Below are 57,671 nucleotides of genomic sequence, written 5' to 3'. Positions count from 1 at the left end.
GCGAAATCCACCACCTTCTGGTTTTGCAGGTAGGGATGCAGTTCGATTTGGTTGGTGGCGATGTTTTCGGCGCCCACCGCGGCAATCGCCTGCTTCATCAGGTCGATGGTGAAGTTGGAAATACCGATTTGGCGCGTCAGGCCCAGGCGCTTGGCTTCCAGCAACTGGCCCATGAATTGGGCGACAGGCACCTGGTCTTCCGGCGACGGCCAGTGGATCAGGGTCAGGTCCAGGTAGTCGGTCTTCAGTTTGCGCAGGCTTTCACGCAGGCTGGGAATCAACTGGCCTTCGGCGAAATTGGCAATCCAGATCTTGCTGGTGATGAACAGTTCGTCACGCGGCACGCCGCTGTCGGCAATGGCTTGGCCGACGTCCGCTTCGTTCTCGTAGATCTGCGCGGTATCGATGACGCGGTAGCCCAGTTCCAGGCCCGTGCTCACAGAGTCGATTACCACTTGGCCTTGCAGGCGGAAGGTGCCAAGGCCGAAGGCGGGAACGTTTTGCGTAGGGATAGACATCTGTAACTCCTGAAGGGGTGTGAACAATGGAGTCGAGTATCCCCCCGACGCTCCTTCGGAAAAACCGTCGAACCCGAAAAGGACTCTTTACCAGAAGTCACGAGTCTCGCCCGCAATAAAAAATGCGGCTTCACTTGCCACAGACAGCTGCCGCACGGTATTCCAGAACACCCACTGTCAGCCCGGAACATGCCATGACCCAACACTTGACCGAATACGCCGACGCCAGCCCCGAGGTGCGCGCGGTGTATGACGACATCATGCAGACGCGCAAGGTTGACCAGGTGAATAACTTCTGGAAATGCCTGGCCGCCCACCCGCCGACCCTGCGCCGCACCTGGGAAAGCCTCAAGGAAGTCATGGCCCCCGGCGCACTGGATCCGCTGACCAAGGAGTTGCTCTACGTGGCCGTCAGCGTGACCAACAATTGCCCGTATTGCATCGCCTCCCACACGGCCGCCGCGCGCAAGGCCGGTATGACTGACGCGATGTTCGGCGAGTTGCAGGCGGTGGTCGGCATGGCCAATCAAACCAACCGCCTGGCCACCGGTTATCGCGTGCCGGTCGATGAGGTATTCAAGTGGCCGTGAGATCGCTCAGCGGTCGAACAACGCCATCCACCAGCGCAAGCGGCTCAAAAGGTTGGCGGCGTAATCACCCAGATGACTCGCGTCTCTACCTTGCCCGGGTTCGGGCAAGTCGATGTGATCAATAAAGTCGACCTGAAAACCGTGGCGTTGCTCAAGCGCAACCCAGGCTTGGTGATTGAAGAAACCAAGGGCGCCCAGCGCTACACCTTCCCGATCCAGCCGGGCAGCCGCTTTATCAACGCTGCGCTGGAGCAGCGCCGCTACGACCCGGACAAGTCGCGCTTCTACCTGCGCAAGGCCGGGGTGGAGTCGTTCAAGGTGCGCCTGCAAGCTTGCGACGCTGCTTACACCGGCGCGGTGGACGGCTCGGTACTGTTCAAGGAACAGGCGCGCCAGGCCGGTATCGACATTGACGTGGTGCGCGAGCCGGCCGACGGCTACTTCTCCAATGTGTGGATAAAGCAGCCGTTCACCACCTCGTTCTGGTACAGCAGCCTGACCGCCGACCGCATGTTCAGCATCGGCTACGCCAAAGGCGCGGCCTGGAACGAAACCCTCTGGGACAACGCGCGCTTTAACCAACTGCTCACGGCGGCCAGTGGCGAGATGAACGCGCCGCTGCGCCAAGAGATGTACAACGCAATGCAGGCCCTGTGCCGGGACGATGGCGGCGCGATTGTGCCGATGTTCGCCAGCTCTGTGGCGGCGCGTTCGAACCGCCTCAGCCGCGGGCCGCTGACCGCGCCGTATGGTGAATTGGATGGGCTGCGGCTAATCGAGCGGTGGTGGCAGGCCTAGGGATCGACCAGCCAATGAACATCCAGTGTGGGAGCTGGCTTACCTGTTCATCACCCACGACGTCGCCACGGTGCGCGCGATTGCCGATGAGGTGGTGGTGATGCAGCGGGGCAGGGTGGTTGACCAGGGCAGCTGCAGCGCGATTTTTACCCCCCCTTACAGGCCTACACCGGCCTGCTGTTTTCATCGGAACCGGAAATGGACCCGGGCTGGCTCGATCATTTCAGTGACTTGTACGCCATGCAGTGGAACCCGGTAGCGTCGGCGGCGGATTTTTCCACGCGCGAGAACCCTGACTATCTGGTGTATGCCCTGGAGCAACGGCTGGGGGTGAAGAAGCAATCGATTGCAGCGGCGGGATTTTCTGCTGGGGTATGCGCAGAAACTGCAAGGGCTGGCGAGTGAGCAGCCCTTGGTGTTTGCGAAACTGGCGCAGTTTGATGAGGCGTTGTATCCACTTTCCCGACCCAAACACCGTACAAATGTGGGAGGGGGCTTGCCCCCGAATGCGGTCTATCAGTGCCAGATTTTCTGACTGAGACACCGCCTTCGCAGGCTAGCCAGCTCCCACATTTTGATCTCCATCCGTCAGTCAGCTTTGTGGTGTTCGGTGTTCCCGCAACCGCTCAGCCGCACCACGCAACAGCTGCTCGGTGCCACTCCAGCCCAGGCAACCATCGGTCACTGACACGCCGTATTTCATCGACGCGCTCAACGGCTGGCAACCTTCGAACAGATGGCTTTCGAGCATCATGCCGATCAGCGAGGTGTCGCCTTGCAGGCGTTGTTCCAGCACGTCGTTGAACACTGCCGGCTGACGCAACGGGTCTTTGCCGCTGTTGGCGTGGCTGCAATCGACCATGATCCGCGCCGCGACTTTGGACTTGGCCAAATCGTGTTTTACCTGCGCCACACTTTGCGCATCGTAGTTTGGCCCACGGTGGCCGCCGCGCAGCACCAGGTGCGTGTCGGGGTTGCCTGGGGTCTGGATGATTGCCGGATGGCCCTGGCTGTCGACGCCGAAGTGGCGGTGCGGGTGTGACGCCGAGCGCATCGCGTCACAGGCAATCGCGACGCCGCCGTCGGTGCCGTTCTTGAAGCCGACCGGCATGCCCAGGCCGCTGGCCATTTCGCGGTGGATCTGCGATTCGGTAGTGCGAGCGCCAATGGCGACCCAGCTGAGCAGGTCATCGAAGTAGCCGGCGGCCATGGGTTGCAGCAGCTCGGTGGCGACCGGCAGGCCCAGACGCAGCATTTCACGCATCAGTTCGCGCGACAGGGTCAGGCCTGCGGCCATGTCATCGCTGCCGTCCAGGTGCGGGTCGTAGGCCAGGCCTTTCCAGCCGATGGTGGTGCGCGGTTTTTCCACGTAGGCGCGGATCACCAGCAGCATCTGGTCGCGGACTTCAAGCGCGAGCTTCTTCAGATTGCGTGCGTATTCCATGGCCGATTCGGGATCGTGGATCGAGCACGGGCCGACAATCACCAGCAAACGGGCGTCTTCACCGTTGAGGATGGCGCGCACGGCTTGGCGATGGGCGTGGATCTGTTCGTTGAGGAACGGGCTGAGGGGCAACTGGTGCTTGAGTTCAAGCGAGCTGGGCAGGCGCTGGGTCAGGGCTTCATTGGCGCTGGACAGGTTGGCAACAGGCAAGGCGGCGGTGGCAGAGTTCATATTCAAGGCTTCCTGGGCAAGCGGCGGGCGATTCCCGCGCGCTCTGCCCTACTGGGGTGTTCGACAATTGGCCGTATTGGCTACGTGTGTTGGCTTGCCACCAATAGGTGACCGATCGGAGGCGGCAGGCTGTCCCGAACGGAGCTTGCTAAATCGCCATGCAGTGGAGGTGTCGTAGCGGTAATAGGTGGCGTAGTTCATGTCGTGAGTCCTTTTAGTGTTCGGTGTGAAGCAAAATGAGTAAGGGCTGAAAAAACAAAACCCCCGGTCGGGGAGCCGACCGGGGGTTAGATTTCTCTGGCAGGCGACCCCTTGAGTAGTGGGCGCCGATTTCAGGTATCAGGCGCGCCAGTGGCTAAACCAATACCCAAAATAAAAGCTGACCAGTGCGCTCAAACCGTTCACGCGGGTAGCCGACACCGAGCGCGAGGCGCTGGCAGCAGGGCAAACCTGAGTGTGGGTGAGTTGCAACATGGTGTGTCTCCAAATGATGCGGGGAGCTTACTAGAGGCACGCGGGTGGATTCAATCAGTAATTTCTATCGCTTGAGGTACTTACGGCTATGGGGTGAGTGTCGATATGCTGCTGACACTTAGATATTGATGGCTTGGACGCGACCATGACTGCCTTGACCCTTGCTGCTGCTCAGACCACTTCAATCGCAGGCGATGTGCCGGCCAATATCCAGCGGCACTTGGCGTTTATGCAGGTGGCGGCGGAGCACGGTGTGCAGTTACTGGTGTTTCCAGAGCTGTCGTTGACCGGCTACGAGCCGGCGCTGGCCGCTGAACTGGCGATGGCGCCAGAGGATGCACGGCTGGCGCCACTGCGTGAAAAGGCGCAGGCGCTGCAGTTGACGGCGGTGGTGGGGATGCCGATCCGTTTGGCGCCCGAGGCGGGCGTGTTGATTGGCGCGCTGGTGTTGGCGGCGGACGGGTCGCTGGCGGTGTACACCAAGCAGCATTTGCATCCGGGTGAAGACGTGGCGTTTGTCGCAGGGCAGGGCGGTGCCGCCCTCGAATGGGCGGATGACCGTATTGCGCTGGCGGTTTGCGCAGACTTTTCCCACGCCAGCCATCCACGTGAGGCCGCGCAGGCCGGTGCCAATGTGTACGCCGCCGGCGTGTTGATCAGCGAGGGTGGCTACGCCGCGGACAGCGCGCTGCTCCAGGGTTATGCCGCCGAGCATCGCATGCTGGTGTTGATGGCCAACCATGGCGGGCCTTCAGGCGGCTGGGCCTGCGCAGGGCGCAGCGCCATCTGGGCCGCGGACGGCAGCGTGCTGGCCGCCGCACCGGGCACTGGCGACGCGTTGGTGCTTGCCCGCCGCGATGGCGGCCACTGGTCTGGCCACGTGGTTGCGCTGTAAATGACGTTTCACCTGCGCGCCGCGACTGGCGATGACTTGCCATTCGCGCGGAGGCTGACCCACCAAGCCATGGGGGGTTACTACCTGCAATACGGTCTTGTGTGGTCTGACTATGGCTTTGACGTGGGCTGGGGCAGCCGCGAGAACTGGATGATCTGCAAGGGCGACGCGGTGTTGGGGTTTATCAGCCTGAGCCGTGACAACAGTGCTCTGTACATTCGCGAATTGCACTTATCCGAAAACTACCGCAAGCAGGGCGCAGGCAGCTGGGTACTCGAGCAGATGGCGCTCAAGGCGCGCGCGCAGGGGCTGGGTCTTTTACGCTTGACGGTGTTCAAAACCAATCCGGCGCGCAGGTTGTATCAGCGCCTGGGGTTGAGCATCGTTGGGGAAGAAGGTTGCTTCTGGCGCATGGAGCGCGAGTGTCCGGCTGGTCCATCGGGCTAAACAGGCACGTCTTGCCACTAGGCGCAGACTGCGGTCAGGAAACGATTTCCGGGTCGCGGTTCAGGGCTACCGGCTCATCCACGATAATTCCTTCTTTCATGCCCAACAGGACCGCCACCTTGTGGGCTTCCCCACGCCGTCCTTTTTTACGGCCGGCGAGCACTTGATAGGTTGTGGCCGGATCAACGCCGTGCTCACGGGCAAACGCTTGAACTGACTTCCCTTGATGTTCCAGCCAGGCCTTGGCTTGTGCAGCAGTGCGAATACCGGGCATAGTTCAAAACCGTTCAAGTTTGTTTAAAACGAGATGAGTGTGTCACCTCTTGGGGTGTGCCAGACAGGATCATACATCCAAATGAGTGGAATCGGTTCGCGTTTAAGACAGGAAAGAGAACGTCTTGGCCTGTCGCAGAAAGTTTTTGGTGAAATCGGCGGCGTCGAGGCAAATGCCCAAGGCAAATACGAAAGCGGCGGCCGCGCACCCAAGGCGGACTACCTGTCACGCGTGGCTCAGCGTGGTGTAGATGTTTTATATGTGCTGACGGGAAGCCCGACGCCTATGCAGCTGGAAAACCTCAGTCAGTTGGAAGAAAAAATCCTGGAAAACTACCGGGTCATGCTCAAGGAAGATCAGGACGCTATCCGCCGACTGACCGCCACACTGGCGGAACACTCCGTGTCGCAGAACGGAAAACACAAGTCGGCTCTCACGCAAAGCTGACCTTATGCTCAGTAAAATCGGCTGTCCGGCGCAAGTCGGGCACCGATAGCGTGCGTAAACTCTATATATATGACGCTTGTAGCTAGGTCTGCGCCATGGTTTTTTGCTAAGGTGTTCAGCAACCTATAAGACCATATCGCGAGGTGTCTGCTTGATTAGGGTGCTAGTAGTCGATGACCATGATCTCGTTCGTACAGGCATTACACGAATGCTGGCTGACATCGATGGCCTGCAAGTAGTCGGTCAGGCCGAGTCAGGGGAGGAGTCCCTGATCAAGGCCCGGGAGTTGAAACCCGATGTGGTTTTGATGGACGTCAAGATGCCTGGGATCGGCGGTCTTGGTGCCACTACCAAATTGTTGCGCAGCCATCCGGACATTAAAGTCGTGGTGGTGACCGTGTGCGAGGAAGACCCTTTTCCTACACGTCTGCTACAGGCAGGCGCGGCCGGTTACCTGACCAAAGGCGCAGGCCTGGCGGAGATGGTGCAAGCCATTCGCCTGGTATTTGCCGGCCAGCGTTATATCAGCCCGCAGATTGCCCAACAGTTGGCTATCAAATCGTTCCAGCCCACCAGCGACTCGCCGTTTGATGCGCTGTCGGAGCGGGAGATCCAGATCGCCTTGATGATCGTCGGCTGCCAGAAAGTGCAGACGATTTCCGACAAGCTCTGCCTGTCGCCCAAAACCGTTAACACCTACCGCTATCGCATTTTCGAGAAGCTCGCCATCAGCAGTGATGTTGAATTGACCCTGCTCGCGGTGCGCCACGGCATGGTGGACGCCAGCGCCTGACATGACCACACCGTTTGATCCAAGTGCCTTTCTCTCAACCTGCAGTGGCCGCCCCGGCGTGTACCGCATGTTCGACAGCGAGGCGCGCCTGCTTTATGTGGGCAAAGCCAAGAACCTGAAAAACCGTCTGGCGAGCTACTTTCGCAAGACCGGCCTGGCGACGAAAACCGCTGCCCTGGTGGCGCGCATCGCCCAGGTTGAAACCACCATCACCGCCAATGAAACCGAAGCGCTGCTGCTTGAGCAGACGCTGATCAAGGAGTGGCGGCCGCCCTACAACATTCTGCTGCGCGACGATAAATCCTATCCCTACGTGTTTTTATCCGACGGCGACTTCCCGCGGCTGAGCATTCACCGCGGCGCGAAGAAGCAGAAGGGCAAGTATTTCGGGCCGTACCCCAGCGCCGGTGCAATCCGCGAAAGCCTGAGCCTGCTGCAAAAGACCTTTTTTGTGCGCCAGTGCGAAGACAGCTTCTACAAGAACCGCACACGACCTTGCCTGCAGTACCAGATCAAGCGCTGCAAGGCGCCTTGTGTCGGCCTGGTTGATCCGACGGAGTACGCCGAGGATGTGCGCCATTCGGTGATGTTCCTCGAAGGGCGCAGCAATGCGCTCACCGATGAGCTCTCCGGCGCCATGGAGCAGGCTGCCAGCACGCTCGATTTCGAGCGGGCCGCTGAATTGCGCGACCAGATCTCTCTGTTGCGCCGTGTTCAGGACCAGCAAAGCATGGAGGGCGGCAACGGCGACGTCGATGTGATCGCCGCGTTCGTCAACCCGGGCGGCGCCTGTGTGCATTTGATCAGCGTGCGTGGCGGGCGAGTGCTGGGCAGCAAGAACTTCTTCCCGCAAACCGGGATCGACGAGGAAGTGGCTGAGGTCATGGCCGCCTTCCTTGGTCAGTACTACGTCAGCAGCCCCGAGCGCGATCTGCCCTCGGAGTTGATCGTCAACGTGGTGCATGAAGACTTCCCCACACTGATTGAGGCCATCCACGAGCTGCGCGGCCGTGAGCTGGACATCAGCCACCGCGTGCGCGGTACCCGTGCCCGTTGGCAGCAACTGGCGGTCACAAACGCCGAGCAGGCCCTGAGTGCGCGTCTGGCCAATCGGCAGCATGTGGCCGCACGCTTCGACGCCTTGGCTGAAGTGCTTAACCTGGACGAGCCGCCGCAACGGCTGGAGTGCTACGACATCAGCCACTCCAGCGGCGAAGCCACCGTGGCGTCCTGTGTGGTGTTCGGGCCGGAAGGGCCGATCAAATCCGATTACCGGCGCTACAACATCGAAGGCGTTACCGCCGGCGATGACTATGCCGCGATGCACCAGGCCCTGACGCGACGCTTCAGCAAGTTGAAGGACGGCGAGGGCAAACTGCCGGATATCCTTCTGGTGGACGGCGGCAAGGGCCAGTTGTCCATGGCCCGTGACGTGCTCAACGAACTGGCCGTACCCGACCTGATCCTGCTCGGCGTGGCCAAGGGCGCCACGCGCAAGGCCGGTTTCGAGACGTTGTACTTGAATGATGCCGCCCATGAGTTCACTTTGAAGGGCGACTCACCCGCGCTGCACCTGATTCAACAGATCCGTGACGAGGCCCACCGTTTTGCCATTACTGGCCACCGTGCCCGTCGCGGCAAAACCCGTCGAACCTCAACCCTGGAAGGGGTGGCGGGCGTTGGCCCGACACGCCGGCGCGACCTGCTTAAACATTTTGGTGGCTTGCAGGAGCTGTCCCGTGCCAGCATTGACGAAATAGCCAAAGCACCCGGTATCAGTAAAAAGCTCGCTGAGTTGATTTATGCAAACCTGCACAGCGAATAGAATGCCTTCTCACCTCGTAGCCAGTTGTGCCGATGAATATCCCTAATCTGATTACCGTTCTACGCGTCCTGCTCATTCCGATTTTCATTTTGTTGTTCTATTTGCCGTACGAATGGAGCTATGCCGCCTCCAGTTCAGTGTTTGCCTTTGCAGCCGCGACCGACTGGCTTGACGGCTACCTGGCGCGTCGCCTGGAACAGAGCACGCCCTTTGGCGCATTCCTTGATCCGGTGGCCGACAAACTGATGGTGGCCGTGGCCCTGGTCCTGTTGGTGCAGGAGCACGGCAACCTGTGGCTGACGCTGCCGGCCGCCGTGATCATCGGCCGCGAGATCGTCGTCTCGGCCCTGCGCGAATGGATGGCCGAAATCGGCGCGCGCGCCCACGTGGCGGTCTCCAACATGGGCAAATGGAAAACCGCTGCGCAAATGCTCGCGTTGGTGATCCTGCTGGCCAATCCGTCGGACTTCTCCTTCTGGGTGCTCACCGGCTACGCCTTGCTGCTGATCGCCGCGGGCCTGACGTTGTGGTCCATGCTTCAGTATTTGCGTGCTGCCTGGCCGCATCTGCGCACCACCGTTGAAAAGAAATAAAACTTTTTTGAATCAAGGGGTTGACGGGGGTTCTGGATTCTATAGAATGCACACCACCAAGACGCGGGAATAGCTCAGTTGGTAGAGCACGACCTTGCCAAGGTCGGGGTCGCGAGTTCGAGTCTCGTTTCCCGCTCCAAATATTGCGCTACAGAGTTCCACTGAACTCTGTAAGTGATTGAAATCAGGGCCTTTAGGCCCTTTTTTCGTTCCAGCGGGAACCACTGAAATCCAGCACTATCCGGTGCGTTTAAGTCCAGGATTAAGTCCAGAATCCTGACGCGTACCGAATCGGTTTGATGCTGGAGCAGTTTGCGTAGCGAGATGAGCATCTGGCCCTGACTCTGTTCAGGAGCTCGCGATGGCACTCTCAGAAATGACAGTTCGGCATGCCCGAATCACCGGTAATGACTACACCCTCGGCGACAGTGATGGTCTCACACTCAATGTGACGGCCAGAGGCGGAAAAGTCTGGCTCTTCCGTTACTACTGGGCAGGCAAGCAGAAGCGCATGTCCTTGGGTTGTTACCCACAAATCTCCCTCAAAGAAGCGCGTACACGACGTGACGATGCGCGCGCCTTGGTTGCGCAAGGCATCAATCCCTATGAGCATCGCAAACAACAGCGACTTGCTGTTCATGCTGCGAAGGAGCACACCTTCGAGGCCGTGTTCAATCAGTGGGTGGAGTTCCGCAGGCTAAGCCTGAAGGAAGGGCGCCAGAGCACGCTCTCGCAGATCTTGCGAATCTTTAACAAAGACGTCTTGCCCGTACTGGGTGGGAGGTCTATCTACGACATCAATCGTCACGATCTGCTGGATTTACTGAGCAGGATCGAACAGCGCAAAGCCTTAACTACCGCCGAAAAATGCCGGACCTGGTTCAACCAATTGTTCCGCTATGCGCTGGTGAAGATTGAGGGGTTGGAACACAACCCAGCATCAGACCTTGATGTCGTCGCGCTACCCAAACCTCCTGTTACGCACAATCCATTTCTCCGAATGGACGAGCTCCCGGGATTGATGGTTGCTCTTCGAAATTACGGTGGCGCCAACCAAACTCGGCTTGGCCTTCTGTTGTTGTTGCTGACCGGTGTCCGCACGGGCGAGTTGCGGTTGGCGACACCCGACCAGTTCGATCTGGAGAAGCGCTTGTGGGTCATACCGGCGGAAGTGGTGAAACAACTTCAGCTAGCGATGCGGAAGCCTGGTAAGCAGACTCAAAATGTACCGCCTTATATAGTGCCGCTGTCGGTTCAGGCGCTGGAGATCGTGCGTCACTTGCTGGATCAGGTTGTCCCTGCGCAACGCTACTTGTTTGCGCATCGAAGCGACCTGAGCAAGCGCATCAGTGAGAACACTCTGAATGGCGCGCTACGCCGAATGGGGTACGCCGATCAACTCACCGGTCATGGCATGAGGGCGACGATCTCGACGGCGCTGAACGAGATCGGATACCCGAAGGTGTGGGTGGATGCTCAGCTTTCTCATGCGGATCCGGACAAGGTGAGTGCGGCCTACAATCACGCGGAATATGTCGAGCAGCGCCGGACCATGATGCAGGACTGGGCGAATCGTCTGGACCTTTGGGGGCAGGGACAGCTGAAAGCGGCAAGTTCTCCGCTGACCATTCGTTTAGAGGGCGCAGCTTCATTACCTTCGTTGGAAAGCGCGAATGCAAACGCCGTTCTGTACAGCGGTGGCTTCCCAGAGACGACTGTCCCAGCCTCCAAAACGTCCGTCAGCAACGAACCGGTCCTTAACGCTGCTCAGTATTCACCAGTCCTACCTGCTCCTACGCAGACTGAACAGCTGCGCGACCCCCAAGTATCTGAAATACAACGCCAGCGCGCCGAGATGCTAGCTACCTATGAAGCTTCGAGTAATTTGGCACTGTTTGTCTTCGCCAAACTGGCAGGCAAATCCAGAGATCAGATCAACCGAGATATCAAGGCTCGGCGCCTGCTATCCCTGAGTCTGGGGAATCGCGGTCAGCGTATTCCCGATTGGCAGCTTGATCCACTGCGGCACAAGTTGGTACTTGCTGCGTTAGCGCGGTTTCCGGATGTCGATGCATGGAGGCTTTATGGCGCCCTTTGTAAACCTCATGAGCGATTTAAAGGTCGCGCGCCAATCGATGTGCTTACTACGGAGAATTTCGATGTGACCGCACAAATCGTTTGCAGTGCGCTGGGTTCAAGCTGAGGTACTGTCGTTTTGCTGTGATAATGGATGTCGCTGCTTGCTTGGGTCCATCTAGCTCGGGCTGCCGTAAATGCGTGAACTTCACGCGTTGCCTGAGGTGCGGCGGAGATGTTCGGCAAGAGGCTTCTATTGCACAGGAAGACACCCTTTGGCATCATCTCGCTCCCGCCCTCTATTGTCAGCTCTCCATCCCTCTCATTTGGGGGCTGCGTCTTGGGGACGGCGGGTAACCACCCGGCCTCGTGCCGGGTTTTTTATTCGTTCGGCAGGCTGCGGATTCCACGGCATCCGGACACTCAGCCCACCAACATCCGGACACCTATTCCACGCTCATTCGGACAGGCAGTCGGAGCGCAGCGACGCAGGTTTGCATTGTTAGTCTGAAGTCTCTGCCGCCGTCAATTTCATTGCGCGCCTGCGCATCGATTCGCCCTTCAGTTCGATCCGATAAGCGTTGTGCACCCGCCGGTCGAGGATCGCATCGCCCAAGGTTGGATCGCCGATCAGCGCATGCCATTTGTCCACCGGCATTTGGCTGGTCACTAGCGTCGAGCGGTTGCCGTAACGGTCGTCCAGCAGTTCAAGCATGTCGCGCCGTTGCGCAGCGGTAAACGGTGCCAGCCCCCAGTCGTCCAGGATCAGCAAGTCGGTCTTGGCATAACCCGCCATCAGCTTGGCGAAGCGGCCGTCGCCGTGGGCCAGGCCCAGTTCCTCCATCAAGCGCGGCAGGCGCAGATAACGCACGCTGTAACCGTCGCGGCAGGCCTTGTGAGCGAGCGCGCAGGCGAGCCAGGTTTTGCCTACGCCAGTTGGGCCGCCGATGATCAGGTTCAGGCCGTCGCGCAGCCACTGGCCGCTGCCCAGTTGCAGGATCAGCGCCTTGTCCAGGCCACGCGGGCTGCGATAGTCGATGTCTTCCAGGCAGGCGTTATGGCGCAGTCGTGCGGCTTTGAGGCGAGTCGTCAGGCGTGCATCTTCGCGCTCGGTCAGCTCGCGGTCGATCATCAGACCGAGGCGTTCGTCGAAGCTGAGATCGTTGATGTCAGGCGTTGCGTGTTGTTCGCCAAGCGCCTTGATCATGCCGTGCAGGCGCAGGGTTTGTAGCTTGTCGAGTGTCGGGTTGGGCAGCATGTTCGTGCTCCTTTTTCAGGTCAGTGGTAGTAGCCGGGGCCACGTAGGTTGATGTGCCCGTCGGGCAGTAACGGCAGGTTTTGCTGGGCCAGCGGTAGCCGTTCCAGTCCTTGGCGTAGGATCGATTCGAGGCTTTTGTAGCTGCACGCGCCCAGTGCCAGCGCACGCTGGCAAGCGGCTTCCAGCCGCTCTTCGCCGTGCTGCTTGCTCAGGCGCAGGATGCCCAGGCAGGCACGGAAGCCGTGCTGCGGATGGATTCGGCGTTCGAGGATGTAGGCTATAACGCCAGCGGTGTTCGGCCCTGTCTGCTCGGCCCAGCGGATCAGCCGTTGCGGCGTCCACTCGGCATGTTCGCGGTGGCTCTTGGGCATGTGCTCGGTTTGAGTCGTGTGGCGGCCTTTATGTGCCGAGCGCAGATGGCTGGCCACGCGCTGGTTGGCGTGGAAGCACTCGCCGGTCTGCGCAGTCAGCCGCACTTCGAGTTGGTGCTTCACCAACTGATACGGCACCGAGTAGTAATGGCCGTCGACCTCGACGTGATAGTCGATGTGTACTCGTACCTATTTTATGACCTCGCTGAAAAGTCCGCTCCTGCTCTTGCGGAGGTTCTTTTTGAAGGTGGTTGCCATGGTTCTTTTCCGTAAGCATCTGGAGAGGACACCTGCCTCAAAATCCAGTCTTGGTGCGTTCACCGGCGACGAAAAGGTACAATCTATCCCCTATTTGTATGCGGCCGGCCCAGTCATCTACCTGGCCCCGCAAAGCCAAGACATGGTGTGCACTTAAATGCAGGTGGACACCATCGCCTCATGCGACGATGTCAGGAAGGTGTGTGGCCGGACGGTTACGCAGTTTTTTGAAGGCAAACAATTTGGTTGTCAGCATGAGTCGCCGAGGCAACTGTCATAACAACGCCGTGGCCGCGAGCTTTTTCCAGCTTCTGAAACGGGCACAGATCAGGCGGAAAATCTACACCTCGCGACAAGATGCTCGTAAGCGTCCGCTGAATACACATTGCGTATCAGCGACTATTAGCTTCAGTCGACTGATACCAGCATTCCTCCGACAACTGTATCCCCATGCTGCTTTGCAAGCGCCTGGAGGTCGTGGGCATAAGGACTGGATAAACCGAACATCTCTTGAAATAGTCCGCTGGCAACAATTGGGCCCAGCACTGAAAAAGCGTACAGGCTCGGGCCGCCAGGCCGAACCTCACCGCGCTGCTGCGCTGCTGCGCTGCTGCGCTGCTGCGCTTCGGCGATGATGCGAGCCTTGCGGGCTGAGGAGGCATGGTCGTGGAGATAGCACTCTTTTGAATACAGCTTGCTGGTGTAAGCGGGCTTTTCCTTGATGGATTCGCTCATCATTATAGTGGATCATCCAGCAGTCAAGATCGGCCTCTAACTGTCCAGGCTTTGGTAGACCTTTTTCCGTTACGCGATCCGGTAAAACTCTTGCAATATCGTCTTGTGGAACCGAACGCCGAGACGGTGGGCTCGCACCCTGCGCAAACAGTTGCGAGCGCTGAAAAGTGGATACGCCTGGGGCGGCTCGCTCAGTTGGATAGTCAATTGTTTGATGCCTGACTGGATAACTGGATGACATGGGTTTGCAGCATGAAGTTGAAGCTGGACACGCTGTTGAAAGTCAACGAAGCGTTGGCGGCCAGCGGTGATTTCAGCGCTTGGCACAGCGTTTCGCCCGGTAAGACGTAAGCCTTGTTGAAGGTAATGTCCGTCTTGGTCTGCGCGCTCGACATGTTCGGATCAAAACGAAATACCTTGCGTGACGGGTTGCTCATACAGAGCTTGCCCTGCGCTTGCTTGAAGGTGATCAGCTTCCAGGTATCGACTTCGGACACGTTGGGGTCGACGCCGATGACCACAGGCAGATCCTGGCCTATGACGAATTTCACCTTGCCTGCGGCTTGCTCTTGTGGGGGCAGCCCTGAAAACAGCACTCGTGCGATATGTTCTCTGTCGAGGGGCTTGTTGCCACGGTAGATCACCCGCACGGTCTGGTTCTTTCCGGGCGCGACCACCACGGTTTGCGGCACGGTGTAAAGCACGCCTCCGTCCAGGTCGTCATCCGGCAGTTTGCTTACTTTGCTATAGAGCAGCACGGCCTCGTCACTGTTGTTTTTAAGGTCGATAGTGGCTTCTTTCTGTCCTTTTTCAATAAGCACCGCAGAGGCGCTGGGTTGCACCTGGGCTTCAGCCAGCAGGGGCATGGCTGCCAGGCAGGCCAGCCAAAGGCATTTTTTGCCGAGAGCAGTCAAAGGTTGTATCGATAATCTGTTCATTGGAGATCTCTAGTTGAGTGGGAAGTTTGCACATCAAGGTGCTGTCGTTCGCATCGAACATGCCTAACGTTTGCAGTTGCTTAACGTTGTCCTGTTTAACCAGTAATACGTCTTGGTCGATGAAGTTAGCAATCAAATTCCCGTCTTTGTCATAAAAAACTGTGCGAGCGCTTAGCGCTTCAGGCCTGTTTGTCCAATGCAGCAGCACGTTCTTGTTACTGGTGGGCTCGAAGTCGAAATAGGAAACCGCGCCACGGTCACTGATAAAGTCCACCTGGTTGTTTTGGAAATAGACGCCATCGTTTAGCCCCTTGGGATTGACTTTCACAAAGTCAGGCTTGTTATCGGAAATATTGGCGAGCACTACTTTGCCGTTATAATTTGTTCTAGCCGAGCTGCGCTGGCTGCTGACCTTGACGAAGCCCTTGAGGTGAGTGTCGACAATGGCATAGGTTTCTTTGAGTTGTTCGGGTGTAAATACCACGCCTTTGCGATTGGCAGCTATTGAACCCGACAGACTCAGGCTGTTTGACGCTGCGCTGCGGCTGTCGCTTTCGGATCTGGATACAGTCAGGCCGGCATGGGTATACGGTGTATTGAAGTCGTTACTTATATAGTTTTCCGTGGTCTCGGTGCGTTTGGCAGTTCGCTGAACATGGCCAGCAGTCACGCTGTAATCGCTGTTGACCCGAGTGGTCAGATAGTTATCCAAGCGTTGGCTATTACTGTAAGCGTTGTATTGCGATCGGTAGTAAACATGGCGGCCGCCGACTTCAAATGGAATCGACAGGCTGGCATTCAAGGTCATTTTATCGCGGGAGGTGTCTCCGGGCGCTTGCGGGGAATACCCGGCACTCAGGGTGAACAAGGCTTGTTTGATGTTTGTGGAGTAACCTGCCGACCAGGTCGAATAACTGCTACGGTTATAAAGATTATAACGGTTGAGCGAGAGGCTGAGCGCATTATGGTCACCCACCACAAAACTGTGTGTGATCCCCAAGGTACTTTTTATATCCGCCTGATTATCATAAAGAGCCTGGCCGACGTAGGAGAAATTGCGGCTGATAGCCTGGTACGTAAGATCAGTGCCGCCATAACTGATCGTGGCGTTAAAGTTGACACCCAGTTGATTGCGCTCATTCCTCGATAACAGGCCGTACGTGGTCATCTGCAGGCCGCCTTTATCGAAGGTGTTGCTCAGAGAAACGCCTTGATAGCGTTGTTGGGTGACGACCGCGACGGTGGGGTTCACGGCATCGCTGTAGCGTTTTGAATAACCCGCGCCTGCAGTCACAGCGTGCGCGTCTGTGTTCGAGCGCCCCGCAAAGGCGTAAAGCCCACTGCTTTGAGTGGTAGCTCGGCTGATGCGGGCACGGGAAATTTGACGGGTATCGATGACCCGTCCATCGCGTTTGATCACCACCACCACATCCGACGTGAGTGATGTCACGGGTATTGCGGCAAGGTTGTTGTGGCCTCGGTTGACGTTTAAGGTGTAGACAAGTTGGTCTCGCTGGTAGAATTCAATCACCGCCGGCGCATCGCTGTCGTATGTGAAGGCAACGCTGCCGATGCCTGAGGGTGCGTCTTTGGTGCTGTATACCACGCCATCCACATAACCCACGCCGAAACCGCCGTCGGGCGAGTTCAGGCGACCGGCTTTGAGGCGGCCAAAGTCGAAATCGCGATCCAGATAAAACGACTGGACGTTGTTGTTGGAGTAGCGCTGGGTCTTTGAGGTGAAGCTGCTGAAGGTGCCGTTGGCACGCAGCAAAGCGTTATCGGCATTGGCGCCCACTTGATAGGTTGTGCTCAGTGAGTTGCTGCTCGAACCGGTGGATGTGAACGTCGAATAGTAAGTGTTGTAGTTGACGAAGGCGCCGGTGCCGCCTTTTTGTTGTTGAATGAAGTCGGGGTTTTCCAGCAGCGCGCGCGGTACAGTGAGCTTCAGGCTGCGGTCGCTGCGGCTAAAATTGAGCTTGATCCGATCAGTCAGTTGCACGTAGGCCGCAGCGCCGTTTTTAATGCGCTGACCCCAGGCTTCTTTCTTCAGTCCGAACGTTTGCAGGTCATGGGCCGTATAGGCCACCTGTCCTTCCGTCGTGCTATAAACCACGGTTTTGGCAACGAAGCGATCATTGACGTAGAGATGTACCGAGTTCTCGCCGGCATAAAGTTCCTTGTCGTGAAGGGCGTCCTCAACTTGCTGATCACTGATACCACTGATACCGAGCAACTTGTTATCAAACTTGAGCTGTGCTTGAGCGTTCATGGAAATGAAAAAAATCAGCAGTAGTAAGTGAACAGGCTTCATGGCAATAGAAATGTCCCACCCTCAGGCAGGACATTTGCGAACCCACAATAAATTAGAAGTAACGAACGTTGACTTGCGCCGTTCCGTTCCATGGAACTTGCGTAGTCGCGCTGATTTGGCTGGCTTTGTTTATTTGCGGCTCAACATCAAAGGTCCAGGTAAACGACGTACCGGAGGCCGGCTTATTGCTGGCATCTAGCGGGCTCCATTCTTCTGCAGTGTAATAAGCCCATTTGGACATCGCCGCAACACTGCTCGGCGTCGTCGAGTGGGTGGCCGCGTCGCGGTTATAACCGAAGTTGGTGGTGTTGGTAGTGCCGTCGACAGTGGTGCTGACTGGATTGAGTACAAAGTTACCAATCTTGTTCTTAGTCACCGGATCAATACCGATGCCGAAGATACGGCCCGTATCACCGTGGTCAATGCGCCCGCTGTTGTTCTTGCCGGTCAAGGCGCTGGAAGGGTCTGCGTCCACAATCCACATGGCGGTTTTCGTAGTGGTACCTTCCGGGCAGTTGATAGTGATCGTGGCTGTTTTTGCGCTGAGTGTGGTGAAGTCAGTTTTGTTAAGTGAATCCCAGTTGATGGTACCCCAGTCCAGGTCATTACCACTTGGAATATCAACAACACAGGCGCTCGGGCCAATCACGCCTTTAACGTTGATGTCGCTGGCGGCGTGCGCAATAAAGGGGGCGAGGGCAGCAAAGCCCGCAACGGATAACGTGGCACCCAGTTTTAAAAATTTCACGGTCATACTCCTATGAATGATAAAAAGACGCGTCGAGATTGGAAGGTCGATAGTGAAATCGGCACCATTCAAGAGCGGCGAAATTATAGGAGTGTAAAAAGTGATGATTGCCTAGAATATTCTAGTTCTGTTGTTGGCGAGGAAAGTTCGAACTGGACGTGCGTACTGTAATTATATGCGAACCGTCAAACACCGGCTGCGCGAACTTGGTAAATGAAGTCGCGTACCGCCGCGTGCACCACCGAGTGGCGCTGTGCTTCACGGTGCAAATGCTGCGCCTGACGGGACAGTTCGGTCAGTTCGACCAGTTGCAGCGCTCCGGAGAGTTTGTGCAGCAGATGGCCGAGGATTTCGGCATCGTCACTGATCAGTGCGGCCTCTATGGCCTGCAGGTCCTTGCGACTCTCTGCGCAAAAACTGTCCCACATCACGGCCTTCAGATCGCCCATGCTGGTGACTGCCGAGTCTCCAGGCGATGCGCACAGATAACGCTCGAACAGGGTAATCAACGCACTGAGGACGATGGGCTTGAGGATGAGTTCGTCCATGCCGGCCGCTCGGGCACGCTGCTGTTCCTGCGGGTGAATGCTCGCCGTCATGCCGATGATGGGGATCGTCGCGGCCTCGAGCTGTGAGTCGCGTACCTGGCGGGTCATGGCGTAGCCGTCGAGTTCCGGCATATAGCAATCGGTCAGGATCAGCGTGTACTGCTGCGTTTGCAGACGCTCGATCGCCTGCAGGCCGTTTTCCACTAGGTCGAAGGCGCAATGCAAATGCTCCATCTGCCTTTTCAGCAGCAGTCGATTGGTGGGGTGATCCTCCACGATCAGCACTTTATGGCCCTTGGGGTAACTGGAACAGGGCAACGGAACTCGGCGGCTGCTGTTGCGCCCCAGCAGCAGTTGCTCAAGCGCCGCCTGCAAACCGCTCCAGGTCAGCGGGTTAACACTCAGCCGGGTGGACGAGGGGCCGACCGCATAGCCGGCAGGCAAGTCTTCGGCGGTAATCAGCAGCGTCCCGGGATTGCCGGCGGATGCCTCGTCGGTGGTGATCAGCAGGTCCTGCTGATCCGACGTGAAGTGAAACCCAAGCGCCAGCAGGTGCTGTGCCAATGCTTTCCGATAGGACGCGAGATCGGACGCGAGCTTTACCGAGCGTGATGCGAAAGGTTTTTCAAGAGCGGCGGCGACGGGCAGGCTGAGGGTGAAAGTGATGCGCGTGCCTTCATTGAGGCAGCTGTGCAGGTACAGTTCACCGCCCATCAGTTGCACGAGTCGACGCGAAATCATCAGGCCCAGGCCCGAGCCTCCGTAGCGGCGGGTAATGGAGCTGTCCGCCTGCATGAAGGGTTGAAATAGACGCTCCTGCTGCTCCTGACTGATGCCGATGCCGGTGTCCGCGACCAGGAATTCCAAGTGCTGCTCGCCATCATCGTGCTTGAGGCTCAGCTCTAGCCGCACATGACCGCTTTGTGTGAACTTGGTGGCGTTGCTGAGCAGGTTGAGCAGCACCTGGCGCAGGCGGCTGCCGTCGACCTCCAGCAGCCTGGCGATGCGATGATCAATCAGGCTGTGCAGCCCGAGGCCCTTCCCGTGAGCCTGATGACCGATCAGGCGCAGCACCCCGTCGAGCAATTGACGCAGATCGGTAGGCTCGGGCGCCACGACGAGCATGCCGGAGTCGATGCGTGAAAAATCCAGGGTGTCGTCAAGTACCTGCAGGAGCGAGCGGGTCGATTCGTTGACCATCGTCAGCATTTCCTGCGCATCGGTGGGCAGGTGCAGGTCGCTCATCAATTCGAGCAGGCCGAGAATGCCATTCATCGGCGTGCGAATTTCATGGCTCATGGTGGCCAGAAACGCCGCCTTGGCCTCGGCCGCCTGTTCAGCCAACTGTTCGGCGGCGCGAATGCTGGTGACGTCGATAAACGTGGTGAGCACGCCCTGGGGTTCGGCGCCGTCAAGCCGATAGGGTGTGACGATGTACAGCCAGTGCTGGTCGCTGCCATCCTCGCCCACCAGGATATGTTCGCCTTGTTGGCGTTCATCGTCGCGCAGCGCCGTGTCGACCATCTTCGAGATGCGCTGGCGCACTTGCGCAGGGTAGTATCTGATTTCGTCAACGGAGCGCCCCAGCACCTGGGCCGCTTCGACGTTGAAGGTTCGCTCATAGGCTTTATTGAGCATCAGGTATCGGCGCTGACGGTCCTTGATTGCCACCGGGTACGGATACGATTCAAGCAGTTCGCGGCTGAAGCGCAATTGCGCGGACAGCCGCTGTTGCGTTTCCCTCAAGGCGCGCTGACGGGTTTTGAGCGACAGGTGTGCGTAGAGCAATACGCCAATGATCAGCAGGGCTGCGGACCCTATGCTGCCGACGATACGCCAGAGGCGTTGCGGGGAGACGCCGATTTCATAGGTATTGCGCAGCCATTGTTGGGCAAACAGGTCGCGCTGTTCTATCGGAATGCTCTGGATCAACTGATCCAGCAGGGCCGCCAGTTGCGCATGACGCTCGGTCACCGCGATAGACAACTCCAGCGGCAGATCAGTGGCTGCGGCAATCTTGAGGCTGTCCGACCAGCCTTTCTCCAGTAAGCGGTCCACGGTTATCAGGTTGCCCACGTAACCATCGGCCTTGCCGGTGCGCACCAGCTCAAAGCCATCTGCCGGGTCGGTTACCCGCAGCAGCAAGCTGTCGGGCACCCGTTGCTGGAGGCGTTGCGCGAAGTTCGGATTATCCGGCACGACCAGGGTTGCGCCGTTGAGTTCTTCGATGGAGGTTTTCGCGGGTTCTCCGAGGCGTGTCACCAACACGTTTGGAATTTTCACGAAGGGCTGCGTGTAGCGCCAACCGGGCAAGTGTTCGGTGGACGCGTCCACCGGAATACGCAGGTCAATCTCGTCGGAAGGCGCAGCTGTGCCGCTTGGCGCGGGTATTTCAATCACTTTGAGCCGTAGCGCATTTACCAGGTATTTCAGATAGCTGTAGCTCAGGCCATTGGGGCGACCGTTTTCGTCGAGGAACGACATGGGACGAAAGGTAGTTTCATAGCTCACGCGCAGCATCGGCAAGTCATCCACCCATTGGCGCTGCGCGGTAGTCAGGTGGGAGGAGGGCTGCATGCGTTGATTGATCGAATGCTTGTCCAGCCAGCGCAGTTGCAGGTCGTTGAGAAAGTCGGACGGCGTGCGGGCCATGGTCGCGGCAAGGACGTCGCGCAAGTCGGGCCGCAGTGAACTGATACCGAAGTGCAGACCGGCGTTGTCGTACAGATCCTGCTGCCTGACCTCAAGGGACTTGTAGTGTCCGCTGCTGAACAGAGCTTCGAGCTGGTAAGGCTCGCCCAGGTACGCGTCACCTTCGCCATTCTGCAAGGCGTCCAGGGCTGACTTGGTGTCTGCGTAGATTCGCAAATGAGAGGGCGGCAGGCGTTGGCTCAGCCATTGAGCGGTTGTATAGCCTTGCTCTGCAACGAATGAATGTGACGATAAGTCGGCAGATGTGATCGCCGCGCTGCCGTGACGTACAACCAACACAAGCGGGGAGAGCAGATAGGGGCTGGAAAAGTCCATGCAGCGTTGCCGCTCGGCGTTGGTCTGCAAATCCGGCACTACGTCGATGCGGCCTTCGCACAGAGCGGTGGTGGCTTCTTCAAATGTGGCGAATGGGCGAAACTCCAGTTTCAGATTCAATTGGTCTGCCAGGTAACGCAGGTAGTCGATACTGAACCCGGCAGCGCTGTCGCCGACCCAGTAGCCGAGGGGAGGGGTGGTCTGCGCGGGCAGGCCGACCACTACCACAGGGTTACCCGACGCCGCCGGGGCTTGTGTTGACGCCGTGCACAGGCTCGACACCAGCAGCGTCAGCCACAACAGCCTGCGCAGGGCGTTTATCACTCGGTGTGCTCGACGGTGGATTTGGTCAGTGAGGCGTAATACTGATACAGCTGCGCGTCGGACTGTATACCCAACTTGCGCTTGGCCGAGTTCTTGCCCCAGCTTACCGTCTTGACGCTGCGATGCAGGGTCTCTGCAATATCTTCGGGCGACTTGCCTGACGCCAGCAGCCGCACAATTTCCAGCTCTCTGGGGCTCAGCTGCGCTTCTCCTGCCGGGCAGCGGGGCGATTCAGCCAGCGCCTTTTTCAAGGCTTCATTCAAATAGATGCCCCGACGCAGCACGGTGCGCACGGCTTTTGGCAGGCAGAGAATGTCGCTGTTTTTTTGAATGATGCCACGCACTTTCGCCTCAAGAATCAGCCTCAGAATGCCGAGGTTCTCTTCACCCGTCAGCACCAGCACCGGCAGATTCGGGTAGCGTCTGTTGAGTAAACCCAGCATGTGTAGGCCATCCAAGTCGGCGCCGGGCATCGAATAGTCGACGATCAGTACGTCGCATTCATGGTTTTCCAGCGCAGTGAAGAGCTCCGGAACGCTGGTGGCGGTTGCCTGGATTTTGGCAAAACCGCTTTCATTCAACAGTACAACCTGGCAACCGTGCAGGATGGCAGGGTGATCGTCGGCGATGATGATACGAGGAATCATAAGCGCTGCTCCTGAGGAACTGTCCAAATTGGCCTATCACTGGCGCCCGACTTCTCAGTACTCAAAAAGTTTAGCTTGAGTACCGTCCTGAGCGCCACCGTCTTGAGTGCCTGTGGGAATTGAAAGGAACAGCTTGAATGATACATGCACGGATGTTTGAAAATGCTGGAAAAATCTAGTCATAGATTTTTGCAGATTGCGCCGCGCTTTGTTGCGAAAGGACTTGAGAAAGGGTGTGGCTTGACGAAGCTAAATAAGCGAGGACCGGAAGGCTGCTGATAATCTAACTCTTAAGACGGTAACGAGACAGAAGCCCTACATGAGAACCCCGTCAAATGTAAACTTGTCGTCGTTCTCGCTTAATTTTGAAGGGAACCGCTCATGGACCTCTAGAGTTTACTCGGCCTGGATGTCGGAAAACTTACCTTTCATCTCATCGGTCACGACGCCAAGGGCAAGGAAGTGCTAGGTAAGAAATTCAACCGCACGTGCTCTCTTGAATTTGCTGCTCGACTAAAAACCTGCACGATGGTGATGGAGTCGTGAGGAGGCTCATCTCCTTCGGGCATCTTGGCTGAACTAGTTGCTCGGGAGCAAAACTGTGAATATTGTGCCTAGTTCATCCGTGGAAACCACCTCGATTTTTCCACCATGGGTTTTTACGATTTCCGCCGCAATGAACAGCCCTAATCCTAGTCCAGCAGAAGAACCTTTTTCCGCCGCCGCTTGACTGGAATAACGCGCTTGCTGAGTGAAAATATAGGGTATCGCACTAGGGGAAATTAGCTCCCCGGAATTTTGGACAGTGAAAATGGAGTACTGGTGGTCCTGTGACAGTGTTACCTTTACAGGCTGATCTGAATCTCCATGATAAATCGCATTGACGATCAGGTTAGTAAAGACCTGCTCCATACGTGATGGGTCGTACTTTCCATTAATTGCGTCATTTGTATTCAAGATGATCTGTGCGTGAGGAAATCCAGTGCGTAGCTCTTCTACAACAGAAGCGCACAAAGCACATAGATTGCACTCTTCAAAATTTACGGATAACCCAATTCCGCAATTAAATCGCGCTATATCGAGTAAATCACCTACCATTTTATTTGCACGACATACGCTTGCGCTAATCTGAGCTGCCAGCTTTGCCTCCCTGTGTGCTAGACTGTAATTCTTGCAAAGTAGGTCGCTAGCCATTAAGACAGCATTCAGTGGTGAGCGTAAATCGTGGGCCAAAACTCCTAGAACGTTTTTTCGCGCAGATTCGGCCGCCTGTCCGTAAGAAACAATCGACTCAACTATTGATTGGTCTGTAACCTCATTGAAGCGAATCATATCCTCGATATAATGATCGTCAATGAAATAAACGGTGGAAAACCACAATCCGAGTACACTGGATCGAAGAATCAAATGATGTAAGACCGTATGATCCATGGACAAACCGGCCGCATATCGACCCATCGCATGGACTTTTGCCGGAGAATCAGCATCACTCGAATGGTCACGACTATTGGGTTTTTTGATGTTCACATATTCCGTATTAGCTGTTTGCATATCTTTAGCAATCGTAGCCAGTATGCATGCAATTTGATTTCTAAGCTTTTGAGCGTCAATTGAAGTCATGGGGGATTTCACAGTTTGGGCGAAATCTTCCCATTTGGATAAAATCTGCTCAATGTTCTCAGTAATGAACTCGTGCAACCTCATCTTCACTCGCTCCTTGCGCTAAATTAATCAACTTCAGCCTGTCCTTAAAAATATCTTTACGTAGCGCTGTTCGCCTACCGAAATAGTGGCTTGTCGCCGCTATGTGATAAGATAGTCGGAAATTCATTCGAATGTCCAATAAGATAATAAATACCAGCAGAAAACTAGATTTTTCTAGCTTTATCATGCATGTGGGTCTGTGATACTGGAGGCTGTTCTGTTTTAATTACCTTGCATGCTGTCACCCAAGATCTTGGCCAAGTACCTGTGCGGTGCCCTAATGTCGAACAACTCATCCAGTGATATCAATTTCTCAAGATGATCTGACGTCGGCGAAAGAGAGCCCGCAGAGACTTTAGACGAATAGAGTGGTAGGGCTTTACCACCGCTGGGAATGGGACAAAGAAGAGTCACGCTCATTAACCTGGCCAAAAAACAACTGTATGGGTAAACAGTTAGTTGTGTACTTGACGCGGCGTCAAAGTGAGCCGACCGAATGCCTGTTGACTAAGTGCCAACGGTTGGAATGAAAAGGCCACCCATAGGTGGCCTTGAGGTCATACAGCAATTAATTGTCGAGCAAGGGCCATTTCCACTGAATCCCCATCTTGGTTCAACGAGTTGAGACCTGACTCCGGTACGTCTCCCGACGTGCTCTGAGATACTGCAATCTTCTTGGCCATCAGCCGCAAGCAGGTAACTTGCGAGCTTTCCGCATAGCCCAAAAAAACCACCCGCACCGGCTGCTTTTGCCCAATCCGCCATGACCGTCGAGCTGCCTGTTGCAAGGTGTACACGTTGTACCCCGTCTGCAGGAACGCAATGGTCGGAAAATCGAGCAAATCCAACCCGGTCTTGACCAGCTCCGGGTTAGTGATCAGTACGTCGACACCTCTGTCTACTTGGTCGAGGATCCAATCCTCGCGCCTGGCGGTATCCACTGACGCCCTCAGGACAGCTACTTTTAAACCAGATTGCTCCAGCAGTCGTTTCAGGCGAGAGGTGGTGTCTCGAGTGCCGCTGTATGAGCCTTCCGTCATTAACGTATTCAGTCGTCAGGAAGGTGGGCAGATAAGCGATGCCCAGTCCCAGCAGAGCGGCATCTCGAAGGGCTTCGCCGCTGCCGAGGCGCAGCCGACTATTCGGACTGACCTTTACCCACTCGCCCGTCGCCTCCTTCAACCTCCAGGGTTGGCGCTTCAAGCGACTGCTGAATATCAGGCATTGGTGGGTGAGAAATTCATCAGCTGTCTGGGCTGTTCTGACTATCCGAGGCTCAAGAGTACAACGTGGCATACGAGCGAAAAATAGTCTGAATGCACAGACTTGATTTACGTTTCGTGCGTAATCAGTACGTGGGACACCTAGCCTGCGACTTTCGTCGCTGAGCGCCTCCATGCACATGGTCACGTCGATCACTTTCTGCCAAAATATGTAATAATGGCTATACAGTGGCTCTTTGTATTTGCCGATAAAGATTGAACTGCTTAAATCGGTCGTTTGTAGATTTACGATTTCTATTTCCAAATCTAAGCCAAATTTGCTACTACCGCATTCGGCGAGACTTATTCGCATCTAGTTTGTGCGCTGTTTTTTAAAGGAAGGTTTCATGTTCCAGTGGCTTTTACAGTTTTCGCTTCCGTATTATTCGCTTGTGTTGACTGGCTCATACTCGCTGATGCAGAACTTTCAGGCTATGGGGTGGGCCAGCATATGGCAGGGGGCGACCATGGACTTCGGCATCATTAGTTCTGTGGCCGCGCTTTATCTACTTCATCTACCCGTTATCTGCTTACTTAATGTACTGGCTGCACGAGTATTGTCACGACGTCTGGCAATCATGATTATTCTGGTGTGGCTCATACCAGGATTGCTTTCGCTGTCGGGCCTGTACAACATTGTGGCGGTCGTTCCCGATACGTACGTCATTGGCTCTGGTGGATCGGATCAGTTAGGCAGTGTTCAGGGGGCTCTGGTCAATTCGATCCTTCTCTTGCTTGTTAGCTGGTCGATTTCGACTCTTTTCCTGCACGCAATGAGAGCCGGCAAGAAGAGCAAGAGTGCATTCGATCACCTCTGGTACATGCTCGGGTTGACTGCAGTGGTATTCTACGTGTCTGATGGCAGCCTCAAGAGCATGGCCGATAACGTAGCCCAGCATGAGAGGGATTTGTCAGCGGGCTTCTCGGTGCTGCAACCGCAATTCGCAAAAACTTCGGTGCGATGCCGCGAAGTGTCATTCGCTGCCAGTAACCCAGTACTTTGTAATTGGGTAATTGAAGCGCGTGCTTATATAGATCAACGAGCGCAGGACAATTGGGTTGGGCGCAAATATAATGATGCCCCCTCATCTTTGCACCTGTTCCAATTGCCACGTGATCAGGGTAAGGGCAGTCGACAAGTAATCGATGCTATTCGCGTTTACAATCAGAACTATTGTAGGGGTAGTAATAAGGATCCAGATTGCCAGCGCATTCCTGTCGAGTTAAATCAGCATCCGGACTTGCTTAAGGGAGAGGTAGATATTTTCGATCAATATCTCTTGTCAGTTGAAGGTGTATTGCCCTACATTAACTATCACTGGAATGCCGAAGTCAAAGCTAGAGATAGGTACGAGAGCCAAAAGGCCGTGATAAATGAGCGATGGGCATACCTTGCGTTGCTATTCCCGCTATTTATCGGAATTAAAATTTCGCACTCTAGTCGCGAGTTATTTGGGGGGATTGAGGCCTCTGTAGTGCGCAAAATATTCAAGGCCCAGGCTCGGAATCCTTGGAGGGTGTTGATCGTCATCGTTAGTAAAATGATGGATATAGGCGGAAGTGTGGCCAGAGGATTAGAGCGCATTATCACGCGACGGGGCTAAAATCGCCTTTATAAACACTGACCATCAAGTGTTTTTGCAGGGAGGGCAGTTCATATTTTCCGCTGAGCTATGAGACTGATGCACATCGGTGTCGGACGCCTCGCCTGCACCTAACTTCAATCTTTGTTGCACAGGAACGAGGTATGTCGCGAGTAGGCTGCGTGCACTTGTGAGCTATCCATCCCTCTCATTTTTGGAGCAGCGTGACTGAGGGCATAGGCACCTGCACAGGTCGCATTGATTCATTGATATCTACAAAATAAGTTACGATTAAGCGCTTTACGACGGTCGCGGCTCATAGCCGGTTACCTACAGCCTGAATGCGACTAACTAGGCCGGGGTCGACAAGCTTGCCTAGCCCTAGTCGACCTGCACCACACGGGACGGATGTTCGGAACTCGTGGCTTTCGGCGACTCAACTCGGATTTTTCCCATTCACATCACATCACATCACATCACGTGATGTGATGTGATGTGATGTGATGTGAGGTGAATGGGGAGGCGCCTCCATCCTGTCTAGGAAGCTACACGATTCTCTCAATTCCCTGGTGTGGCTCTTGAGGGGAGGGGGATGCCAAAATTTTTTGGAGGAGTTCTCTGAAGGGTTCGCTATGCGGGGTACAGTGTTACAAGACATTCGTCTGTCTTAATTGATTGGTCTAATTTTTCTTTTAAATTTCTGTAGTGCGCTTGGCTAACTAGTTGTCCCATGCAATACTGTCAGGCAGATATAGCTACTGGCTGGCATCAAGTGTTAGGGCGGGATTATCTGGCGGAGGGTTTTTTATAAGAGACGCCGACTCGATGATAAGGTAGCCCTTCAAGTAAGTTTTTTTTCTGGGGCCTTGTACCTTGCAGGTCCAGATGTTTAGGCCGTTATCTCGCTTTTTGTGGACCTTCAGTTTCTCGAACTGTTTCTGTACCCATCTCCATTCTTCAATCTCTTGACAGGCGCCCAGAGAGACATCAGGAAACTCCTGAACATAACGTTGGAAGAGACCAGGTGTTACTAGAAACACAGTACCGCCTACCGTGTGGATTTTAGCCTTGCTCTCATTGATGATTAGCTTGTGACTTAGGATGCCTTCCTTGACCCAATTCAGAAATGCTTTCCCAGGATTATCCAAAAGAGGATTTGAGGTTTCGAGAGCACTTGCGGACGGTTCATCGCTGGCCTCAGGCTTCTCTAACTCGAACATATCCAGCAACGTGCCGAGGTAGTCAGCGTCGTCCGTAGCTATGGGATCTGGCTGCGATTGGTTTTGACGCGATCCGACACTGACTGTCTTGGGTGCTGGTGGTATTACCGAAGCGTCAGTCGGGTAGTCATGGACTGCAATGTTCACCGTTCCGCCGAAAGTCTCAGGCCGGTTTTCGCTCCCCCAGATCAGCGTCGGTTGAAGGCGTAGAAAGGTGAAGGTCTGCTGCCAGTTTCCCTGCGCCACGAGCGCAGTCCAAATCGCTTTACCTTCTTGAGTCGACTCGACCAGTCCATGCGATTGCAGTTCGTCGAACACGGCGATGTTGGATGAAGGAATACCTTCAATCGATTGCGATAGCAGATAGGCTCGCAGCTTGTCCGTGACCGTCTTGCTGACCAGCCACAGTGCGTCTTCAGTCAACCAACCCGCGGCACCCGGCTGGTTGAGTTTCAGTTCGTGTTGAACCAGATGACGCAGTCCGCTGATCAAGTGATGTTGCAGCGAATGAATCGGCGCTTGCAGCGCCTTGGTCGGGTTGCCACCGATGTTCTGTGCGGTGGAGACTCGGTCAGCTTGAATCACCAATTCGCCCAGCACGCCGGCACGTTCGTACTGACCGGACAGGACATACAGCAAGCTGGCCCACAGTGGCGGAAATCCACTGAGCCAATCGAGGATGGGACGATCGAGAATTTGCGTGTAGAGCAAACCTGCTGCGGCGCCGTGCAAGTGATAATCGCGCCCTTTGAGGTAGCGAAAACGGTAGGGCTGATCCAGGGAGCCCTGCCAAGGATGCCAGACACGGCCATCCTGGCGTTCGACCAGCAGGTCCACGGCGATCTTGCCAATGTCATGCAGCAGCGCGCCATAGGCAATGCCGGCGGACCAGGCATCGGTCTGGGCGGCTTGGTCTTCGGGCGCGGCGCCGGTGGGTAGTAAATAGGATTGGCGCAGCTTCAAACTGCAAGCGACCAGCTCCAGGCCATGGTCGAGCATGCCGCCAAGATAAGCATGGTGGTGCGTCTCGCTGGCTGGGAGTTGCTGGACAAATTCGGCGAAGCGATGGATCGGATTTAAGTAGAGCTGGCTGAATTGCGGATGGGAGAGGGCGGTGTACTGCCAGATGCGATCAAGCAACTGACGGCGGTGCTCCGCCGCTAACAAGCTGTGGGCCGACTCAACGGGTAGGTAACCTTCGGCGACGTTGACGGTCGGTGGCGGAGGTGGCTTCTGCTTTTTGTGGCGAAACAGACTGAGCATCTTGACCCCCGGGAGGTGGCTGGGTCCGTGGCCTTTTAGCCTTTTCGGATAGGGCTCTTACCCTTGAGTCCCCATTCCCTTCCAACCCTTACCTGTCCTTTTGGCTCGTGTCCCTTTGTGCGGCAATCGGGATATTGATTTTGCTAGACATCGTTTTGTTGGGGGCTGGTACGGCAAAGACAAGAGTCGGTACACTGCGGTGCCTATTTTTTGGGTCTTGCCATGAATCTCACTGACGCCACGCTCGTGCTGCTGCTCGCGGCACGTATCCATGGGACCGACGAAGCCGTCAGGGCCTCGGCGAAAAGCGTGGTCAAGAAGTTACCGCGCAGTAAGCGTGATCTGATCTACAAGGTAATCGATAGCCGAAGTCCGCTCGAGCTGGTGGATTTTCTGGCGCAGAACCTGGATGCGGAATGACAGGCTGCGGGTGTGTGCCATCCCTGACTCTTTGCATCAGAGCCCCGCGGCATGGGGATTTTTCTGGGTGCAGAAAAAGGGCCCAACTCGCGTTGGGCCCTGTGATGCGATTGCAGCGGTGAGTTAACGATCAAACTCCATCATTCATGCATCGTGAGTCATCCATTACCATCTGCTCCAGGTTGAGTACATACTCCGAGGCGCTTCGGGCCTGACCACTGGCGCGAAAGATCGCGCGTTTGTCTGCCTTGAGCAGGCCGAGCCAGGAGTCGATGTAGCCCTCGTGGCGCAGCTCCCCCTGTATACCGGCGTAGGCACATAAAAAAGCAGCGCCCATCTCGGCGATCAACTCCTCAAATGCATAGTCGGGCGAGCCGAACGGACAGGCTGACGTCATGCCTTCGCGCTGCAACCGAGCGTGATGCCCGGTCCAGTGCGTCAGCTCATGCAGTGCCGTGGCGTAGTACCCGCCTTCATCGTGAAATTGTGCTTTTGTCGGCAGTTGGATGAGATCCCTGATCGGGTGGTAAAAGGCTTCGTCGGCAGGCCGATGAACGATGCGTGCACCTGAACTTAACAGCAGATTTTCCGCGGCGCTGTTGGGCTGGAAGGGATCACTCTGTTCTGTCTCGAGCAGGGTGTCATTGAGCATTTCGAGCCCTTCCGTTTGCTCGATGTTGAACAGAAAATGCGTCCTGAGAATGCCGAAGTGAGCCACCTTGGGTTGACCGCTTTCATCGAGTACGGGTTGGCCTGACTCGGTTTGTTCCTTGCGCTCCATCGGCTTGTAGAGCACCGCTAGAGTGCTGTGCTCACCCTTACGAATGTGCCCACCCGCTTTTTTGGCTTGATTGAAGGTCAGCCAACGATCTTGAGTGAACCCCTGCAACCTGGCCTCGGCCCAGAGCAGCGGTAAATTGATGCCCGAATACGGACGTCGCGTGATGGCGTTGACCGGGTAGGGTTGATGACCGATGTGAGCGGAGCCACTTGAGGACCAGGGTTTGATCCAGGGTGCAACGCCTTGGTCTAACGCAGTAACGATCTTGTCAGTTACGTCTTGGTAGATATCGCGCATGGCAATTTCCTCGAGAGAAAAACCGAGGAACGCCGTGCCCGTCGGGGAGGGTTCCCCGGTTGGGTGATGGGCTGGATTGATGCAGGTCTTGCATGCCGTTCGAATGTGGAGTTGAACACCGCCAATTGCGCTTAGCGCTGGTGTTCTCCTGCAAGCGCTATCAGCAAGGCGCTAGGCTGACCCGGTTCTTGGAGTAAGCTCAGACTCAATTGCAGCAACGGGTCGTGGTCTAAGTGATCGGTTGGTTCAACCCGGACAACCTCGAACATCACATAGGGCTCGTGTGGAGAGGCCAGGTGGGCTTCGAAGGCTGCGCGCAATACGTGGCTCAACCGATCGACCTGCAGCTTCTCAGCGTGATCGGATTGCTCGAGCAGTACTGCGCGTTGCCACGCGCCAGGGGTGAACACGATGGGCAACCGAAGGGTGTTCAGTGTTTCCGGTGTCAGTGAGTCGGGCATGGTATGTCTCCGTTGAAAACGCGAAGAAACCTGTCCTGTGCGGGGAAAGATTTCCCCGCAGTGGGTTGAAGAAAATCAAGAGGGCTTATCTCACGAGCAGCGCTCGAAAGGCGCTCAGGAGAGCAGTAGGCGTTCATCACCGTAGCAACGGTCACCGTGCGAGCCTCCGAACGCTAATCGCACTTGGGGAGAGCCATCACCGAAATGACGTAGCCTTGAAGGTTCTGGCTACCTGGGAAAGTGCTGTCGATAACAGCGATCCGTACCTTGTATTTAGTGAAGCTATGTGCGTGGGTCAACTACTAAAAAGACGCGGGCTTGGGAAGTTAGCCTACTGACGTCCAGAGCGGTTTTTCGGCTCAATGAACTGATCAATGGTCAAGTGTGTAGTTGAATTATCTTCAATAGAAGATTGCACGAGGCACCTATTCGAGTGACAGGACGGCGCGGCGGCACTCGTACATTTTTCGAATGGCGCCCTCCATTTTTTCTGTTTTCACAGCAATTGGTTGTGTAGACACTAAGGTCACTGGACACTTGCCCACCCTCTGACGTTATCCTTGTCTTACGCATTCCTGAGTTATGAAATAGTCGATGCTGTCTTGCTCCTTGGGGGAGAGGGCGCTCAATAGGCCACCGAGCAGCTCGAGGTACCAATGGTGAGGCAACTGCGCGTGCGTGCGTATCCTTAAGGAAGAGACACAATTTTAGAGAGAGAACCATGGGAACGTCCGCTGCCCGCAACGCTGAAGTACCTGCTTTGATTATCGACTTGGATCAGAGTGACAGAAATAGTCCTGTCCCCGCTACGGGGCTCGTCCAGTGGCATAAATACGACGAGCTAAGGCAGCAGGTTAAGGAACACCTGGACACCTTCGCCTCAACTTCCCTCGACCGGTCACATCCTGCAGGCAGTGGATGGGTATATTTCGTGGATGGCACTCGCGGCGCGGGAAAGTCGACCTTCTTGAATTCGGTAGAAAGTGGCTTGAAGGAAGACTTGGTCATTAATGGTGACCTCTTCTTCGTTGCCAGGATCGACCCTAGCCGTATCGAACGCAGCGAGATCATCCTACTCGTCATATTGCAGCGGCTAAGCAAACAGGTCGAAAAAGTTCTGGGGCGTAAGCGTTGCATTGCGCAGGAGCAGCTCAGTGATCAATGGCGGCACGCGTTCAAGCGTGTCGCAGGTGGCTTGTCTCTTTTTGCCCGAGAGCATCATCCACTGAACGATCTAGACGCTGATCTTTTCCTGGATTGGGGGCTTGAGCGAGCGGGTGACAGCGCAAACCTGCGATCCAATTTGCATGACCTATTCGCCATCGCGTGTAAGGCGTTAGAGGTCCATGCGATTATGATCGCATTCGACGATGCAGATACAGATGCAACCCATGCCATTAATTTGTTGGAGTGCATCCGCAAGTATCTGGACACTCCCCAAATCATGGTTTTGGTTACTGGCGATATGGAGCTTTACTCCCTGTTGGTCCGCCAACATTTCGCTGAAAACCTTACGCAGAAGCGAGGTGTTGAGAGAACCGGTGACCGGAGCTTTTTCGACCGAGATAGGAGCTCACAGTACCTTCGAATGATCGATCATTTGGAGGAGCAGTTCCTTCTTAAGCTTTTCCCCATGCACCGACGGTTGCAATTATTGCCTATGTGGAACCTGCTCCAACAGGCGGCAGAACGTGGCAGTTGCTATCGGGTGACTTGCAAGGCTTGGGGTAACACTACCCGAGAAGTCCAGCAACTTGTTGATGAGCTGGTGTCCCGGGGACTGAGGGTTAAGGCATCTTCGGATATCGGACTGTATCGTGACTTCCTTCTTAAGCAGCCCCTGCGATCCGTACTGCAGGTGCTAGCTTACTGCGCTCCCCATCTTGCAGCAGGTGATGCATTGGAAGGGGATCGCTTTGGCTGGTCACGAGAACTGACAGAATCTTTGGCCCGCGGTCTAAGGGCATTAGCACTCACCAATTTATACAAATTTGATGTCGATACGGATGCGATAGCCGCTCGAGAACTGCCTGCGCTTGCTGAGGCGGTTTTTCAGCTCTCGCTGCTTGATGGTGATATAGACACAGCCGCTTACCTGCGCCCCATGTCTGCGCAGCAAGAAATCAGAAGTTGTTTTGTGGCGCTTGCCGCAGAGGTGCCCAACTTTGCCATGGGCAGACCAGGCCTGTTCATTCGTTATCTCTTTACAGGGCCAGGTAGCGTGACGTTGTACGACCTGGTTCGCAAGCGTCATTCGAGCATTTCCGAGAACGCGACAGAATTACTGCTAGGGCAGTTTAAACGGTTCATGGGCGTGGGGCGCAAAGAAACAGCGTTGGATTGGGCCAGGCACGCAACGGCGGTGATCGCGACACCTTATGCGGGCAGCCGGGATGTGCGCATTGGTGTTATCGGGTTAAAGAGGGGGAAGCCTGGCGCAGGGTTTAAGTTGGCGAAAGCGGCGTTCAAGGAAGCGTCTACTAGTGGTTTTCCTGTCTTAGAGCTAGCGCTGGTTGACGTCTCAGGAACGCACATTTTTACCTACGCATCCATCTTCAATATCCTCGGGCTAGTCGAGAGACTTCTCGAATTAGATTCCCCTACCTTAGATGACATAAAGTTTTCATTGGCAAAGGTCTACCCAAGTTTAAGTCTCTCTTCACCTGTCTGGGAGTCTGGTGGCAGTACTGATGAGGCCTCAGAATCTGGGCAGGATGCCCTTGATCCGAACACCGAAAGCACAGTAACCGATTTGCTGACTACGTTAGCGGAGGCTATTGGCGCGTGGCTAGCTGAGGTGAAACTGCTTGGGTCGAAAATCTCTCCGTCAGGTGTCTTTGTGGGGAAAGTCTGGACGCGCCTGTTCTTCAGCCTTGAAAAGGCTTCTGATGAGTTGAGAAGCAAGGCCAGCGTGGCAGAAATGATGGAGATATTCGCACTTTGCGTAATCAATGCCCTTTTGGTCGAAGAGGCCGGCCATCTGAATCGCCCCTAGTTTCGTAGACACCTCCAAGCCTTAAAATGAGGCCCATTAGGAGGTGCCATGAGCAACCAGCGTTATCCCGAAGAATTCAAAATCCAGGCGGTCAAGCAAGTGACCGAAAAGCAGCTTCCTGTCTCGGAGGTGGCTGCACGATTGGGTGTGTCTGTGCACAGCCTCTATGCCTGGGTTAAGCGCTACACCAAGCCTCAGGAACAGCGCGTTGAGGAGGATGATCAGAGCGCTGAGGTTCGTCGTCTACGTGCCGAGCTGAAACGGGTGACGGAGGAGCGAGACATCTTAAAAAAGGCCGCCGCGTACTTTGCCAAGGAGTGCGGCTGAAGTACGCCTTTATTAAGCAGCAAGCGGGTCATTACGCGATTCGACGGCTTTGCCTGACGCTCAAGGTTCATCCCAGCGGCTACTACGCGTGGCTATCAGAACCAAAATCTGCGCGAGCCAAGGACGATCAGCGACTGCTTGGATTGATCAAACACTCCTGGCTGGAAAGCGGTGGCGTTTATGGCTATCGAAAGATCCATGATGACCTGCGAGAGGTTGGTGAGAGCTGTGGCCGTCACCGGGTGGCTAGGTTGATGCGCCTTGAAGGTTTACGTTCTCAGACTGGGTATCGACGGAGGCCTGGAAAATACGGCGGTAAGCCAGCCGTTGCCTCACCGAACTTACTGAAGCGCCAATTCGATGTCAGAGAACCCAACAAAGTTTGGGTCACAGACATTACCTACATCCGAACATATGAAGGCTGGCTGTATTTGGCCGTGGTGCTCGATCTGTTTTCACGCCAGATCATTGGTTGGTCAATGAAGTCGCAGATGACCAGCGACGTAGCCATTGATGCACTGCTGATGGCGGTTTGGAGACGTAAGCCGAAGCAAGAGGTGATGATCCACTCGGATCAAGGCAGTCAGTACAGCAGCTCAGACTGGCGAAGCTTCTTGAAAGCTAACAACCTGGTAGCCAGCATGAGTCGTCGAGGTAATTGCCACGACAACGCTGTGGCGGAGAGCTTTTTCCAGTTGCTGAAGCGGGAACGGATCAAGCGTAAAATCTACACTACACGCCAGGATGCTCGAGATGATGTGTTCGATTACATCGAGATGTTTTACAACCCAAAACGACGCCACAGTTTCAACAATCAGCTGTCACCGGTAGAGTTTGAAAAGCGTTACGCAGCGAGCCTTGAGAGTGTCTAGAAAACCCGGGGCGATTCAGTTTCTAGAACTAATATGTTGGTCGCCCCAGCGAAAGTCTCACGCAGACCACGGATGATCATCCGTGTGTCCACCCGGATGCTATTTACCTGATTCAGCAGCAGTCGCAGCGGTGGGGGTGTAATGCCCAGGTGACGGAATGGTTCGAGCTCACTGAACAGTTTCAAGGTGCCGCGGCGCAGTTCGCGGGCGGCGAGCATTTCCGGTGTAATGGGGGAGAGGGCGATATCGCAGGCGAGGATGGCCATCTCCAGCAGCACGCTACGCGCGCCTTGAGTGTCGATCAAAAGCAGGTCGTAACGGGGGCGGAAATCATCGAGCAAATTGCGCAGCCGTAATCGCCCGTCAGGGGCGTGCAGTAGTAATGTATTCAACTGGCCCTGAGCGTCGTTGGAGACGATCATGTCGAGCCCTGTAATCACCGTCTTGGAAATAATCTGTGCAGGAGTTGTCAGGTTGAATGCAATGAGCTCGTACGCACCAGCAACAGCTTTCTGGCTCAAAGCGTAATAGCTGGAGAGGGTGGGTTGGCTATCCAGATCGAGCAGCAGGACGCGTAGGCCAGCATCCGCCAGCAAACCGCCGAGATTGGCCGCCACCGTGGTTTTGCCTACACCACCGTTGGTGGAAATCACCGATACCACACGCATGGCATCAGGCCCTATGACCTAAACGCTCAACGACCCACCGCTCGATCTCCACTGAGTCCCAGCCAACAGCGCGCAACCCAATACGCTTAGCCTGAGGGAACTTCCCTTCTTTCATCAAGTTGTAGATGTGCGCCCGTTTGAAACCGGTTTTTCGTTCGACTTCTTCGCGCCGCATGATGTGGCGTTCGATCTGTGGTTGAGGTGTTTCAACTGTGGATGAGGATTGGCTGGACATGCTGGTCACTCCTGGCGCAGATTGGTGCGTGGTGGCAAGTGACCTGAATTGAATAGCAGAAATAGGGGAAAGTCATTGCACTGCAATCGTTGGGATTGCAGTGCAATATTTCAGTCTATCTATTCCGGTTAAGGCTGCGATTGGCAGCGGCGAATTTTTCATCCAACGTTCGTTTGCTGAGGCCTGGCTTATCCTTATAGCGTGCGATAATGGCATCGACGATCGCTGCTTGATTTTTGAATAAGGAGAGGGGCTTTCCGGCGGGCGAATGATCTAAGAAAAGGCTCACCAACGCTCCGATGATGTTGTGATAGGTCAACTCGCTACGCTCGCTGAGTTGCCCGTTTGTTTCGGCCAAAGCTTTGAGCCCATCTCTTTCAAATCCAATTGACTCGAGATCTGCCAAGACTTCTTGAAGGTGACGCTGCTGTACTGTCAACTCCCTCGATAACTCATCTCGATCTGCTTTCAATGATAGAAAAGTTCCGAGACTGACCTTAGCAGGTGCGTCCTCACCGGACTCGAATAAAAATACAGGCTTATGGTCCGGGTAATGAGTCTCCATCCAACGACGTAAGTCTGAATGGCGGATGGTTAGCTGGAAGGGCTCTACATAGCTTCCCAAAGGAACAGAAATACCGAGGCAGCCATAAGGCAGATCCCCGTTCCGCACCGCGTCATAAATTTTTTCGGTAGTTGCGCAAAGGCCAGGCCATTGAGGAAACAGAGCCGCGAGTTCTTCTGGGCGTGACCAAGCAGCTTGCATAATCTGTGTTTCATAATGGATTAAATTGCACCAGCGCAACGCCGCATCTATGGGGCGATAAAAGACCTTAGCTTGTGGGTTGAAAACATAAGCGGACATGTTCGGACGCACCTCCATTTAAACTGGATAGGCCTCCCGTGGAATATCTGTTCATCAACCCAACTTACAGCAGCGGCTGATTTACTCAACTTTGTCACTCGGTGAGGTCATTCCATTTGACTGAAATTCAACATGATAATCATGCATGCTTGTTTAATGTGCCATCACTCGGTGGGACGAAAAGTTTTCGCCATCGATTTACGATTTACGATCTGCGACTCTAGATATTTAGAATTGATGCGGCTGCGATTGAGGTGCAGTGGTATTGAATATTTGGAAAAATGGTTTTTGCGCTAGAAGTAAGCAGTAGTGAGCCAGATGTCAATGAGGCAGCAAAACTACTGGGCTATGACTACGTCAGATTGGTAAGGGGGATTGGGAGGAGGAGAGCTGCATGGGCTTACAACCTGATCATTTAATGGCATCCCCTATACTAGGGTCGGTTCAGCCTCGAAAACGTGCCATCAAGCATGTGACATCTGCATCTTTCCGAACGTTTACGGCCCGAGTATCAAGTCGCTTGTCTTTCGAAAGCTGTAATTTAACCTTGTACGCATGTCACGGAAAACACGCGCGAAGCAGAAATTCAGCATTAAAGTATTACTTGAAATTAAGCGGCGTATTGTTTGTGATTGGTCTCGATAGTCCGTCCGCATCCGGATGCTCCTACTTCAACAAAAGCGTGCGTCGTCCGACAGCGAGGCGCACAGGTTGAGAGTTCGTGGGGGGGGGCTTACCTTCGCCGTTCATGGCCAGTTATACCTTCTGGAGCAGTCGTTGATCATTCATTAAAGGTTGGCCCGGGCACGCCACGCGGGGGGACGCATCACCAGTTCATGCTTGGCGTGGATCACTGCATGATGTTGAGCTTTTGGCCAACGCGTATACGACATGATGCCTTTTTCCTTATGCGGAAATTGTGGCTTTTGGGGAATTTTCGCAGCGTTGCGACGGCGCGGCAACACCCTCGTTGCACGGGTTCATACAAGTGGCGCCCGGTAATTGAGCTGAAGTGATTACATAGGCACGCAAGGCACAAATGATGTTACTTCTCATTTGAATTGACTGTCAGTCAGTCAGTGAATAGAATTTGCCTCCCAGTCCGCTTGACGCCGTGTAAAAAATGAACAACTGGCCGCTGATTCATCCCTCTCCAAGCTCGAAACCCAACCACTTTCGCCGCACCGCTCAGCAGTGCGCGGTGATCGCCTCTGCGCTAACCCTGTGCGCTTATCAAATGGCTCACGCTGATGACCTTGCGCAGCGCACGACCGAGAATGATCCAATCCCACCCGTTGCAGGTGTGCTCACCTTGCCGGCCACCAGTGTCACTGGGGTGAGCACGAAGGGAGGGGAGTCTGGTCTCGTACATGGCTATGTTGCGGAGCAATCCGGGCTGGGCACCAAGACCGACACTTCGATCCTGGAAATTCCTCAATCCGTGTCGGTAGTCACGCGCGAACAGATGGATACCCAGCAAATAAAAACCACCAGTCAGGCGTTGCGCTATACGGCAGGCGCCAATAGCGAAAAATACGGGGCCTTCGGAGATCAGCTCGACTTCACAAAAATCCGCGGCGTCGAAGCCGATTACTATTTGGACGGGTTGCGCTTAATCAGTAACCCTGGCAGTTGGTCGCCCCAGGTCGATCCCTACACACTGGAGCGTGTCGAAGTATTGCGAGGACCGTCGTCCTATCTTTATGGACAATCAACCGGCGGAGGCATAGTCAACCAGGTAACTCGCAAGCCCCAAGAGGTGGAGTCGCATGAGGTCACGACACAATTTGGCAGCTTCGATCGTACGTTTCTTGGCGTGGATTCAACCGGTCCAATCGACAGTGACAGGACGCTGCTCTATCGCTTTACCGCGACAGGGTTGAAGGCGAATGACCAGATCGAAGATGTACGCCACAAGCGGCTCTATCTCGCGCCTTCGCTGACGTGGCAGCCGACGGAGCAAACCTCTTGGACTGTCCAGCTTGTTCACTCTCGGGAGCCCGAAATACCGAACTACAACTCTTTGCCGGCTAACCTGCTTGGGCTGAATAAAAGTCCCTATCCATCAATAGATCGGGACAGGAACTACCGGGATATGTCGTTTGATGACTCGTCCCGCGAACAATATTACATCAGCTCCAACTTCACCCACTCGTTCGACAATGACTGGAAGGTGACGAGCACTATGCGCTACATGCATATCGCCTCGGATTTGCAAAGAAGCGTTGTCTACGGGTATTCGGTGGTCAACGGGAAGCCACTGCTAAAAAACACTTATGAGATTTCCCCTTCCAGTTCCAATACGTTCTCGATGGACAACTATGTCAGTGGCAGCCTCCAGCTAGGGCCTACTAAGCACGACGTTATCGTGGGTGCCGATTTTGCCTCGGGCACTGTAAGCAGTGCCCTCTATAGCAGTGGCCCTTATCTTGTTGACCCCTACGGCTCGGACTATCGCCCGCATGTCAAACCAGACTTCACGGCAAGCCGCGCAGCACCTTGGTCCGAGAAGCAGGAGTTCGATCGCTTGGGCCTCTATGTACAGGATCAGATTTCTTATGACCGATGGCGTCTGACGTTGGGCACACGCTACGATAAATCCGAAACAGACGACGTGACGCGAAGTTATTCCCCTACTTCGGTCTCCACCAGGATGAACAACGGGAAGTGGTCGGGGCGTACAGGCCTGAGTTTCCAGTTTGACAACGGCATTTCTCCCTATGTGAGCTATGCCACGTCTTTTAATCCGTTGATAGGCAGCGGTTACAACGGGAGTGCTTTCGTCCCGACTGAAACGACACAATCGGAGATAGGCATCAAGTTTCACTCCGCCGACTCCAGAACATTGCTGACGGCCGCCATTTACAATCTGGAACAGACCAACGTCAAAACCGCCGATGCGGCCCATCTGGGGTTCAATACCCAGGCGGGCAAGGTGCGCAGCCGTGGTGTCGATCTTTCAGCCACTGCCGAGCTGGTCGAAAATCTTAATCTGCTTGCCAGTTACAGCTACCTGGATAACGCCTTGGTCCAGGATACGACCTACCAAGGCAACAGCCTGACACAAACCCCCCGACACAGCGCTGCCCTGTGGCTTGATTACCTCATAGGGCGCGGATCTTTGTCCGGCCTGAAAATCGGAGCAGGCTCGCGTTACCTGGGCGCGTCGTACGGCGATCCAGCTAACACGTTCAAAGTTCCGGCGGTCACGCTTTTTGACCTGGCGTTGAACTATGAGCTTGGTTCAATTGCGCCTTCGCTTGAAGGCGCTTCGCTGGCGCTCAATGTCAGCAACCTGACTAACAAGGAATACGTCGCAAGTTGTACCTCGGCCATGTATTGCTTTGTCGGGCAGGATCGTACGGCCACCACTTCTCTCACTTACCGTTGGTGAGCCAAATGGGCGATGTTCTGTATTCAAGGCGCCGTGTTCTGGGGCGCCTGATGGCGGCTGGAATGTTGATCAGCCTTTCTCGAAGTCTCACCGCTGCGCCCGCACGTGTGTCATTCAAGGATGTTGCTGACCGTAATGTACACATAGATCGACCTGTGAGGCGGGTGCTGCTGGGGGACGGCACGCTGGCTTACGTCTTGGCGGTGCTGCTTCCGGACCGGCCATTTGCTGACGTTGTGGGTTGGGGCGAGAACTTCAAGGCTGCGGACCTGGATGGCTATCGGGCATATCTGCGGAAGTTTCCCGAGATGGGCCGCATTCCATCGTTTCCAGCCGCGACGCTCGACTCCATTGGTAGCGAATTAGCGATTTCGTTGGCGCCGGACGTGGTGATCATGAACCTCAGTTCAAAGGCCGCCGCCGAGTCGTCGGGCCTGATGGCACGGTTGACGCAGGTGGGCATTCCGATCGTGTTCGTGGATTTTCGCACCCGGATGTTTGATAACACCTTGCGAAGCCTGCAGATCCTCGGCGCACTGCTTGGGCGAGCCGAGCGTGCCAGCGAATTTCTGCGTTTTCGCCAAGAGCAGATCGAACGTGTCACGTTGCCATTGGAAAACGTTCAAGCACGGCCTCGTGTCATGGTCGAGCGCGCTGCAGGTCTGTATGACGACTGCTGCCTGACGTACGGCGAAGGCAATTTCGGTGAGCTTGTCACAGTCGCCGGAGGTGACAACCTCGGCTCTCACTTCCTGCGCAGTACGTTCGGTACCTTGCATCCCGAGCAGGTTATCGCCAGCGACCCGGATGTCATCCTGGTGACCGGCGCAAATTGGTCGCTTTATTCACCTGCGGGAGACTGGGTCAACCTCGGGCCCGGCGCCGACCCCGCGCAAGGGCTCGCGCGTTTGCGACGGTTGATGCGTCGGCCGGCTTATCGCTCACTGTCGGCGGTGAGGGCGGGAAGGGTCCACGCTATCTGGCATCCCTTCTATGACAATCCGTACTACTTTGTCGCATTGCAGCGGATAGCAAAGTGGCTTCATCCCGAACTCTTCGCATCGCTGGATCCGGACGCGACGTTTCGCGAGTTCCACGCGCGTTTTCTTCCGGTTCCTTATCAACCCGGTTATTGGCTGAGCCTGGATGGAGCATCATGATGACGAAGCCAGCCATCGGCACACAGGCCGAACTCACCCGTGGGCGGAGCCTATACAGCCGCCTTGCGAAACGCCGCTTGAGCATGATCGTCGGCATTAGCCTGCTTATCCTTGTGTTTTTCACGATCGACCTTTCCATCGGCCCGGCGCATTACAGGTTGATGGAGCTGCTGTCCGTCTTGATGCAAGACGCGTCGTCGAGCCAGGTGAGCGTGATACTTTGGGACATTCGACTACCCGTGGCGCTATCGGCTCTGGTCGTCGGTGCGAGTCTGTCGATTGCGGGTTTGCAAATGCAGACAGTGCTCGGTAACCCGCTGGCGAGCCCGTTCACCTTGGGCTTGTCGGCCGCGGCGAGCTTTGGCGCCGCACTCGGTCTGATATTGGGTGTAAGCGTTCTGCCTGCTTCGGCTGTCGCCTACGCCATCCCCGTCAATGCGTTCCTCGTTTCGATGGCAGCGGCGTTGTTCATTCATCGCCTGAGTCGCAAACGCGGTATCACCACCGAAATGATCATATTGCTGGGCACGACCCTGGTCTTTACGTTCTCGGCGCTGCTGGAGGCGCTGCAGTACATCGGCCCCGACCAGGCACTGTCTGCTGTCGTGTTCTGGACAATGGGCAGTCTTTCGCGTGCTACGTGGCCCAAGCTCGGCATCATGAGCGTCATTCTCGTGATCGTATCGTTTACGTTCGCCCGCCAGTCCTGGGCATTGACGGCATTACAACTTGGAGAGGCCCGGGCGACGGCTTTGGGGATTCCCGTAGCGCGCCTGCGCTTACGCGGCATTCTGCTCAGCAGTCTGCTCGCCTCTATCTGCGTCTCTTTTGTGGGCACCATCGGGTTCGTCGGTTTGGTGGGGCCGCATATTGCCCGAATGCTGGTAGGCGAGGACCAGCGCTTTCTCCTTCCGGCCTCTGCGCTATGTGGGGCATGCATGCTGTCGGCGGCCTCGGTACTGAGTAAATCGCTGGTCGCGGGGCAAACCCTGCCGATTGGAATAGTGACATCCCTGGTGGGCGTGCCCTTATTTTTTGCGTTGATTTTGCGAGTGAAGACGCGATGACCGCACTGCTCAACATAGCGGACGTGTCGGTAGCCTTCGACGGCCATACGGTATTGCAGAACGTCAGCTTCGGGCCGATGGCGGCGGGTAGCATCACGGCGCTGCTGGGTTCGAACGCTGCGGGTAAGTCCACGCTGCTGCGCCGGATTGCGGGCGAGCTGGGTGGCGCAGGCACTGTGACTGTGGCAGGGCAGGCTGTCGAGACCTGGTCTATTCATCATCGCAACCGCCCCGCACACGTCCCCCAGGATATTTCCATGGGCTCCTCGCTGCGAGTGTTTGAAGCAGTGCTGCTTGCGAGCAAGCAGGGCAGCGGCTGGGGCGTTGATGGCAATGAGTTGGATGCGGTCACCCGTATGCTCCAGACGCTGGAGATCAACGCGCTCGCCGACCGCGAGTTGGCCGCCTTGAGCGGCGGCCAACGGCAACTCGTGTCGATCGCCCAGGCAATGATCCGCGCCCCCAGTGTCCTGTTACTGGATGAGCCCACGAGCGCATTGGATTTGCAAAACCAGTTCGATGTGCTCGACTTATTGCGTCGGTTGGCGCGCGCACGCTCGATGTGCGTCGTCATGGCCATTCACGACATCAATCACGCATTGCGTTTCGCGGACCACGTGGTGGTCCTTCATCAAGGGCAGGTGCATGCCACCGGCCGGCCCCTTGATGTCCTGACACCGGCCTTGCTGGAAAAAGTCTACGGCGTGCGAGCGCGCCTCGAATACTGCTCGCAAGGGGCTCCATTCCTGATTGTGGATCGGTCTTTGCGAGCACGGATCTCCATGACGAGTACTCTGCAATGACCCCACAACTCAAGAAGCTCATCCTGTTGGCCATGCCCAGCATTCATGCCGGCGCCTGGCGCTATCCGGGTGCGATACCCGATTTTCACAGACGCTTCGAGCACATGAAGTGGTTCGCCAAAACCCTTGAGAAGGGTCGGTTTGATGGGCTCTTTTTGCCTGACTCACTTGCGGTTCGCGCAGGTTCCGTCGACACGCTCATGCGCAGTTCTAGCGTGGTTACGCTTGATCCATTGACGCTGCTTCCGGCGTTGGCGGCAGTGACGCGGCACCTCGGGTTGATCGCAACCGCCAGTACGACCTATAACGAACCATACATGCTCGCACGCCGCCTGGCCTCACTGGATGTCATCAGTGCCGGCCGGGCCGGGTGGAATCTAGTCACGTCGAGTAATCCGAACGAGGCCGCCAACTTCGGCGTGCAGTCGCACCTGGAGCATGGCGCACGGTACGACCGCGCCCGAGAGTTCTCGCAGGTGATGGAGGGGCTGTGGGAAAGCTGGGAGGCGGATGCGTTCTGCATGGATGCAGCCAGTGGCGTCTACTTTGATCCCGCCAAGCTGCATACGCCTAATCACCAAGGCCCTCACTTCGCAGTGAAAGGCCCGCTCAACGTAGCGCGGCCGGTTCAGGGGCGTCCCGTGATAGTACAAGCCGGTGCATCCGAAGCGGGGCGGCAGATTGCGGCAGAGACGGCCGAAGTCATTTTTACGTATCAGACCGATCTTGCATCGGCCCAGGTTTTTTATGCCGACATGCGCTCACGAGCTGTGGCCGCAGGCCGCACGGATGCGGTGAAAATCGTTCCCGCAGTCCTTGTCGTATTAGGCGACACCCTTGAGCAGGCGCAACGCAAAAGATCGAGGCTGGATGAGCTGGTGGATGATCAAAGTTGCCTCGCGACGCTCTCCATTGCGTTGGGGCACGACATTTCTGCCTACGATCCGGCAGGCCCGCTGCCTGAAATACCCGAGAGCAATGCGAGCAAGAGCGGCCGTGATCGTGTGGTGCGGCTTGCAGCGCGCGAAAACTTGAGCATCCTTGCGTTGGCGAGGCGGGTCTGCGGTTACCAGGGGCTGGAAATGGTTGGAACCGCCGAAATGATCGTTGACCAGATGGCGCTGTGGCTGCAGCAGGAAGCCGCCGACGGCTTCAACGTCATGTTCTCCCATCTACCGGGAGGCGTGAGCGAGTTCGTGGCACAGGTCGTTCCACTCTTGCAGAAGCGCGGTCTACTCAGAAAGCGTTATGAAGGGCGTTGTTTCCGGGAAAACCTTGGCCTGGTCAAGCGGTAGCCGGACTTTTCTTTCGGCGCTACTTCAGGGGTTGTTGGGATGTTGGGTGAACGGTGCCCTTGCTAGGAACAAGGGCGCCCGCTCGTGCTGACGTCACTATTCGCCTTCAGTGTGAGACCTGTACGGATAGGCGAAAGGAAGAGCGCAAACTGCAGTTCGTAATGGCCCTGTTACGTTGGAACTTCGAACAGCCCATCACGCGTCGACGAGAATATATCCAAGTCGTACTGGTATCGGGTGTGCCCATCGACGGCCAGTTCCACCAATATACGTCCAAACAATGGCGCGTATTTGAAGGCTCGGCCTGACTCCATAACGCACATCGAGGCGCCGGCATGGAATGACTGCTCGCCGGGTGCCGTCGGGATACGCCCGATCACCAACTTGCCGTCCGGGCTCATCGAGTAGAGGCAGGTCCCCGCATGCTGGTATTGAGTTGCGTCAACGGCATTGGGGGCAATCAGTTGATCAAGGTGCGCAACGAGTTCCTCCATCAATCTCGGGTTCACACCCGGTTGAATGGCTGACGGCGTATCGTAAGTGTCGTAGGTGTAGTCGGCGCTCATTTTCACCATGTTGTGCCGCTCTGACGAGAAGTCCAAGGGTGGGAAGCCGTAAAACGTACCTTGGTCGCTTGCATCGATGTTCCCGAATTCAAACCAGATTGGAATCTTCGGTGGGTTTTCCTTGAGTGGCCAATAGGCGTAACTCATCTTCCAGATCTTCCAACCGGGCGCTTGCTTGAGACCGAAGCCCTTCAACACCGAATCTGCCCACACCCCTGGGCACGTGATCAGATGTTTGCCGTGGACGGTCACGCAGCGACCCTCAGTCTCAGTCAGCAGCGTATAGCCTGCCTGGTCCTTAAGGGGCGCGACCTGGATCACGGCGTGCTTGTCCAATACGTTAAGGCGGTCCGTCTGCCGAGCGGCGAATAGAAAAGTCTTGGCCGCCTCCTGGACGTTGATGGAAGCGCTTGCCGCTTGTACCAAGCCTACGTAATCGTCAGGCATGGCTGCCTGATTGAATATCGGAAATCTTTTATGGATAGCGGCGGGGGAGTCCAGGTATTCGTAAGGCATACCCATGCTGTCCATGGTCTTTTTGATGTGTTGCACGTTACCTTCGGTAGTCATCGGTGCATCCCGATGGCCAAAGAAGATCAGGTCGTCCGTAGCAAGCAGGTTTTTTCCGCTCGCGCGCTGCAGTTCTGTCCATAGCGCAAGTGAAGTTTCGGCCAGTCGGGCTTCGGACTCGTTATCTTGCATCAAGCGGAACATGCGCTCCAGGCCCTTGGAACTATTGGTATCGTTGCCTATTCCGTACTGATCGACAATCAACGTTTTCAAGCCTCTGGCTGTCGCATAGTAAGCGCTGGCGAGACCGAGTATTCCTCCGCCGATGATTAATACATCGTAGTGTGTTTCTGGAGTGTCGGGTTGCATCGTATCTTCCTGATAATTAGAGTGGGCGACAAAAGATCTTCACTGCAATTAGTTATTTTTTTGGTTCATCAGGTAATCGAGCGGTGTTACGCGGCAAGTACGTTAAATACGTTTGACGAACAGGTCTTCCAGATAAGCTGGGTGTGTGCGAAACCTTTAAAGTTTAAAAGCCTGTGGAGGGCCAGCGGTGCGGCAAGTTATAACAAGCCGTCAGCTACCCATTCAGTGTTCTGTTATGTCTAAACTGCGAAGCTGCGCGCGTCTATCGTTGCGTGGATAGACGGATCGTGCCGTCGGGATGCGCCGAGGTTTACATCATGTCCAGCATGAAAGTAGGTGCGCGATAACAGTGTGGGAATATTGCACCCAAGCAGTTCTGCCCGTTTGATCAATTCGCCTGTCTTGGTACCGATCAACGCCCCTGTGTAGTGATTTGCCTGATCCTGTGTCATGCCACGAAAAACATCCGGGAACGACCGCTCGATGCTGTCACAGATAACCGCTCCGGCGTTGCTTACGTAATCAGGAACATAACCAACCCCACGCGCCAGAAGCCTCGCTTCTGCTTGAGTACTGTCAAACGGTGTGTTGGAGCTACTGATAACCCAGCGCGCGCGTATACGTTCAACCGTGGGCAGATCAAGGATTCTGGAAAGGGACGCAATGCACAGTACATCCGGGGCGCTTGACCAGAAATCGTCCTCGCTCAACATGCGCAGGCCGGCCGGAATATCGATAATGGGCTTTACGTCGAAGCCGATCACGTTGTACCCATGGGCGAGACATTGCCTGGCAACTTCAAAGCCCACCTTGCCCATGCCGTGAATGGCGACAAGCGGCGTCCCGTTGACTCTCGGAGAGCACTTCAGTACCGCCTTCAAGGCACTCCAGACACCAAATCCGGTGGCAATTGACGTGCTGATCTGAGGGCTGTCCATGGCATCCAGAATCCACGGGGTAGATTTTCTCAGGTACGTCATATGTGCACTGCTTGTATTGATGTCACACCCTGTGTACATCGAGCCGGCATAGCGGTTCAGGGTTTCTCCGATGGCATCGAATACGTGTGGGGCCTCATCAGGTAGCGCGCTGCTATTTACGACGATTTTCCCGCCACTGAAGCCGGTTCGATAAAAACCGTGTTTCAGATCCATCGCACTTGCCAACATGATCGCTTCATCTTTTTGATGCGACAGTGTTTTATATCGACTCCAACGGATACCTCCATTGCTGGGCATCGCATGCCGGTGGGGCGAGCAGGCGATAGTGAATGAACTCTGACTGTCTACCACTACAGTTTCGACTTCATAGACACCGAACGTTGGATGAGTGATGGTTGCCATGACTACGCGTTCCCTTCTTTAGGATGAATGTGAATGCTATTAGCGGCGCCCGCATCCGTCAGGCATGTACATAAGCCCGACGGTGTGGGATCAGCCAGGAAGTCAGATACGTTCAACACGACCCCGAGTTCGGAGTCTGCAAATGCAATCAGTTGGAACGTCGCCAAGGAATCCCCGCCATCGTCACTGAACAACTGATGCTGGCTGGAGGGAGGCGTCCCGGTGACCTTCTCCCAAAGTGCGGCAGCGGCCTGCGCAACGGAGTTGTACTTTCGCGACTCAAGCTGTCGTGCGGGTTCAGCGGTGCGGGGAGTGCTGCCCTGCGTCTCAAGTGCCACGCCGTGACGTTGGCGGTCGAAGGGGTAGGGTGTTAGCGGGATGGCTCTGGCTGGCAGGTTCCACGACGGGCGCCAGTCAATGTCCACACCGGCCATCCAGATTTTCTGCAGCGCGGTGTGCCACACCTCATGCTCCGGCGATTTATCTCGCTCGCCACGCATCGTGCGAATCGCGGTGTCTCGCGGCCGCAGCGCCATTGTCAAGGCCGTCAAGGTCGTGCCGGGGCCCACTTCGACAAATAGCGTCCCTTCACGAACCGCTACGGACTCAAGCGCCTCCAGATATCTCACCGGCTCACGCGCGTGCCGCGCCCAATAAGCCCCGTCGAGGCGGTCTGACGAGTCGAATGTTGTGCCGTGCAGGGTCGAGTGGAAGCGGATATCCGAAGGCACCGCCTTGGCCGTCGGCGCGGCGGCTGCCAGCTCGTCCAGGATGGGGGCCATCATGGACGAGTGAAACCCGTGGGATACCGTCAAACCACGGCAACGTATGCCCAGGCTGGTCAATGAGCGTTGTATGCGTTCGATCGCGGCCTTGGTGCCCGAGAGAACGCAGGCCTCTGTCGCGTTGACGGCGGCTAGCGAAACGTCGTCCGCGAGCCAATCCCGGCAGGCTTGCTCACTCATGGCGACAGCGAGCATGGAGCCTGCTGGCAATTCAGACATCAACCTGCCCCGTCGAGCAGCGAACAGCAGTGCTTCTTCGGCGGTCAGCATCCCGGCGATGCAGGCGCCTGCGATTTCGCCCACGCTGTGACCGACGATTGCGTCAGGTACGACGCCGTGCCGAATGAGAAACCGGGCCATCGCGATTTGAACTGCAACGAGCGCGGGCTGTGCCGTCGCGGTATCGGTCAGGTCGGTGTCAGCATTTTCATCCAGCAGGAAGGAGACATCGACATCCGCTTGTTCTCGCAGCAGACGTACCAAGGCATGAAGATCACCTGCGAAATGTCGGTTCGACTTGGCCAGGCCGGTGGCCATGCCGAGGAACTGACTGCCCTGGCCCGGGAACTGGAAAACGATATCCGGCTTGCGGCGGCCGGTATCGCGTACCGGGTCACCGACCTGTAGAGCGCCGTCCTGGTCCGCAAACAAGGTTGCGCGATACCTGAGCGCTCGACGTGTGGTTTGGGCGCTCCACGCCGTGCGGTCCGGGGGAAGGCCGACGAGTTCTGCACGGTAGGCGCGTATCAACCTGTGGCAGGCAGCCTCGCTTTGCCCGGTTACGGGAATGACTGAAGGAAAATCGGTCGCGGCGGTTATCGTTTCATCGAGAGCTTGTGGCGAACGCGCCAGCACTATGTGCGCATTTGTCCCGCCGATTCCAAAAGCACTGACCCCAATGGCGCTTCGGCTATCCGTTGTATCCCACGGCTCGGCGATTGCGGGAAAATAAAACGGGCTGGCATCCAATGCTATCGAAGGGTTTACCTCGTCCATGTGGATCTGTGGCGCTATGAAACCATGCTGGATCTGGAGTACTGCCTTGATCAGCCCTGCCATGCCCGCGCAGGTTTCCAGGTGCCCGACGTTGGCCTTCACTGAGCCAAGTGCGCAGGACTTGTGTCCTTTCCCGGGCATTGCAAACAGGTCGTTCAATGCGTTGAACTCAATCGGATCACCGGCAATCGTCCCGGTCCCGTGTGCCTCCATCGCCCGCATGTCCATGGGCGTGAGATTGGCATCGCGCATGGCCGCGCTGATCACGCGTCGTTGTCCGTCGACGCTGGTGGTGGTGAAACCCACCTTGCGGGCGCCATCGTTGTTGACGGCGCAGCCTTTGATTACGGCTAACACGCGTTGCCCGTCAGCGAGCGCCAGGGATAACGGTTTCAGAACCACTAGCGCGACACCGCTGCCAAACACCGTCCCTGTCGCTTTGCTGGAGAAAGGCATGCAGTGACCATTCTGCGCGTAGATCATGCCTCGCTGAGTCCGGTAATGCGCACGTTGCGGAAACCTCAACGTGCATCCACCGGCCAGCGCCACTCGACATCGCCCGGCACGCAAGGCCTCGACGGCTTCTGCGACGGCGACGAGCGATGTAGCGCAGGCTGCCTGCACACCGAGTACCGGCCCCTCTATGCCCAGGTGCCACGCTGCCCGTGTGACCAAATAGTCCTTATCATTGGTAATTTGCAACTCGAACCCTGACGGCTGGAATTTTTCCATGAGGTCGGACGCTTGCAAGTGGCCAAGGTAGGCTGAGCTACTGCAGCCGGCAAACAAGCCGGTGTCGGGCATTTGCCCGGGTTTGATACCGCTATGCTCGAGCGCATGCCATGCGCACTCGAGGAATAGTCGGTGCTGAGGGTCCATCAAGGCTGCATCACGATGACCCACGCCAAAAAACGTGGCATCGAATGACAGCACGTCGTCATTCAACGGTGCGGCAAATGGCATGGTCTGCGCATCGGTAGGCGTATCACCGAGTTCGATTACCGACTCGACGCCGTTCACCAGGTTGTGCCAGTACTGCTCAAGGGTGTTGGCACCAGGAAACCTGCAAGCCATACCAATGACTGCAATGTCGCGGTCCACGTGCTGATCGTACATGCAACCTCCGAATTCAATCAGTCGTGTATCCGCGGCGTACCCGGCCCTGAATCGCTTCGTCGGCCGCTTCGATCGGAATCAGCAGTACAAAGGCCCGATAGCGCTCGCGCGGGACCTCTTGATACAGTTGCCGTACCCCAATCATCCCGGTCACCTCACCGGTGACACCGGTGGCAAACAATGATTGCCATCGACCTTGCCAAATGGCGGATGAATTCCAGACCCCCGCTGTCTCGATTCTGCCCAAGCGCGTATCTGCGGTTTCCCGGTAATAGGAGATGACGTCTTCGCCCAGGCTAGCGATCTTCCAGCCTTCGCCGCTGATGGTGCCGATTTCGACGCCGTCATCCCCGATCCATCGATCAATATGCGAGTTGACATCGCCCACAGTGGGCCTGTCGTCAGCCTGTGCCTTGAACTGAATATCGCTGAGTTCAAGCAGTGGGAGCATGACGAAGCGATCGGTGCCTACGCGCTCGGCGACTATCTGCCGAGCTTTGTTGAACCCGTCGGGAAGGTCCAGTTGAGCTCTGGCCAGATCGGCCAGGCTCACCAGGTTTGACATCATGTCCTGTTCATTAATGGGCATAGCATTAGCTCCTTGTCGTTTGACGCTCGTTGTCGAGCAACTGCCGGCCCCGCTCGCGGTCGGCGTCGCTGCCGGCGTCGGGGAAGATGGTGACTACACTGGCCTCTTTGTCGAGTTCAGAGGCGACGTTACACGCGACGATCCAGTTGGCCGCGGCCGAACCGCCAATGGGGATGCCGGTTTCCTCGAAGAACCGGAACATGGCTTTGAGAGACTCCTCATGTGAGACGGTCTGGAACGGCACTTCGTAGGGAATCAAAGAGACAAACGGTTGCCGGAACCCGAAACCAAATCCTCCTGCGCCTGCGAACCTGGCAGTTCCGTTTGGAGGTTCCATCGTGCCAAATGGCAGCTCGCGAGGCGTGCACCCTACGACGCGCAGGTCCTGGTTTTGCTGCGCCAGCGCTGCGTATACGCCAGCAAGCGTACCTCCAGTGCCGATGGCTGCTATCCAGGCATCGGGGCGTCGGCCGTCGAGCTGACGGCTGATCTCGGCGCCGGTGTGATGCTGATGCACCGATGTGTTTACCAAGTTCAGATGCTGGGATAGCAAGGTCCAGCCTGGCTCCGTGCGGGCGATCTGCTGGCTGCGGGCGATGATGCCAAGCAGAAAGTGGCTGCTGTCCACCTTCGTGACAATCGCGTTGCTATCGCTCAAGGATTGAAGCAATACCTCTGGCGCTGAGTCGGGTATTACCACGTGCACGGGCAGGCCGCACAGATGCCCCAAATGGGCTAAAGCCTTGGCCATGTTGCCACCCGACGAATCAAGAAGCTTGAGCGGGCCCTGATTAAAGTCGTGAGCATTGATCGCATCACAAAACAAGCCGAAGGCCACGCGATCCTTGATCGACCCGGAGGGGTTCTTCGACTCCAGCTTGGCGAAGATTCGACCTCCGTTCTGTGGCCCCGGCACTTCCACGAGCGGGGTGTTTCCCAGCGACGCACTGAAGTCCCTGAGTTGGGGAAACATATCCAGCGCTTTGGCAGGGCTGGGAGCTGCTGATTGAGTATTGAAAAGATCGAAATCCATGACAAGTTTCCCATTCCGCGTTTGGGTTGAATGAACGTAAAGGTCACGCCGTACGAGAGGGGCTCAGGATGGTTTTCACTACCAACGGCTCATTGCCGAGAAAGTAAAAGTGCCCGCCTGGAAAAACCTCTAGCACTGGATGTTTGGGCAGCAATTGAGACCACTCGAAGAACTGCTTTCTATCGATCAACGGATCGTTGTCGCCTGCGAATAGACGGGTCGGGGGCAAGTCACCCACCGGCAACTTCGCAAGCTTTTGAAGAAGCGTCAGGTCTTGACGAACAGCTGAAGCAACAACCGTCTGAGCGGTGTCAACGGAGGTGCTCAACTCGGGCACTTCACCAAGCCCCATCGCACGCTCTGCAAGCTGGTCGACATCCTGCTGTGATTGAAGGGTTGTCTGTAGCGACGCTGGTGCCATCTGAGACGACAAGATGAGTTGAGCCACCTTGAATCTCGACGGTGCCAGGGAGGACGCTATATGCAGTGCCAGCAAGGCGCCCATGCTGTGCCCAAAGAGCGTGGCGGGCGCGATGCCAAGAAGACTGACCAACCCCCTCATGCAGCGTTGGATAGCGATGTGTGGGTCGCTCCAGTTCACTGTCGCGTGGCTCGTGCCTGGTTGAGGGTATTGCATTATTACGATGTCCACGTCTGCAGGCAGATGGTCTCGCCACGCTCTATAGAATTCGGAACTACCGCCAGCGTGAGGGAACACCACCAGTTGATGTCGCACAGGCACTGAGGCCGCGAAGCTCAATCTGATGGCACCTTCGGCCTGGGCTTGTATGAGATTCATAGGTCACCCGACCCGGATGCTTGTGCTTCGCTTTTGCGCTCGCCGTAGAGTTGAGCGCGTAGAGACGCACGGTCAATTTTGCCGATGCCTTTGCGCGGAATCGCGTCTATCAGGACTAGCCTCTCCGGCAGTTTGAATTGCGCTATGCCAACAATCTCCAGGTGCCGTCGGACTTCGGATAACGAAAGCTGTTCTCCTTCGTGCACCACGGCGAACAGGCAAGGCACTTCGCCGAAACGCTGGTCGGATATACCCACCACCGCGACGTCTTGGATCTTCGCGTGCTGTTTAGTTAGCGCTTCAATCTCTTCCGGGCTGAATTTTTCTCCACCGCGATTGATGGAGTCGGTCAGTCGCCCATCGATATAGACGTTGCCCGCCGAATCAAGGTGGGCCATGTCGCCGGTGCGGTAATACCCGTCTTGCGTGAAGGCGCGGGAAGTCGCCAACGGATTGTTGAAGTACGAAGATATGGTGTAGGGGCCGCGGGTGATTAATTCACCCGATTGCCCAAGCGGGACCGGCGTGCCGTCTTCGTCCACGATCAGGACCTCATCTTGCTCGGACAACGGGCGGCCCTGTGAGTTGAATCGGACGCTGTCCGAATCAGTCGCACGGGTGAAGCAAAGAAGCCCTTCGCTCATTCCGTAGCACTGCTGGATACGCATCCCTAACTTTGATTCAGCAAGGGCTGCGAGATCAGCAGGCAGGCGCGACCCACCGACTTGAATGTGCCTTAATGTCTGCGGTGCACTCTCTTGCTGACTCACTCGATCAAGCCACTGGGCCAGTAATGCTGGAACCAGCGTCGAATGTGTTACTTCATGGTTTGTGATAAGTCTTAAAGCCGTTTCCGCGGACGTGTCCGGGGACAGAACCACGGCTCCCCCGCAAAGAAGGGTGCCGAGAATGCCTGGGCAGTTGATGACAAAACCGTGAGATATGGGGAGCACCGCCAGATAGGAGGAGCAGTGACTGAGCTCGAATACTCGGCTGGCTTCACCGATCATGTAGCTGTAGCCAGCGTTTTTTCTAGCGATGGGCTTCGGGAGGCCTGTCGTCCCGCTCGACAGCAGCATCATCGCTGTATCTTCTGGCCCCATCTCTGTCGCGCGCAGCTCATGTGCTGATGCGTTGTCACATGACGATGAGCAGAATTCCCTCAGACCTAGCCAGTCTGAATTGTCGCCGTTGTCAGGCTCGTCAATAAGCCCCAGCACCACGTCCAAACCTTCTTCACGACTTACAGTGCTAGCCACACCCGCTGCGCTGAAGCGACGATTACCTTTGGTCATGGCTATGACACGAGGCCTAACCAATTTCAGGATGTGTCGCAATTCTTGTTCGCGATAGGCGGGAAGGAGGGGGGCTGGAGCCGCGCCGGTTATCAGCGTTGCAAGCATCAAGATGACAGCTTCGGCGCAGTTGGGTAACTGAAACGCGACATGATCGCCTTTCGAGATGCTTAGGGCTCGCAGTCGTGCGGCGGTAGAGGCAACTCGCGACTTCAATTGCGCATAGGAAATAACTTCGCCATCAGCAATTAAAGCAGGTGCATCTCCCCCCTTGTTCAGGACCACGGCCAACTGTTCGTTCAGTGATGCAGGATGAGGACTCATCTCGTACCCCCGGCACGAGAGCCGCCAGTTGCATGTGCTGATTCGATCAGTCGCTCAAGCTCTCCCAAGGTATGGTCATGCGTATCCCAAAGCGAAAATCCGCTACATCCCAACTGCTCCAGCATCAGTTGCAGCTCCAGTGTTTCCGCCGAGCTCAGGCCCAGATCAGTGCGCAGCCTCCAGTCAGCGGCGGCGGACGCGAGCAGATCGGGCGGTAACCCTATTTCCTTCAGCAGCACAATTACCCGTGTCGACGTCATCCCTTGAACTCCATGCATATCCTTAATGAGAATTATTAACTAATGACTGCCGGTCAGTCAACAGCGTGTTTATGAATTTTTCAAGGGGCGTAGGAAATGAAGGGGGAAAGACAGGATCCGCTGCTTTGGTGAGTTCCACTGACGGAGGTGAAGTGGTAAGCAGGCAAGTGCCGCGCCTTGAGCCTGGGGCGACCGTTTACGTTGGTCGCGATTACAGCGAATCGGCGAGGATTGGAGTTAACGCGGGTCGCTGCAACGCCATCGGATGTGGGCGTAGACTCAAGGTGCAGGGTGAAGGCTTGGCTATTAACGTTCCGCAAGGGCAGGGAGGAGGCGGCCACCTTGGTTAGAGAGGAGTCGTTGGGTGCCGCTTTGGGGGTAACGCGTGCCACTGATTTTCAATATCAGCCGCCAGGCTTTCAGTTGGGCTCCTCAGCCACGTTAATCAGGCGAAGGCACACGGAGGTAACATCACGAGCAAATTGCTCACAATCGGTGCCCTCATTAGCGATCGCATCATCGGTGACCCCATGCACGCCGGCATAGATTATCAAGGCCGTGATTCGGGGCTGATCAAATCGCCAGGTACCGGCTTCATTCCCGCCCTGCAGAATGCCTTGCAACTGTTCCAGGATGGCGTTTTTTTCTTGGTTGCTACGATTGTGGTGATGGTGGTTTGTGTAAACGATGTCGTGCGTCCTATACGTTTCGACATAAGCAATAACGTTTGTATGGATCCAGGTGCGCAGGCGCGCCAGCCAATCTCCTGAAGCGCACTTGTCCACCTCTTCCTCGAGACGGCGCAGGAACTGCGCGGTGTAGCGTTGCCCCATCGCTTCAAGCAACTCATTCTTGGAAGAAAAGTAAATATAAAAAGTACCCTTCGCTACCTTCGCCAGTTCGGCGATCCCGTCAATGGTAGTGGCTTCGACGCCCTGCGCTAAAAACAGCGTTTCTGCGGCAGCCATCAATTCATCTAGGCGTACGTGCGCAGGCTTGGTTCGCGGGGTTTTCGAGGTGGGTGGCTCGACTTGGCTTTTCTTATATTTCATTGCTGTTTGGGGCCCTGCGTAAAAGTTGACTTGTTAGGAGAGGAAGAGGCATCTGTATGAGCCTTTCAGCCCTGACTATCGGTCGGTCAATTGTATCTTGGCGACGCCATCAAGCGAAGCCTTCTTATTGACTGACTGTCAGTCAGTGGATAGGATCAAGGTAAGTTCCTTAACGTAAATTGGACTCCGATGCGCAAATATCGAATTCACGCCTTGGTCGCTGCAGCCTATCTCGGAACATTTCTTGCGACGCTGGACATCAGCATCGTCAACGTCGCACTGCCTACTCTTCAGGCAGCGTTACACACTGACTTGGCGGGTCTCCAATGGGTCGTCAACATCTATGCAGTCGCATTGTCCGCGGTGATGTTATCTGCGGGGCCTCTTAGTGATCGCTATGGGCACAAACGGGTTTGGCTCGGTAGCGTTTTGCTCTTCGTGATTGGATCGGTCATCTGCTCGCTGGCTAGCCAACTGCCGATGCTTTTGTGGGGGCGCGCTGTGCAAGGCGTTGCCGGCGCGATGCTTATACCGGGAGCAATGCCGATTCTGGCTCACGCATTCCCTGATCCCGGCCAGCGGGCACGGGCGATTGGCGGGTGGTCCGCTTTTAGCGCACTTGCGTTGATTTGCGGGCCGTTAGTGGGTGGGATATTGGTCGAGCGTGTCGGATGGCAGAGCATATTCCTGGTAAATGTTCCGCTTGGCATTCTGGCAATTGTGCTGGGTGCGTATGGTATTCCCGAGCGCAAGCATCTCGATCATGCGGCATTCGATCCAGCAGGGCAGGCCCTTAGCATGCTATGGCTGGGGGCACTCAGCTATGGCCTCATCGGAATCGGGGAACATGGCAGTTCGCCCGATAGGGTTTTAATCCCTTTGCTTACTGCCGGAGTGGGATTCATCGCATTCGTATGGGTTGAGTTGCGCGTCGAACGGCCTCTGTTTCCGATTAAATTATTCCGTAGCCGGCCCCTGGTGCTCGCCAATCTAGCCTCCTTTATCCTCGGCTTCTCCAGTTACAGCAGTCTCTTCTTTTTGTCCATTTTTCTCCAGCAAGTACAGGGAAGCAGCCCAGAGATTGCAGGCTGGAAACTAATGCCGCAGTTCGTCATGATGGCACTAGCCTCCTTGTTTTTCGGGCGATTCGTGGCGCGGTTCTCGATGAGGTTCCTGATGGTCGCAGGCTATGCGCTGATAGGTCTGGCCTTATGCGCCATGGTCGTTTTCAATCCATGGACTCCCTATCTAGGGATTGGGTTGATCCTTGCCGTACTGGGTTTTGGAACAGGGTTGTCAGTACCCGCGACCGGCATGATGGTCATGGACTGCGTCCCGCCTGAACGTGCCGGCATTGCATCCGCGACAATGAACGCCTTGAGGCAGACC

At 55.9% G+C, this 57,671-nt stretch carries 44 protein-coding genes, 1 tRNA gene and 10 pseudogenes (2 of these 55 running past the window's edge); 24 read left to right on the top strand and 31 right to left on the bottom strand.

What is annotated here, in order from left to right; all coding sequences use genetic code 11:
* Nucleotides 1-518, bottom strand: partial view of a 2,5-didehydrogluconate reductase DkgB gene (gene dkgB, locus ACM530_RS29580; protein ID WP_369302716.1) — the 5' portion only. It extends 301 nt beyond the left edge of the window; only the first 518 of its 819 coding nucleotides appear in the window; its start codon is at nucleotides 516-518; the stop codon falls past the left edge of the window.
* A gap of 194 nt (nucleotides 519-712) precedes the next feature.
* Here dkgB and ACM530_RS29575 point away from each other — a divergent pair, with 194 nt between their 5' ends.
* From ACM530_RS29575 to ACM530_RS29560, 4 genes and pseudogenes are all read left to right on the top strand, one after another.
* Nucleotides 713-1,108: a carboxymuconolactone decarboxylase family protein gene (locus tag ACM530_RS29575; RefSeq protein WP_145163447.1), complete on the top strand. Its 396-nt coding sequence runs from the start codon at nucleotides 713-715 to the stop codon at nucleotides 1,106-1,108.
* A gap of 102 nt (nucleotides 1,109-1,210) precedes the next feature.
* A pseudogene (locus ACM530_RS29570) lies at nucleotides 1,211-1,906 on the top strand (peptide ABC transporter substrate-binding protein); the annotation flags it as partial.
* A 34-nt stretch (nucleotides 1,907-1,940) separates the two neighbouring features.
* A pseudogene (locus ACM530_RS29565) lies at nucleotides 1,941-2,128 on the top strand (ABC transporter); the annotation flags it as partial.
* A 3-nt stretch (nucleotides 2,129-2,131) separates the two neighbouring features.
* Nucleotides 2,132-2,260 (top strand): annotated as a pseudogene (locus ACM530_RS29560) (flavodoxin family protein); the annotation flags it as partial.
* A gap of 238 nt (nucleotides 2,261-2,498) precedes the next feature.
* Here the strand turns inward: ACM530_RS29560 and ACM530_RS29555 are convergent.
* Together ACM530_RS29555 and ACM530_RS29550 are read right to left on the bottom strand one after the other, a co-directional pair.
* A complete protein-coding gene (locus ACM530_RS29555) occupies nucleotides 2,499-3,581 on the bottom strand; it encodes a 3-deoxy-7-phosphoheptulonate synthase (RefSeq protein WP_416363880.1) in 1,083 nt (360 codons plus the stop codon).
* Between the two features lie 339 nt (nucleotides 3,582-3,920).
* The gene (locus ACM530_RS29550) at nucleotides 3,921-4,055 is read right to left on the bottom strand and encodes a hypothetical protein (protein WP_256350929.1); all 135 of its coding nucleotides are present in this window, start codon (nucleotides 4,053-4,055) and stop codon (nucleotides 3,921-3,923) included.
* Nucleotides 4,056-4,200: 145 nt separating this feature from the next.
* On the opposite strand from ACM530_RS29550, the gene ACM530_RS29545 reads away from it, so the two are divergent.
* The gene (locus tag ACM530_RS29545) at nucleotides 4,201-4,950 is read left to right on the top strand and encodes a carbon-nitrogen hydrolase family protein (protein WP_416363879.1); all 750 of its coding nucleotides are present in this window, start codon (nucleotides 4,201-4,203) and stop codon (nucleotides 4,948-4,950) included.
* Complete coding sequence (locus tag ACM530_RS29540; RefSeq protein ID WP_262206219.1) at nucleotides 4,951-5,397, top strand: GNAT family N-acetyltransferase; 447 nt, start codon at nucleotides 4,951-4,953, stop codon at nucleotides 5,395-5,397. It begins immediately after the preceding gene.
* A gap of 34 nt (nucleotides 5,398-5,431) precedes the next feature.
* Here ACM530_RS29540 and ACM530_RS29535 read toward each other — a convergent pair whose 3' ends face one another.
* Nucleotides 5,432-5,671 (bottom strand): DNA-binding protein, encoded by a 240-nt coding sequence (locus tag ACM530_RS29535; protein WP_106579986.1) that lies wholly within the window; start codon nucleotides 5,669-5,671, stop codon nucleotides 5,432-5,434.
* Nucleotides 5,672-5,752: 81 nt separating this feature from the next.
* Here ACM530_RS29535 and ACM530_RS29530 point away from each other — a divergent pair, with 81 nt between their 5' ends.
* The 6 genes from ACM530_RS29530 to ACM530_RS29505 all read left to right on the top strand — a co-directional run bounded on the left by ACM530_RS29530 (nucleotide 5,753) and on the right by ACM530_RS29505 (nucleotide 11,532).
* Nucleotides 5,753-6,118, top strand: coding sequence for a helix-turn-helix domain-containing protein (locus ACM530_RS29530; protein WP_242200771.1), 366 nt, complete (start codon nucleotides 5,753-5,755; stop codon nucleotides 6,116-6,118).
* 151 nt (nucleotides 6,119-6,269) lie between these two features.
* Entirely contained in the window at nucleotides 6,270-6,911 is a 642-nt protein-coding gene (uvrY, locus tag ACM530_RS29525) for a UvrY/SirA/GacA family response regulator transcription factor (protein ID WP_003190387.1), read from the top strand.
* A 1-nt stretch (nucleotide 6,912) separates the two neighbouring features.
* Nucleotides 6,913-8,736 carry an excinuclease ABC subunit UvrC gene (gene uvrC, locus ACM530_RS29520; RefSeq protein WP_416363878.1) on the top strand — a complete coding sequence of 608 codons (1,824 nt, stop codon included), beginning with the start codon at nucleotides 6,913-6,915 and terminating at the stop codon, nucleotides 8,734-8,736.
* A 32-nt stretch (nucleotides 8,737-8,768) separates the two neighbouring features.
* The gene (gene pgsA, locus ACM530_RS29515) at nucleotides 8,769-9,329 is read left to right on the top strand and encodes a CDP-diacylglycerol--glycerol-3-phosphate 3-phosphatidyltransferase (protein WP_003232771.1); all 561 of its coding nucleotides are present in this window, start codon (nucleotides 8,769-8,771) and stop codon (nucleotides 9,327-9,329) included.
* A gap of 63 nt (nucleotides 9,330-9,392) precedes the next feature.
* Nucleotides 9,393-9,468 (top strand) — tRNA-Gly (locus ACM530_RS29510).
* 222 nt (nucleotides 9,469-9,690) lie between these two features.
* Complete coding sequence (locus tag ACM530_RS29505) at nucleotides 9,691-11,532, top strand: tyrosine-type recombinase/integrase (protein WP_416363877.1); 1,842 nt, start codon at nucleotides 9,691-9,693, stop codon at nucleotides 11,530-11,532.
* Nucleotides 11,533-11,907: 375 nt separating this feature from the next.
* Here ACM530_RS29505 and istB read toward each other — a convergent pair whose 3' ends face one another.
* Together istB and ACM530_RS29495 are read right to left on the bottom strand one after the other, a co-directional pair.
* A complete protein-coding gene (gene istB, locus ACM530_RS29500; protein WP_242200767.1) occupies nucleotides 11,908-12,663 on the bottom strand; it encodes an IS21-like element ISPsy14 family helper ATPase IstB in 756 nt (251 codons plus the stop codon).
* 20 nt (nucleotides 12,664-12,683) lie between these two features.
* Nucleotides 12,684-13,220 (bottom strand): annotated as a pseudogene (locus tag ACM530_RS29495) (Mu transposase domain-containing protein); the annotation flags it as partial.
* Between the two features lie 290 nt (nucleotides 13,221-13,510).
* On the opposite strand from ACM530_RS29495, the pseudogene ACM530_RS29490 reads away from it, so the two are divergent.
* A pseudogene (locus tag ACM530_RS29490) lies at nucleotides 13,511-13,657 on the top strand (IS3 family transposase); the annotation flags it as partial.
* A gap of 43 nt (nucleotides 13,658-13,700) precedes the next feature.
* Here ACM530_RS29490 and ACM530_RS29485 read toward each other — a convergent pair.
* The 6 genes from ACM530_RS29485 to ACM530_RS29460 all read right to left on the bottom strand — a co-directional run bounded on the left by ACM530_RS29485 (nucleotide 13,701) and on the right by ACM530_RS29460 (nucleotide 22,573).
* Nucleotides 13,701-14,030 (bottom strand): hypothetical protein, encoded by a 330-nt coding sequence (locus ACM530_RS29485; RefSeq protein ID WP_416365142.1) that lies wholly within the window; start codon nucleotides 14,028-14,030, stop codon nucleotides 13,701-13,703.
* Between the two features lie 200 nt (nucleotides 14,031-14,230).
* Complete coding sequence (locus tag ACM530_RS29480) at nucleotides 14,231-14,941, bottom strand: fimbria/pilus periplasmic chaperone (RefSeq protein WP_242200764.1); 711 nt, start codon at nucleotides 14,939-14,941, stop codon at nucleotides 14,231-14,233.
* A complete protein-coding gene (locus tag ACM530_RS29475) occupies nucleotides 14,877-17,279 on the bottom strand; it encodes a fimbria/pilus outer membrane usher protein (protein WP_416363876.1) in 2,403 nt (800 codons plus the stop codon). The genes ACM530_RS29480 and ACM530_RS29475 overlap by 65 nt, the downstream gene beginning before the upstream one ends.
* A gap of 52 nt (nucleotides 17,280-17,331) precedes the next feature.
* Nucleotides 17,332-18,027 carry a DUF1120 domain-containing protein gene (locus ACM530_RS29470; protein WP_242200759.1) on the bottom strand — a complete coding sequence of 232 codons (696 nt, stop codon included), beginning with the start codon at nucleotides 18,025-18,027 and terminating at the stop codon, nucleotides 17,332-17,334.
* Nucleotides 18,028-18,212: 185 nt separating this feature from the next.
* Entirely contained in the window at nucleotides 18,213-21,926 is a 3,714-nt protein-coding gene (locus tag ACM530_RS29465; protein ID WP_416363875.1) for an ATP-binding protein, read from the bottom strand.
* A complete protein-coding gene (locus ACM530_RS29460; RefSeq protein ID WP_242200756.1) occupies nucleotides 21,923-22,573 on the bottom strand; it encodes a response regulator transcription factor in 651 nt (216 codons plus the stop codon). The genes ACM530_RS29465 and ACM530_RS29460 overlap by 4 nt, the downstream gene beginning before the upstream one ends.
* 405 nt (nucleotides 22,574-22,978) lie before the next feature.
* Between ACM530_RS29460 and ACM530_RS29455 the strand changes: the two are divergent.
* Nucleotides 22,979-23,116 (top strand): annotated as a pseudogene (locus ACM530_RS29455) (IS110 family transposase); the annotation flags it as partial.
* Between the two features lie 36 nt (nucleotides 23,117-23,152).
* On the opposite strand, the gene ACM530_RS29450 reads toward ACM530_RS29455, so the two are convergent.
* The 4 genes and pseudogenes from ACM530_RS29450 to ACM530_RS29435 all read right to left on the bottom strand — a co-directional run.
* On the bottom strand, nucleotides 23,153-24,277 hold the full coding sequence (locus ACM530_RS29450; RefSeq protein WP_416363874.1) for a sensor histidine kinase: 1,125 nt from the start codon (nucleotides 24,275-24,277) through the stop codon (nucleotides 23,153-23,155).
* Nucleotides 24,278-24,505: 228 nt separating this feature from the next.
* Nucleotides 24,506-24,697: pseudogene (locus tag ACM530_RS29445) on the bottom strand (peptidase S24); the annotation flags it as partial.
* A 137-nt stretch (nucleotides 24,698-24,834) separates the two neighbouring features.
* A pseudogene (locus tag ACM530_RS29440) lies at nucleotides 24,835-25,302 on the bottom strand (DEAD/DEAH box helicase); the annotation flags it as partial.
* A 1-nt stretch (nucleotide 25,303) separates the two neighbouring features.
* Nucleotides 25,304-25,573: pseudogene (locus tag ACM530_RS29435) on the bottom strand (LysR substrate-binding domain-containing protein); the annotation flags it as partial.
* A gap of 313 nt (nucleotides 25,574-25,886) precedes the next feature.
* On the opposite strand from ACM530_RS29435, the gene ACM530_RS29430 reads away from it, so the two are divergent.
* Nucleotides 25,887-27,143, top strand: a complete 1,257-nt coding sequence (locus tag ACM530_RS29430) for a hypothetical protein (protein ID WP_416363873.1) — start codon at nucleotides 25,887-25,889, stop codon at nucleotides 27,141-27,143.
* Between the two features lie 734 nt (nucleotides 27,144-27,877).
* Here ACM530_RS29430 and mobH read toward each other — a convergent pair.
* A complete protein-coding gene (mobH, locus tag ACM530_RS29425) occupies nucleotides 27,878-29,605 on the bottom strand; it encodes a MobH family relaxase (RefSeq protein ID WP_416363872.1) in 1,728 nt (575 codons plus the stop codon).
* 222 nt (nucleotides 29,606-29,827) lie between these two features.
* On the opposite strand from mobH, the gene ACM530_RS29420 reads away from it, so the two are divergent.
* Nucleotides 29,828-30,025, top strand: a complete 198-nt coding sequence (locus ACM530_RS29420; RefSeq protein WP_007901093.1) for a hypothetical protein — start codon at nucleotides 29,828-29,830, stop codon at nucleotides 30,023-30,025.
* Between the two features lie 130 nt (nucleotides 30,026-30,155).
* Here the strand turns inward: ACM530_RS29420 and ACM530_RS29415 are convergent, their stop codons facing one another.
* Together ACM530_RS29415 and ACM530_RS29410 are read right to left on the bottom strand one after the other, a co-directional pair.
* Nucleotides 30,156-31,103 (bottom strand): ArdC family protein, encoded by a 948-nt coding sequence (locus ACM530_RS29415; protein WP_416363871.1) that lies wholly within the window; start codon nucleotides 31,101-31,103, stop codon nucleotides 30,156-30,158.
* Nucleotides 31,104-31,234: 131 nt separating this feature from the next.
* Nucleotides 31,235-31,564: a hypothetical protein gene (locus ACM530_RS29410; RefSeq protein ID WP_123532914.1), complete on the bottom strand. Its 330-nt coding sequence runs from the start codon at nucleotides 31,562-31,564 to the stop codon at nucleotides 31,235-31,237.
* A 721-nt stretch (nucleotides 31,565-32,285) separates the two neighbouring features.
* On the opposite strand from ACM530_RS29410, the gene ACM530_RS29405 reads away from it, so the two are divergent.
* Both ACM530_RS29405 and ACM530_RS29400 read left to right on the top strand, forming a co-directional pair.
* The gene (locus tag ACM530_RS29405; protein ID WP_416363870.1) at nucleotides 32,286-34,559 is read left to right on the top strand and encodes a P-loop NTPase fold protein; all 2,274 of its coding nucleotides are present in this window, start codon (nucleotides 32,286-32,288) and stop codon (nucleotides 34,557-34,559) included.
* A gap of 48 nt (nucleotides 34,560-34,607) precedes the next feature.
* A protein-coding gene (locus ACM530_RS29400) for an IS3 family transposase (RefSeq protein ID WP_104502081.1) occupies nucleotides 34,608-35,758 on the top strand; the annotation gives its coding sequence in 2 pieces (ribosomal slippage) (nucleotides 34,608-34,842 and nucleotides 34,842-35,758; 1,152 coding nt in all).
* An 8-nt stretch (nucleotides 35,759-35,766) separates the two neighbouring features.
* Here the strand turns inward: ACM530_RS29400 and ACM530_RS29395 are convergent.
* The 3 genes and pseudogenes from ACM530_RS29395 to ACM530_RS29385 form a co-directional block, all read right to left on the bottom strand.
* A pseudogene (locus ACM530_RS29395) lies at nucleotides 35,767-36,426 on the bottom strand (ParA family protein); the annotation flags it as partial.
* 4 nt (nucleotides 36,427-36,430) lie between these two features.
* Nucleotides 36,431-36,661: an AlpA family phage regulatory protein gene (locus tag ACM530_RS29390; protein ID WP_161904306.1), complete on the bottom strand. Its 231-nt coding sequence runs from the start codon at nucleotides 36,659-36,661 to the stop codon at nucleotides 36,431-36,433.
* 115 nt (nucleotides 36,662-36,776) lie between these two features.
* Nucleotides 36,777-37,526 (bottom strand): hypothetical protein, encoded by a 750-nt coding sequence (locus ACM530_RS29385; RefSeq protein ID WP_242200221.1) that lies wholly within the window; start codon nucleotides 37,524-37,526, stop codon nucleotides 36,777-36,779.
* A 1,123-nt stretch (nucleotides 37,527-38,649) separates the two neighbouring features.
* On the opposite strand from ACM530_RS29385, the gene ACM530_RS29380 reads away from it, so the two are divergent.
* Genes ACM530_RS29380 through ACM530_RS29360 form a run of 5 tightly spaced genes read left to right on the top strand, consistent with a single transcriptional unit; the run spans nucleotide 38,650 to nucleotide 45,245 of the window.
* Complete coding sequence (locus tag ACM530_RS29380; RefSeq protein ID WP_416363869.1) at nucleotides 38,650-40,920, top strand: TonB-dependent siderophore receptor; 2,271 nt, start codon at nucleotides 38,650-38,652, stop codon at nucleotides 40,918-40,920.
* Nucleotides 40,921-40,925: 5 nt separating this feature from the next.
* Nucleotides 40,926-42,080 carry an ABC transporter substrate-binding protein gene (locus tag ACM530_RS29375; RefSeq protein ID WP_242200219.1) on the top strand — a complete coding sequence of 385 codons (1,155 nt, stop codon included), beginning with the start codon at nucleotides 40,926-40,928 and terminating at the stop codon, nucleotides 42,078-42,080.
* A complete protein-coding gene (locus ACM530_RS29370) occupies nucleotides 42,080-43,147 on the top strand; it encodes a FecCD family ABC transporter permease (protein WP_416363868.1) in 1,068 nt (355 codons plus the stop codon). Before ACM530_RS29375 ends, ACM530_RS29370 begins: the two co-directional genes overlap by 1 nt.
* Nucleotides 43,144-43,950 (top strand): ABC transporter ATP-binding protein, encoded by an 807-nt coding sequence (locus tag ACM530_RS29365; RefSeq protein ID WP_416363867.1) that lies wholly within the window; start codon nucleotides 43,144-43,146, stop codon nucleotides 43,948-43,950. The genes ACM530_RS29370 and ACM530_RS29365 overlap by 4 nt, the downstream gene beginning before the upstream one ends.
* Complete coding sequence (locus ACM530_RS29360; protein ID WP_416363866.1) at nucleotides 43,947-45,245, top strand: LLM class flavin-dependent oxidoreductase; 1,299 nt, start codon at nucleotides 43,947-43,949, stop codon at nucleotides 45,243-45,245. The genes ACM530_RS29365 and ACM530_RS29360 overlap by 4 nt, the downstream gene beginning before the upstream one ends.
* Before the next feature lie 170 nt (nucleotides 45,246-45,415).
* On the opposite strand, the gene ACM530_RS29355 is transcribed toward ACM530_RS29360, so the two are convergent.
* From ACM530_RS29355 to ACM530_RS29315, 9 genes are all read right to left on the bottom strand, one after another.
* Nucleotides 45,416-46,690: an FAD-dependent oxidoreductase gene (locus tag ACM530_RS29355; protein ID WP_416363865.1), complete on the bottom strand. Its 1,275-nt coding sequence runs from the start codon at nucleotides 46,688-46,690 to the stop codon at nucleotides 45,416-45,418.
* A gap of 239 nt (nucleotides 46,691-46,929) precedes the next feature.
* Complete coding sequence (locus tag ACM530_RS29350; RefSeq protein ID WP_373345749.1) at nucleotides 46,930-48,033, bottom strand: hypothetical protein; 1,104 nt, start codon at nucleotides 48,031-48,033, stop codon at nucleotides 46,930-46,932.
* Between the two features lie 2 nt (nucleotides 48,034-48,035).
* Entirely contained in the window at nucleotides 48,036-50,930 is a 2,895-nt protein-coding gene (locus ACM530_RS29345; RefSeq protein ID WP_242200206.1) for a type I polyketide synthase, read from the bottom strand.
* A 13-nt stretch (nucleotides 50,931-50,943) separates the two neighbouring features.
* Nucleotides 50,944-51,519, bottom strand: coding sequence for an allene oxide cyclase barrel-like domain-containing protein (locus ACM530_RS29340; protein WP_242200204.1), 576 nt, complete (start codon nucleotides 51,517-51,519; stop codon nucleotides 50,944-50,946).
* A 4-nt stretch (nucleotides 51,520-51,523) separates the two neighbouring features.
* Entirely contained in the window at nucleotides 51,524-52,552 is a 1,029-nt protein-coding gene (locus tag ACM530_RS29335) for a pyridoxal-phosphate dependent enzyme (protein WP_242200202.1), read from the bottom strand.
* Between the two features lie 43 nt (nucleotides 52,553-52,595).
* A complete protein-coding gene (locus ACM530_RS29330) occupies nucleotides 52,596-53,351 on the bottom strand; it encodes a thioesterase II family protein (RefSeq protein ID WP_242200201.1) in 756 nt (251 codons plus the stop codon).
* A complete protein-coding gene (locus tag ACM530_RS29325) occupies nucleotides 53,348-54,970 on the bottom strand; it encodes an AMP-binding protein (protein WP_242200198.1) in 1,623 nt (540 codons plus the stop codon). The genes ACM530_RS29330 and ACM530_RS29325 overlap by 4 nt, the downstream gene beginning before the upstream one ends.
* Entirely contained in the window at nucleotides 54,967-55,230 is a 264-nt protein-coding gene (locus tag ACM530_RS29320) for a hypothetical protein (RefSeq protein WP_242200197.1), read from the bottom strand. The genes ACM530_RS29325 and ACM530_RS29320 overlap by 4 nt, the downstream gene beginning before the upstream one ends.
* Nucleotides 55,231-55,649: 419 nt before the next feature.
* Nucleotides 55,650-56,198 carry a TetR/AcrR family transcriptional regulator gene (locus ACM530_RS29315; RefSeq protein WP_242200196.1) on the bottom strand — a complete coding sequence of 183 codons (549 nt, stop codon included), beginning with the start codon at nucleotides 56,196-56,198 and terminating at the stop codon, nucleotides 55,650-55,652.
* A gap of 273 nt (nucleotides 56,199-56,471) precedes the next feature.
* Here ACM530_RS29315 and ACM530_RS29310 point away from each other — a divergent pair, with 273 nt between their 5' ends.
* Nucleotides 56,472-57,671, top strand: partial view of a DHA2 family efflux MFS transporter permease subunit gene (locus tag ACM530_RS29310; protein ID WP_242200195.1) — the 5' portion only. The gene runs 285 nt beyond the window's last position; the window shows 1,200 of its 1,485 coding nt (coding positions 1-1,200); its start codon is at nucleotides 56,472-56,474; its stop codon lies off the right edge, out of view.

Origin of the sequence: Pseudomonas sp. NFX183, assembly GCF_047943075.1 — a bacterium.
Taxonomy (GTDB): Bacteria; Pseudomonadota; Gammaproteobacteria; order Pseudomonadales; family Pseudomonadaceae; genus Aquipseudomonas.
This window is presented reverse-complemented; position numbering and strand designations above follow the sequence as displayed.

Bases quoted from the DNA above. Each gene is read 5' to 3' on its own strand.
- ACM530_RS29575 (WP_145163447.1), top strand. From the start codon at position 713: ATGACCCAACACTTGACCGAATACGCCGACGCCAGCCCCGAGGTGCGC.
- ACM530_RS29555 (WP_416363880.1), bottom strand. From the start codon at position 3,581: ATGAACTCTGCCACCGCCGCCTTGCCTGTTGCCAACCTGTCCAGCGCC.
- ACM530_RS29550 (WP_256350929.1), bottom strand. From the start codon at position 4,055: ATGTTGCAACTCACCCACACTCAGGTTTGCCCTGCTGCCAGCGCCTCG.
- ACM530_RS29545 (WP_416363879.1), top strand. From the start codon at position 4,201: ATGACTGCCTTGACCCTTGCTGCTGCTCAGACCACTTCAATCGCAGGC.
- ACM530_RS29540 (WP_262206219.1), top strand. From the start codon at position 4,951: ATGACGTTTCACCTGCGCGCCGCGACTGGCGATGACTTGCCATTCGCG.
- ACM530_RS29535 (WP_106579986.1), bottom strand. From the start codon at position 5,671: ATGCCCGGTATTCGCACTGCTGCACAAGCCAAGGCCTGGCTGGAACAT.
- ACM530_RS29530 (WP_242200771.1), top strand. From the start codon at position 5,753: ATGAGTGGAATCGGTTCGCGTTTAAGACAGGAAAGAGAACGTCTTGGC.
- uvrC (WP_416363878.1), top strand. From the start codon at position 6,913: ATGACCACACCGTTTGATCCAAGTGCCTTTCTCTCAACCTGCAGTGGC.
- pgsA (WP_003232771.1), top strand. From the start codon at position 8,769: ATGAATATCCCTAATCTGATTACCGTTCTACGCGTCCTGCTCATTCCG.
- ACM530_RS29505 (WP_416363877.1), top strand. From the start codon at position 9,691: ATGGCACTCTCAGAAATGACAGTTCGGCATGCCCGAATCACCGGTAAT.
- istB (WP_242200767.1), bottom strand. From the start codon at position 12,663: ATGCTGCCCAACCCGACACTCGACAAGCTACAAACCCTGCGCCTGCAC.
- ACM530_RS29485 (WP_416365142.1), bottom strand. From the start codon at position 14,030: ATGATGAGCGAATCCATCAAGGAAAAGCCCGCTTACACCAGCAAGCTG.
- ACM530_RS29475 (WP_416363876.1), bottom strand. From the start codon at position 17,279: ATGAAGCCTGTTCACTTACTACTGCTGATTTTTTTCATTTCCATGAAC.
- ACM530_RS29460 (WP_242200756.1), bottom strand. From the start codon at position 22,573: ATGATTCCTCGTATCATCATCGCCGACGATCACCCTGCCATCCTGCAC.
- ACM530_RS29450 (WP_416363874.1), bottom strand. From the start codon at position 24,277: ATGAGGTTGCACGAGTTCATTACTGAGAACATTGAGCAGATTTTATCC.
- ACM530_RS29430 (WP_416363873.1), top strand. From the start codon at position 25,887: ATGTTCCAGTGGCTTTTACAGTTTTCGCTTCCGTATTATTCGCTTGTG.
- mobH (WP_416363872.1), bottom strand. From the start codon at position 29,605: ATGCTCAGTCTGTTTCGCCACAAAAAGCAGAAGCCACCTCCGCCACCG.
- ACM530_RS29420 (WP_007901093.1), top strand. From the start codon at position 29,828: ATGAATCTCACTGACGCCACGCTCGTGCTGCTGCTCGCGGCACGTATC.
- ACM530_RS29415 (WP_416363871.1), bottom strand. From the start codon at position 31,103: ATGCGCGATATCTACCAAGACGTAACTGACAAGATCGTTACTGCGTTA.
- ACM530_RS29410 (WP_123532914.1), bottom strand. From the start codon at position 31,564: ATGCCCGACTCACTGACACCGGAAACACTGAACACCCTTCGGTTGCCC.
- ACM530_RS29405 (WP_416363870.1), top strand. From the start codon at position 32,286: ATGGGAACGTCCGCTGCCCGCAACGCTGAAGTACCTGCTTTGATTATC.
- ACM530_RS29390 (WP_161904306.1), bottom strand. From the start codon at position 36,661: ATGTCCAGCCAATCCTCATCCACAGTTGAAACACCTCAACCACAGATC.
- ACM530_RS29385 (WP_242200221.1), bottom strand. From the start codon at position 37,526: ATGTCCGCTTATGTTTTCAACCCACAAGCTAAGGTCTTTTATCGCCCC.
- ACM530_RS29380 (WP_416363869.1), top strand. From the start codon at position 38,650: ATGAACAACTGGCCGCTGATTCATCCCTCTCCAAGCTCGAAACCCAAC.
- ACM530_RS29375 (WP_242200219.1), top strand. From the start codon at position 40,926: ATGGGCGATGTTCTGTATTCAAGGCGCCGTGTTCTGGGGCGCCTGATG.
- ACM530_RS29370 (WP_416363868.1), top strand. From the start codon at position 42,080: ATGACGAAGCCAGCCATCGGCACACAGGCCGAACTCACCCGTGGGCGG.
- ACM530_RS29365 (WP_416363867.1), top strand. From the start codon at position 43,144: ATGACCGCACTGCTCAACATAGCGGACGTGTCGGTAGCCTTCGACGGC.
- ACM530_RS29360 (WP_416363866.1), top strand. From the start codon at position 43,947: ATGACCCCACAACTCAAGAAGCTCATCCTGTTGGCCATGCCCAGCATT.
- ACM530_RS29355 (WP_416363865.1), bottom strand. From the start codon at position 46,690: ATGCAACCCGACACTCCAGAAACACACTACGATGTATTAATCATCGGC.
- ACM530_RS29350 (WP_373345749.1), bottom strand. From the start codon at position 48,033: ATGGCAACCATCACTCATCCAACGTTCGGTGTCTATGAAGTCGAAACT.
- ACM530_RS29345 (WP_242200206.1), bottom strand. From the start codon at position 50,930: ATGTACGATCAGCACGTGGACCGCGACATTGCAGTCATTGGTATGGCT.
- ACM530_RS29340 (WP_242200204.1), bottom strand. From the start codon at position 51,519: ATGCCCATTAATGAACAGGACATGATGTCAAACCTGGTGAGCCTGGCC.
- ACM530_RS29335 (WP_242200202.1), bottom strand. From the start codon at position 52,552: ATGGATTTCGATCTTTTCAATACTCAATCAGCAGCTCCCAGCCCTGCC.
- ACM530_RS29330 (WP_242200201.1), bottom strand. From the start codon at position 53,351: ATGAATCTCATACAAGCCCAGGCCGAAGGTGCCATCAGATTGAGCTTC.
- ACM530_RS29325 (WP_242200198.1), bottom strand. From the start codon at position 54,970: ATGAGTCCTCATCCTGCATCACTGAACGAACAGTTGGCCGTGGTCCTG.
- ACM530_RS29320 (WP_242200197.1), bottom strand. From the start codon at position 55,230: ATGACGTCGACACGGGTAATTGTGCTGCTGAAGGAAATAGGGTTACCG.
- ACM530_RS29315 (WP_242200196.1), bottom strand. From the start codon at position 56,198: ATGGCTGCCGCAGAAACGCTGTTTTTAGCGCAGGGCGTCGAAGCCACT.